The 56,817-nt window shown below is 53.0% G+C and carries 58 protein-coding genes and 3 pseudogenes (2 of these 61 only partly in view); 37 read left to right on the top strand and 24 right to left on the bottom strand.

Annotated features, from left to right (window positions below):
• From NR195_RS01395 to NR195_RS01380, 4 genes are all read left to right on the top strand, one after another.
• Positions 1-1,008, top strand: the 3' portion of a protein-coding gene (locus tag NR195_RS01395) for an MFS transporter (RefSeq protein ID WP_201500615.1). It extends 150 nt beyond the left edge of the window; 1,008 of the gene's 1,158 nt are visible here — the last part of the coding sequence; its start codon lies off the left edge, out of view; it ends in the stop codon at positions 1,006-1,008.
• 67 nt (positions 1,009-1,075) lie between these two features.
• A complete protein-coding gene (locus NR195_RS01390) occupies positions 1,076-1,768 on the top strand; it encodes an aspartate/glutamate racemase family protein (RefSeq protein WP_033760791.1) in 693 nt (230 codons plus the stop codon).
• Positions 1,769-1,801: 33 nt separating this feature from the next.
• Positions 1,802-2,131 (top strand): DHCW motif cupin fold protein, encoded by a 330-nt coding sequence (locus NR195_RS01385; protein WP_010670565.1) that lies wholly within the window; start codon positions 1,802-1,804, stop codon positions 2,129-2,131.
• 211 nt (positions 2,132-2,342) lie between these two features.
• Positions 2,343-3,083: a YoaK family protein gene (locus NR195_RS01380; protein WP_029519590.1), complete on the top strand. Its 741-nt coding sequence runs from the start codon at positions 2,343-2,345 to the stop codon at positions 3,081-3,083.
• A gap of 46 nt (positions 3,084-3,129) precedes the next feature.
• Here the strand turns inward: NR195_RS01380 and NR195_RS01375 are convergent, their stop codons facing one another.
• A complete protein-coding gene (locus tag NR195_RS01375; protein ID WP_245115060.1) occupies positions 3,130-3,855 on the bottom strand; it encodes an SDR family oxidoreductase in 726 nt (241 codons plus the stop codon).
• 99 nt (positions 3,856-3,954) lie between these two features.
• On the opposite strand from NR195_RS01375, the gene NR195_RS01370 reads away from it, so the two are divergent.
• Positions 3,955-4,839 (top strand): LysR family transcriptional regulator, encoded by an 885-nt coding sequence (locus tag NR195_RS01370; RefSeq protein ID WP_167423124.1) that lies wholly within the window; start codon positions 3,955-3,957, stop codon positions 4,837-4,839.
• Between the two features lie 20 nt (positions 4,840-4,859).
• Here NR195_RS01370 and NR195_RS01365 read toward each other — a convergent pair whose 3' ends face one another.
• On the bottom strand, positions 4,860-5,255 hold the full coding sequence (locus NR195_RS01365; protein ID WP_010246880.1) for a cupin domain-containing protein: 396 nt from the start codon (positions 5,253-5,255) through the stop codon (positions 4,860-4,862).
• Between the two features lie 116 nt (positions 5,256-5,371).
• The gene (locus NR195_RS01360) at positions 5,372-6,388 is read right to left on the bottom strand and encodes a substrate-binding domain-containing protein (protein ID WP_045139984.1); all 1,017 of its coding nucleotides are present in this window, start codon (positions 6,386-6,388) and stop codon (positions 5,372-5,374) included.
• Between the two features lie 424 nt (positions 6,389-6,812).
• On the opposite strand from NR195_RS01360, the gene NR195_RS01355 reads away from it, so the two are divergent.
• Positions 6,813-7,007, top strand: a complete 195-nt coding sequence (locus NR195_RS01355; RefSeq protein WP_010246886.1) for a hypothetical protein — start codon at positions 6,813-6,815, stop codon at positions 7,005-7,007.
• 469 nt (positions 7,008-7,476) lie between these two features.
• Here the strand turns inward: NR195_RS01355 and NR195_RS01350 are convergent, their stop codons facing one another.
• The 4 genes from NR195_RS01350 to NR195_RS01335 all read right to left on the bottom strand — a co-directional run bounded on the left by NR195_RS01350 (position 7,477) and on the right by NR195_RS01335 (position 9,147).
• Positions 7,477-7,731, bottom strand: a complete 255-nt coding sequence (locus tag NR195_RS01350) for a biofilm/acid-resistance regulator YmgB/AriR (RefSeq protein WP_010246887.1) — start codon at positions 7,729-7,731, stop codon at positions 7,477-7,479.
• Between the two features lie 161 nt (positions 7,732-7,892).
• Positions 7,893-8,186 carry a hypothetical protein gene (locus tag NR195_RS01345; protein WP_010670560.1) on the bottom strand — a complete coding sequence of 98 codons (294 nt, stop codon included), beginning with the start codon at positions 8,184-8,186 and terminating at the stop codon, positions 7,893-7,895.
• A 174-nt stretch (positions 8,187-8,360) separates the two neighbouring features.
• On the bottom strand, positions 8,361-8,606 hold the full coding sequence (ycgZ, locus tag NR195_RS01340) for a regulatory protein YcgZ (RefSeq protein WP_010246891.1): 246 nt from the start codon (positions 8,604-8,606) through the stop codon (positions 8,361-8,363).
• A 247-nt stretch (positions 8,607-8,853) separates the two neighbouring features.
• Positions 8,854-9,147, bottom strand: a complete 294-nt coding sequence (locus NR195_RS01335) for a hypothetical protein (protein ID WP_010670559.1) — start codon at positions 9,145-9,147, stop codon at positions 8,854-8,856.
• A 458-nt stretch (positions 9,148-9,605) separates the two neighbouring features.
• Here NR195_RS01335 and NR195_RS01330 point away from each other — a divergent pair, with 458 nt between their 5' ends.
• The 5 genes from NR195_RS01330 (at position 9,606) to NR195_RS01310 (ending at position 13,467) form a co-directional block, all read left to right on the top strand.
• Positions 9,606-10,520: a metal ABC transporter substrate-binding protein gene (locus NR195_RS01330; protein ID WP_154210184.1), complete on the top strand. Its 915-nt coding sequence runs from the start codon at positions 9,606-9,608 to the stop codon at positions 10,518-10,520.
• Positions 10,517-11,332 carry a manganese/iron ABC transporter ATP-binding protein gene (locus NR195_RS01325; RefSeq protein ID WP_010246897.1) on the top strand — a complete coding sequence of 272 codons (816 nt, stop codon included), beginning with the start codon at positions 10,517-10,519 and terminating at the stop codon, positions 11,330-11,332. Before NR195_RS01330 ends, NR195_RS01325 begins: the two co-directional genes overlap by 4 nt.
• Positions 11,333-11,334: 2 nt before the next feature.
• A complete protein-coding gene (gene sitC, locus NR195_RS01320) occupies positions 11,335-12,195 on the top strand; it encodes an iron/manganese ABC transporter permease subunit SitC (protein WP_256843941.1) in 861 nt (286 codons plus the stop codon).
• Positions 12,195-13,046 (top strand): metal ABC transporter permease, encoded by an 852-nt coding sequence (locus NR195_RS01315; protein ID WP_256843940.1) that lies wholly within the window; start codon positions 12,195-12,197, stop codon positions 13,044-13,046. The genes sitC and NR195_RS01315 overlap by 1 nt, the downstream gene beginning before the upstream one ends.
• Before the next feature lie 97 nt (positions 13,047-13,143).
• On the top strand, positions 13,144-13,467 hold the full coding sequence (locus NR195_RS01310) for a hypothetical protein (protein WP_033768791.1): 324 nt from the start codon (positions 13,144-13,146) through the stop codon (positions 13,465-13,467).
• 68 nt (positions 13,468-13,535) lie between these two features.
• On the opposite strand, the gene NR195_RS01305 is transcribed toward NR195_RS01310, so the two are convergent.
• Both NR195_RS01305 and NR195_RS01300 read right to left on the bottom strand, forming a co-directional pair.
• Complete coding sequence (locus NR195_RS01305) at positions 13,536-13,961, bottom strand: putative T6SS immunity periplasmic lipoprotein (RefSeq protein WP_256843939.1); 426 nt, start codon at positions 13,959-13,961, stop codon at positions 13,536-13,538.
• A complete protein-coding gene (locus NR195_RS01300; protein WP_187505791.1) occupies positions 13,961-14,488 on the bottom strand; it encodes a type IV secretion protein Rhs in 528 nt (175 codons plus the stop codon). The genes NR195_RS01305 and NR195_RS01300 overlap by 1 nt, the downstream gene beginning before the upstream one ends.
• Positions 14,489-15,131: 643 nt before the next feature.
• On the opposite strand from NR195_RS01300, the pseudogene NR195_RS01295 reads away from it, so the two are divergent.
• Positions 15,132-15,353: pseudogene (locus NR195_RS01295) on the top strand (metal ABC transporter permease); the annotation flags it as partial.
• 20 nt (positions 15,354-15,373) lie between these two features.
• Here NR195_RS01295 and NR195_RS01290 read toward each other — a convergent pair.
• A complete protein-coding gene (locus NR195_RS01290) occupies positions 15,374-16,267 on the bottom strand; it encodes a LysR family transcriptional regulator (protein ID WP_010246903.1) in 894 nt (297 codons plus the stop codon).
• Between the two features lie 439 nt (positions 16,268-16,706).
• On the opposite strand from NR195_RS01290, the gene NR195_RS01285 reads away from it, so the two are divergent.
• The 5 genes from NR195_RS01285 to NR195_RS01265 all read left to right on the top strand — a co-directional run bounded on the left by NR195_RS01285 (position 16,707) and on the right by NR195_RS01265 (position 22,207).
• Complete coding sequence (locus NR195_RS01285; RefSeq protein ID WP_022624540.1) at positions 16,707-17,195, top strand: (2Fe-2S)-binding protein; 489 nt, start codon at positions 16,707-16,709, stop codon at positions 17,193-17,195.
• On the top strand, positions 17,192-18,184 hold the full coding sequence (locus NR195_RS01280) for a xanthine dehydrogenase family protein subunit M (RefSeq protein WP_256843938.1): 993 nt from the start codon (positions 17,192-17,194) through the stop codon (positions 18,182-18,184). The genes NR195_RS01285 and NR195_RS01280 overlap by 4 nt, the downstream gene beginning before the upstream one ends.
• The gene (locus NR195_RS01275) at positions 18,181-20,565 is read left to right on the top strand and encodes a xanthine dehydrogenase family protein molybdopterin-binding subunit (protein WP_033760772.1); all 2,385 of its coding nucleotides are present in this window, start codon (positions 18,181-18,183) and stop codon (positions 20,563-20,565) included. Before NR195_RS01280 ends, NR195_RS01275 begins: the two co-directional genes overlap by 4 nt.
• Before the next feature lie 95 nt (positions 20,566-20,660).
• Entirely contained in the window at positions 20,661-21,227 is a 567-nt protein-coding gene (locus tag NR195_RS01270) for an NTP transferase domain-containing protein (RefSeq protein ID WP_033768802.1), read from the top strand.
• The gene (locus tag NR195_RS01265) at positions 21,224-22,207 is read left to right on the top strand and encodes an XdhC family protein (RefSeq protein WP_256843937.1); all 984 of its coding nucleotides are present in this window, start codon (positions 21,224-21,226) and stop codon (positions 22,205-22,207) included. Before NR195_RS01270 ends, NR195_RS01265 begins: the two co-directional genes overlap by 4 nt.
• On the opposite strand, the gene NR195_RS01260 is transcribed toward NR195_RS01265, so the two are convergent.
• Positions 22,196-23,302, bottom strand: a complete 1,107-nt coding sequence (locus NR195_RS01260; RefSeq protein WP_088234225.1) for an ABC transporter substrate-binding protein — start codon at positions 23,300-23,302, stop codon at positions 22,196-22,198. The genes NR195_RS01265 and NR195_RS01260 overlap by 12 nt on opposite strands.
• Positions 23,303-23,324: 22 nt before the next feature.
• Entirely contained in the window at positions 23,325-25,445 is a 2,121-nt protein-coding gene (locus NR195_RS01255; RefSeq protein WP_256843936.1) for a TonB-dependent siderophore receptor, read from the bottom strand.
• A gap of 470 nt (positions 25,446-25,915) precedes the next feature.
• Between NR195_RS01255 and NR195_RS01250 the strand changes: the two genes are divergently transcribed.
• Together NR195_RS01250 and NR195_RS01245 are read left to right on the top strand one after the other, a co-directional pair.
• Positions 25,916-26,806: a MurR/RpiR family transcriptional regulator gene (locus tag NR195_RS01250; protein WP_115764768.1), complete on the top strand. Its 891-nt coding sequence runs from the start codon at positions 25,916-25,918 to the stop codon at positions 26,804-26,806.
• 204 nt (positions 26,807-27,010) lie between these two features.
• Positions 27,011-28,984: an autotransporter outer membrane beta-barrel domain-containing protein gene (locus tag NR195_RS01245; RefSeq protein WP_256843935.1), complete on the top strand. Its 1,974-nt coding sequence runs from the start codon at positions 27,011-27,013 to the stop codon at positions 28,982-28,984.
• 145 nt (positions 28,985-29,129) lie between these two features.
• Here the strand turns inward: NR195_RS01245 and sfnG are convergent, their stop codons facing one another.
• Complete coding sequence (gene sfnG, locus NR195_RS01240) at positions 29,130-30,215, bottom strand: dimethylsulfone monooxygenase SfnG (protein ID WP_010246924.1); 1,086 nt, start codon at positions 30,213-30,215, stop codon at positions 29,130-29,132.
• A gap of 312 nt (positions 30,216-30,527) precedes the next feature.
• On the opposite strand from sfnG, the gene NR195_RS01235 reads away from it, so the two are divergent.
• Together NR195_RS01235 and rluF are read left to right on the top strand one after the other, a co-directional pair.
• On the top strand, positions 30,528-30,998 hold the full coding sequence (locus tag NR195_RS01235; RefSeq protein ID WP_256843934.1) for a GNAT family N-acetyltransferase: 471 nt from the start codon (positions 30,528-30,530) through the stop codon (positions 30,996-30,998).
• A gap of 103 nt (positions 30,999-31,101) precedes the next feature.
• On the top strand, positions 31,102-31,980 hold the full coding sequence (gene rluF / locus NR195_RS01230; protein ID WP_033768811.1) for a 23S rRNA pseudouridine(2604) synthase RluF: 879 nt from the start codon (positions 31,102-31,104) through the stop codon (positions 31,978-31,980).
• Positions 31,981-32,038: 58 nt separating this feature from the next.
• Here rluF and NR195_RS01225 read toward each other — a convergent pair whose 3' ends face one another.
• On the bottom strand, positions 32,039-33,097 hold the full coding sequence (locus tag NR195_RS01225; protein WP_033761113.1) for an SDR family oxidoreductase: 1,059 nt from the start codon (positions 33,095-33,097) through the stop codon (positions 32,039-32,041).
• A 97-nt stretch (positions 33,098-33,194) separates the two neighbouring features.
• On the opposite strand from NR195_RS01225, the gene NR195_RS01220 reads away from it, so the two are divergent.
• The 3 genes from NR195_RS01220 to NR195_RS01210 all read left to right on the top strand — a co-directional run bounded on the left by NR195_RS01220 (position 33,195) and on the right by NR195_RS01210 (position 35,500).
• A complete protein-coding gene (locus NR195_RS01220) occupies positions 33,195-34,106 on the top strand; it encodes a LysR family transcriptional regulator (RefSeq protein ID WP_256843933.1) in 912 nt (303 codons plus the stop codon).
• Between the two features lie 192 nt (positions 34,107-34,298).
• Positions 34,299-34,613 carry a DNA-binding transcriptional regulator gene (locus NR195_RS01215; protein ID WP_069026836.1) on the top strand — a complete coding sequence of 105 codons (315 nt, stop codon included), beginning with the start codon at positions 34,299-34,301 and terminating at the stop codon, positions 34,611-34,613.
• A 215-nt stretch (positions 34,614-34,828) separates the two neighbouring features.
• On the top strand, positions 34,829-35,500 hold the full coding sequence (locus tag NR195_RS01210) for a hypothetical protein (protein WP_256843932.1): 672 nt from the start codon (positions 34,829-34,831) through the stop codon (positions 35,498-35,500).
• Positions 35,501-35,590: 90 nt separating this feature from the next.
• Here the strand turns inward: NR195_RS01210 and NR195_RS01205 are convergent, their stop codons facing one another.
• Positions 35,591-36,442 (bottom strand): Vmh family MBL fold metallo-hydrolase, encoded by an 852-nt coding sequence (locus NR195_RS01205; protein ID WP_256843931.1) that lies wholly within the window; start codon positions 36,440-36,442, stop codon positions 35,591-35,593.
• A gap of 146 nt (positions 36,443-36,588) precedes the next feature.
• Between NR195_RS01205 and NR195_RS01200 the strand changes: the two genes are divergently transcribed.
• From NR195_RS01200 to NR195_RS01190, 3 genes are all read left to right on the top strand, one after another.
• Positions 36,589-37,470 (top strand): LysR family transcriptional regulator, encoded by an 882-nt coding sequence (locus tag NR195_RS01200; protein WP_157353268.1) that lies wholly within the window; start codon positions 36,589-36,591, stop codon positions 37,468-37,470.
• Positions 37,471-37,508: 38 nt separating this feature from the next.
• The gene (locus NR195_RS01195; protein ID WP_256843930.1) at positions 37,509-37,928 is read left to right on the top strand and encodes a VOC family protein; all 420 of its coding nucleotides are present in this window, start codon (positions 37,509-37,511) and stop codon (positions 37,926-37,928) included.
• 486 nt (positions 37,929-38,414) lie between these two features.
• Complete coding sequence (locus NR195_RS01190; protein ID WP_256843929.1) at positions 38,415-38,717, top strand: type 1 fimbrial protein; 303 nt, start codon at positions 38,415-38,417, stop codon at positions 38,715-38,717.
• A gap of 318 nt (positions 38,718-39,035) precedes the next feature.
• Here the strand turns inward: NR195_RS01190 and gabP are convergent, their stop codons facing one another.
• On the bottom strand, positions 39,036-40,451 hold the full coding sequence (gene gabP / locus NR195_RS01185; protein ID WP_045140002.1) for a GABA permease: 1,416 nt from the start codon (positions 40,449-40,451) through the stop codon (positions 39,036-39,038).
• 76 nt (positions 40,452-40,527) lie between these two features.
• Positions 40,528-41,814 carry a 4-aminobutyrate--2-oxoglutarate transaminase gene (gene gabT, locus NR195_RS01180; protein ID WP_163641182.1) on the bottom strand — a complete coding sequence of 429 codons (1,287 nt, stop codon included), beginning with the start codon at positions 41,812-41,814 and terminating at the stop codon, positions 40,528-40,530.
• A gap of 110 nt (positions 41,815-41,924) precedes the next feature.
• Here gabT and NR195_RS01175 point away from each other — a divergent pair, with 110 nt between their 5' ends.
• From NR195_RS01175 to NR195_RS01155, 5 genes are all read left to right on the top strand, one after another.
• Positions 41,925-43,415 (top strand): PLP-dependent aminotransferase family protein, encoded by a 1,491-nt coding sequence (locus NR195_RS01175; RefSeq protein ID WP_182500568.1) that lies wholly within the window; start codon positions 41,925-41,927, stop codon positions 43,413-43,415.
• A 98-nt stretch (positions 43,416-43,513) separates the two neighbouring features.
• The gene (locus NR195_RS01170; RefSeq protein WP_256843928.1) at positions 43,514-44,890 is read left to right on the top strand and encodes a glycoside hydrolase family 10 protein; all 1,377 of its coding nucleotides are present in this window, start codon (positions 43,514-43,516) and stop codon (positions 44,888-44,890) included.
• A gap of 57 nt (positions 44,891-44,947) precedes the next feature.
• On the top strand, positions 44,948-45,250 hold the full coding sequence (locus NR195_RS01165; RefSeq protein ID WP_182504850.1) for a hypothetical protein: 303 nt from the start codon (positions 44,948-44,950) through the stop codon (positions 45,248-45,250).
• Entirely contained in the window at positions 45,250-45,552 is a 303-nt protein-coding gene (locus NR195_RS01160; protein ID WP_182504849.1) for a hypothetical protein, read from the top strand. The genes NR195_RS01165 and NR195_RS01160 overlap by 1 nt, the downstream gene beginning before the upstream one ends.
• 426 nt (positions 45,553-45,978) lie before the next feature.
• The gene (locus NR195_RS01155; protein ID WP_182504848.1) at positions 45,979-46,191 is read left to right on the top strand and encodes a hypothetical protein; all 213 of its coding nucleotides are present in this window, start codon (positions 45,979-45,981) and stop codon (positions 46,189-46,191) included.
• A 130-nt stretch (positions 46,192-46,321) separates the two neighbouring features.
• On the opposite strand, the gene NR195_RS01150 is transcribed toward NR195_RS01155, so the two are convergent.
• Both NR195_RS01150 and NR195_RS01145 read right to left on the bottom strand, forming a co-directional pair.
• The gene (locus NR195_RS01150) at positions 46,322-46,960 is read right to left on the bottom strand and encodes a LysE family translocator (protein ID WP_182504847.1); all 639 of its coding nucleotides are present in this window, start codon (positions 46,958-46,960) and stop codon (positions 46,322-46,324) included.
• Positions 46,961-47,009: 49 nt separating this feature from the next.
• The gene (locus tag NR195_RS01145; RefSeq protein ID WP_182504846.1) at positions 47,010-47,921 is read right to left on the bottom strand and encodes a phytanoyl-CoA dioxygenase family protein; all 912 of its coding nucleotides are present in this window, start codon (positions 47,919-47,921) and stop codon (positions 47,010-47,012) included.
• A 1,584-nt stretch (positions 47,922-49,505) separates the two neighbouring features.
• Between NR195_RS01145 and NR195_RS22935 the strand changes: the two genes are divergently transcribed.
• A complete protein-coding gene (locus NR195_RS22935; RefSeq protein ID WP_372340740.1) occupies positions 49,506-50,087 on the top strand; it encodes a DUF6886 family protein in 582 nt (193 codons plus the stop codon).
• Between the two features lie 291 nt (positions 50,088-50,378).
• On the opposite strand, the gene NR195_RS01140 is transcribed toward NR195_RS22935, so the two are convergent.
• From NR195_RS01140 to NR195_RS01120, 5 genes and pseudogenes are all read right to left on the bottom strand, one after another.
• The gene (locus tag NR195_RS01140; protein WP_256843927.1) at positions 50,379-51,326 is read right to left on the bottom strand and encodes a zinc-binding alcohol dehydrogenase family protein; all 948 of its coding nucleotides are present in this window, start codon (positions 51,324-51,326) and stop codon (positions 50,379-50,381) included.
• 22 nt (positions 51,327-51,348) lie between these two features.
• The gene (locus tag NR195_RS01135) at positions 51,349-51,810 is read right to left on the bottom strand and encodes a hypothetical protein (protein ID WP_220477298.1); all 462 of its coding nucleotides are present in this window, start codon (positions 51,808-51,810) and stop codon (positions 51,349-51,351) included.
• A complete protein-coding gene (locus tag NR195_RS01130; RefSeq protein ID WP_109651254.1) occupies positions 51,807-52,268 on the bottom strand; it encodes a MarR family winged helix-turn-helix transcriptional regulator in 462 nt (153 codons plus the stop codon). The genes NR195_RS01135 and NR195_RS01130 overlap by 4 nt, the downstream gene beginning before the upstream one ends.
• Positions 52,269-52,590: 322 nt before the next feature.
• Positions 52,591-52,913 (bottom strand): annotated as a pseudogene (locus NR195_RS01125) (transposase); the annotation flags it as partial.
• A 346-nt stretch (positions 52,914-53,259) separates the two neighbouring features.
• Positions 53,260-54,303, bottom strand: a complete 1,044-nt coding sequence (locus NR195_RS01120; protein ID WP_256843926.1) for a hypothetical protein — start codon at positions 54,301-54,303, stop codon at positions 53,260-53,262.
• A 354-nt stretch (positions 54,304-54,657) separates the two neighbouring features.
• Here NR195_RS01120 and NR195_RS01115 point away from each other — a divergent pair, with 354 nt between their 5' ends.
• The 4 genes and pseudogenes from NR195_RS01115 to NR195_RS01100 form a co-directional block, all read left to right on the top strand.
• On the top strand, positions 54,658-55,035 hold the full coding sequence (locus NR195_RS01115) for a S24 family peptidase (RefSeq protein WP_187511032.1): 378 nt from the start codon (positions 54,658-54,660) through the stop codon (positions 55,033-55,035).
• Between the two features lie 2 nt (positions 55,036-55,037).
• Positions 55,038-55,265, top strand: a pseudogene (locus NR195_RS01110) (DNA polymerase V subunit UmuC); the annotation flags it as partial.
• A 73-nt stretch (positions 55,266-55,338) separates the two neighbouring features.
• Positions 55,339-56,331 carry a tyrosine-type recombinase/integrase gene (locus NR195_RS01105; RefSeq protein WP_256843925.1) on the top strand — a complete coding sequence of 331 codons (993 nt, stop codon included), beginning with the start codon at positions 55,339-55,341 and terminating at the stop codon, positions 56,329-56,331.
• Positions 56,324-56,817, top strand: partial view of a tyrosine-type recombinase/integrase gene (locus NR195_RS01100; protein ID WP_256843924.1) — the 5' end (the start) only. 1,633 nt of this gene lie beyond the right edge of the window; the window shows 494 of its 2,127 coding nt (coding positions 1-494); the start codon lies at positions 56,324-56,326; its stop codon lies off the right edge, out of view. Before NR195_RS01105 ends, NR195_RS01100 begins: the two co-directional genes overlap by 8 nt.

The raw sequence follows: 56,817 nt of genomic DNA, 5'->3' as shown, positions 1-56,817 counted from the left end.
ACCACGCTGCCAGTGGCGATGATGGGTCTGGCCGCACTCTCTGGCCCGTGGCTGATCGCCCGCATCGGGCCGGTAAAGGGAATCGCCGCCGGTTTGCTCTGTCTGACGTTCGCCTGCCTGTGGCGCGGCGTTACGCTTACTCCCTCTCAGCTGCTGCTCACCGCGCTGGCGGGGGGCGCAGGAATTGGCGTGATACAGGCGCTGATGCCCGCTCTGATCCGGCAACGCTTTGCTGAGGCCGCGGCGACGCTGATGGCGCTGTTCAGCACGGGCATTATGGCGGGCGCGGCACTGACTGCTGCCGGTGCCGACCCGCTGTTTTCATGGCTGGGCCTGCAACCCGCGCTGGCGCTTTCCGGCGGGTTAACGCTGGTCACACTGCTGATCTGGCTGACTTTAGTCAGACGATCGCCGCAGGTGAGCGTGGCCTCTGATGCAGCGACGCTGCCTGTGCGGCGTACCCTGTTGCTGATGCTCTTTTTCGGCATTGGCACGGGTGCTTATACATTAGTGCTGGCCTGGCTGCCGCCATTCTATATTCAACTGGGCTGGAGTGCTCGCCACAGTGGCTATCTGCTCGCGGCCCTGACGTTAACCGAAGTGGTGGCAGGATTCATCGTCTCGGCGACGTTACATCGCTTTCCCGATCGCCGTCCGCTGCTGCTCGGCGTGCTGGCCCTGTTGCTGCTGGGGCTGCTGAGTCTGGTCTTTTACCCGGGCACGATGCCGATACTCTCTTCACTGTTACTGGGTACGGGCATCGGTGCGCTCTTTCCGCTGTCGCTGATCGTTACGCTGGATCATGCGCGCAGTGCCAGAGAGGCGGGCATTCTGCTGTCACGCGTGCAGGGAGGCGGATATCTGATTGCGGCTCTGATGCCGCTGCTGGCAGGCTGGGTGCGTGATAGCGGCACGTCAATGACCCAGGCCTGGCTGATCATGAGCGCTGGCGTGCTGGTGCTGATGGTGATTGCCCGACGCTTCAGACCTCAGAACAGTATCAACTGAACAAAGCCGTTGCCGATCAATGTCGATCTGGCATGCTGGAATAAAACCCCTGAACCCGGAGTGCATTGTGAAAGTCATTGGTCTGTTAGGCGGTATGTCGTGGGAGTCTACCGCGCTCTATTATCGCATTCTCAATCAGCAGGTTAAACAGCGGCTGGGCGGCCTGCACTCGGCGGAGCTGGTGCTCTATAGCGTGGATTTTCAGCGCATTGAGCAGCTACAGGCCGCGGGCGAGTGGCAGCAGGCGGGAGAGATACTGGCTGAAGCGGCACGCAATCTGGAACGGGCTGGCGCGCAGTTCATCGTACTCTGTACCAACACCATGCATAAAGTGGCAGCACAAATCAGCGCCGCAACGGGCATCCCGCTGCTGCATATCGCCGACGCCACCGGACGGCGCATTCAGCAGGCCGGGGTGCGTAAGGTCGGATTACTGGCGACGCGATTCACCATGGAACAGGATTTCTATCGCGGGCGACTTCAGCAGCAGTTTGGTCTTGAGGTGATCACGCCGGATAGAGAGGATCGGATTTTTGTGCATGAGGTGATTTACCACGAACTCTGTCTGGGCGAGATCAATCCCGCGTCGCGTCGCCGTTATGGTGAGATCATGCAGCAGCTGGTCGCGCAGGGGGCGGAGGCCATTATTCTGGGCTGCACCGAAATCACACTGCTGGTGGATGCCACGGATGCCAGCGTGCCACTGTTTGATACCACGCTTATCCACGCGGAAGAGGCCGTTACCCAGGCGCTGGCCTGACGTTTATCCTGCACTTAGCCTTGAGGGAATCGCATGAAAATTGAAAATCTGCCGTTTGGCCTGACCCAGTGGGATCAGATTGAAGAGACGATTCATCCCGGCGACCAGGGGCAGGCGACCTGGCGAACCGTGAAGTTTAACGATATCCGGGTGCGGATGGTCGACTACTCGCCAGGCTATGTCGCCGATCACTGGTGCACAAAGGGCCATATTTTGCTGTGTATGGCGGGTGAGTTGCACACTGAACTGGCAGATGGTCGCCGTTTCGTGCTGACACCGGGCGTCAGCTATCAGGTGGCGGACGATGCTGAACCACATCGCTCCTTTACGTCCACAGGCGCGCAACTCTTCATCGTTGACTGAGTTCACCATCAGCCTCTCTGGTGATCAGCTGCTGGTGAATCATCGCGTCGTTGACACTTTTAAAAGTAAACTGAATCAGCTTTATAAAAATCAGCAAAATTAATGGCTTATTTCATCAGAGTTATCTGGTTCTGACAGGAATAATTTCCATCAGGCTGTATGCTGGAAGCCTTATATGAACGTTTTGCATTCACCTGAGGTGGGGAAGCCTGTGCTGATAAAAAAGAAGAAAGTTCGTTCGCATACCGAAGATCGACTGCTGGCGCTGGTGCTTGCCACCACCGCCGGCATCCTTAATGCCATGGCGCTGGGCGCGTTTGGATTTTTTCCATCGCATATGACCGGTAACACGTCGCAAATCTCCCAGGAAGTGACCACCAGCGACCTCCATACCATGCTGTTTTTGATGGCACTGATTATTGCCTTTGTGCTGGGTTGTACCGTTGCCCGGCTGGCGGTGGTAGTGGGGATCAGACATAAGTTACGCACCATATTCTGTCTGATCATTCTGGCGGAAGGGGCGGCACTGACGGCGGCATCAATCTTTGAAATCGTGTTCTACCGGCCAAGCTTTAACGGGGAAGTGCTGTTAATGCTGGGCTTTTTAATGGGGATTCATAATGCGACCTCGACGCAGCTCTCCAATGGCCGCGTCAGATCGACCCACATTACCGGCACGCTGACCGATGCGGGTATTGCGCTGGGGTCGTGGATCTTTGCCCATACTTCTCACGCCGTGCATCTTGAAACCGACGATCGTCGCTTTTTCCAGAAGGTTCTGCACACCCATCTGACTACCGTGTTTTCATTCCTGAGCGGCTGTATTGCCGGTCTGCTGCTGTTTAAAGTCTATGGCTTTAACGCCATGGTTGGACTGGGGATATTTCTGATGCTGGTGGCACTGACGGCCATCGCCATCACCGTGCAGCGTACCCGCAGAAGCCTCTACTGACAGTAAAACCGCCCGCCCGATGCACACAGCGCATCGGGCGGGTTGCTTACTGCTGCGTTCGGGTTGGCCGCACCACGATTTCGTTCACATCCACCTCTTCAGGCTGTTCAATGGCATAGCGAACGGCGCGACCAATGGCGTCCGGCTGCAACGCGATAGCGCGATAGTGCTGCATCGCCTCGGCGGCTGCCGGATCGGTAATGGTTGATGCCAGCTCGCTCTCAACCACACCGGGATGGACACAGGTCACCCGTAGCTGACTGTTCTCCTGCCGTAATCCGTCGGAAATCGCCCGCACCGCAAACTTAGTGGCGCAGTAGACGGCTGCGGTGGGCGACACGGCCAGCGCCCCTATCGACGCGACGTTGATGATGTGGCCGCGCTGGTGGGCCAGCATGGTCGGCAACACTGACGCAATGCCATACAGCACCCCTTTGATGTTTACGTCGATCATCTGTTCCCACTCTTCCACCCGCAGCGACGCCATCGGAGACAAGGGCATAATACCGGCGTTATTGATCATTACATCCACCCGGCCCCATCTCTCCAGCGCATACTCAACAAACTGCGTCATCTCTTCGCGGCGCGTAACATCAAGCGCTTTGATCGCCACCTCTGCACCATTGAACTGCAGCTCTTCAGCCAGCGCGGCCAGGCGGCTTTCCCGCCGCGCACCCAGCAGCAGAATGGCATCTGTTTTCGCCAGTTCACGTGCAATGCCTGCACCGATGCCGCTTGAGGCGCCGGTAATTAAAATCACTTTCTGAGTCATTTTGTTTCTCCAGTCAGGTTGTCACTGGCGATCATACGGCGACTGGATTATAAAGATAATCCACCGAACACTTTACGCACTGGTAACTCAATCTGACCAATGAATGCCGATAAAAATGCTCTCGAAGTTTTTGTGATTGTGGCGCAGACGCGAAATTTCCGGCTGGCCGCAGAACAATTAGGTGTTACGCGTCCGGCGATCAGCCAGAGTCTGCGGCGTCTGGAAGACCGGCTTAACCTCACGCTGATGCAGCGCACCACACGATCGGTTCAGCTGACCGAAGCCGGACAGCGGCTCTATGCCGAAGTGGCGCCGGCGATCAACCAGCTCAATCGCGCCGTGACCGATATTGCCGAACTGGCTGCGGAACCTCGGGGCCAGCTGCGGCTGGCGATCTCCTCGATTGCTGAGCGGATGCTGGGGGGAAAACTACTGGCGAGCTTTATTACCGCTTACCCGCAGGTGGAGCTGGATATCACCGTCACCGATGAGGAGTTTGATATTGTCGGGCAAGGCTATGACGCGGGCGTGCGGCTGGGGGAGGTGATTGCTCAGGATATGATTGCGGTGCCGGTATCCACCGCGCAGCGTCAGGTGGCGGTGGCGTCACCCGCCTATCTGGCTCGCGCAGGCACGCCGCAACATCCTCAGGATCTGGTCAATCATCGCTGCATCGGCTGGCGAAAAGGGCCTGGTCTGGCCCCTTATCGCTGGGAGTTCGCAGAGCAGGGACGCGAGTTTGATGTTGCCGTCAATCCGCAACTCACCACCAACGACATGGGGGTGATGATCCGCACCGCCTGCGCCGGGGGCGGCATCAGCTTTGGCATGGAAGAAACCTTCCAGCCTTACATCGCACGTGGCGAACTGGTGACCCTGCTCGACGCATGGTTGCCTGCCTTTGCCGGCTTCTATCTCTATTTTCCCAGCCGTAAAAACCTGGCCCCCAAGCTGAGGGCGCTGATCGATCACGTCAGACTTTAGCGACAGAGTGCACGTCTGATTTAGCGCTGATATTGCTGATCGCTGACCTGCTCCAGCCAGTCTACCGGCGAGCCGTTCAGTGACTCAGCGATAGCAATATGCGTCATGGCGTTATCCGGCGTTGCACCGTGCCAGTGCTTCACGTTTTCCGGGATCCAGACGATATCACCGGTGTTCATCACCTGAATGGCTTCACCCTCACACTGAATCCAGCCCTGGCCATGCGTGACGATCAGGGTTTGCCCGAGTGGATGGGTATGCCATGCGGTGCGGGCACCCGGTTCAAAAGTCACCGTTGCGCCACCCACGCGGGCGGGTTCGGTTGCCTGGAATGGTGCATCAATCCGAACCGTACCGGTAAAATATTCAGCAGGTCCTTTACGCGAAGGCAGCGATCCGTTGGCGATAATTTTCATTACTCACTCCTGTTGTTAACGTGTCATGCACAGTGTAACCGGCAAGCCGGAGCGTGATTAGCCCGCTCAGTCGGCAAACGGTTATGAGCCGGGCTCATTAATTGCCTGACAGTTTTTCAGGCTGTCATGTTGTAACGGGTGATGATGTTGATTTTAGAGTAGGGCGCGGGCGGTTCTGAGGCGGGCAAAAATCCATGAAACGCCAGCAGCGTTCTGAAGGCGTGCAGCGCATCAAGCTGTAAATTATGCTCGATTAATGCATCAATTTTACCAGCCTGCAGCAGTGCACGATTCTCACGATCGAGATCGTGACCAATAAAAGCGTTAACCGTCCGCTTTTGTTCGGCAAAAGCGCGCAGTATGCCGGGATTACCGCCACCGACTGTGTAGACCGCATCTGCATCCGGATGTCTCTGCAAAAACTGTGTCACAGACTGCTGCATCCGGGCGTCAATGCCATAACCGCCTGCCACCACGCTCACCTGATGCTGGGGCGCAAACTCCTGCATTGCTCGCTGAAACCCCTGAATTCTCTCGTGTTCGCCAATGAAATCGTGACTGCCGGTCACAGCCACAATATGCGAACGACTCACCCGCAGCCATTTTGACATCAGAAAAGCCGCCACTTTACCGGCATCAAAATTATCCATGCCGATATAGCGCAGGCGCGCGCTGCCGGGCAGGTCACTCATCATGGTGACCACCGGAACGCGTTGTTTCAGCAGTGATTCAAGGGTGGGATGAAGTTCACCAGAACAGGCTGCCTTAAGAATGACGCCGTGACTATGCAACGCTTTTTTATTCAGCAGCGCGTTAATCGCCTCCGCAGTCAAATTCGCGCCGAAGTGGAAACGAAGCTGAAGTTTAAAGGCAGTAAAACTGGCAATCTGACTGCTGAACGCCTCACGTATCAGTGGCTGAAAGCGGTCAGGTGTATGCATGATGACGTCGAAATAGATCGTTCTTCCCCTGGCGAGTCCCGCTTTTTGCATCAGTTCCAGGTCCGCTATCGCCTGCTGGATTCGGTGCTGGGTCGTGGCATGCACGTTGCCGCGCTGATGCAGGGCCCGGTCGATGGTCGCCAGACTGAGTCCCGACTGGGCAGCAATCTGTTTCAGGGTAAATTTAGCCATGTGCTGCTCGTGACACCAGAGGATGACGATAGTTTTATCATACTGCTGGCCATTGTCAGATGATCATTTGTGAAAGGCTGGTCAGCACATATCAGGCCGGGAAAGCTGCCCCGCAGGTTATCGCAACAAACAGTGAGTCGTAAAAGTGTTTATAACACATTCAGCCAAAAGTCTGTTTCCGCGATATATAACTATCCAACTCTCAATATACATGGGCATAAATAGATTACAGCGGTTGCTACCACGTTTTGGCTATTTATAGCTTCAGGGCTGCATGGGGTGAAAATAAAGCAAGATAATATTCTGAAGTTGTATAGTTAATAACCTTTTTGCCGCTTCGCTTATATTTCCCACCCTACGGCTTTTTTGTTTTTTGGCTCCCGCTAATGATAGACTGTATATGCATACACCATCGGGAGGTCGTGTGAAGTACGACAACGATAATGAAATCCGTGCGCTGGTTGGTGCGGTAGTCAGTGATTTGATCAAGGCGGGAGAGCCGGTTCATTTCCACGACATTACGGACGCGCTGTTTCGCCTGAGCGAAGAGACGCGTGACAGCAGGCTGAAAGCATTGTGTCAGGAAGCGATAAGCTTTTTCACTCGTAAGATGCATTAAGGTTGCCAGGCCTGATGCCGGGCGTTGTCCCGGCCTGTGTCATGATAGCGTCCCTGCTACCTTTGACATCGGCGATCATAAGAGGCTTTGCATATTGCTCGCAGCCATTAAAACGGATTTTTTGTGAGTCGTTTGTTTTTTATTCAGCGAGACGGTTGATGACCTCATTAAAAATGTCAGTCAGATCTTTCTGTTGATTATTCATTAGGGGTGGCGAATTTCTGATAAAGAAGTTCGCCTTTTCATTGGCAGGTCTTATTAAGCCTGAATGATCATCATCTGGCATGATTGCAAAAAAGCGTTATCGTCGGGATCAAATCCCTGCTACATCATTAACCTGCAAAAGAATTTTTATATCGGATAATTTCTGTGTGGCATATCGGGTATACAGCGAAAGTGAGGGAAGGAAACAAAAGCGGGCGAGGGGGAAGAGTATCCTGCGTTACCAGAGGTAACGCAGAATGGCGTATCAGATGCCGGTATCGTCTGGCGTGCGGCCAACCACGATTTCCAGCGTTTTGCGTAACACATCCAGCCTGACAACATCTGAAGTGCATTCCAGTTCAGCGATCAAATAGAGGATGATCGCTTTATTGGTTACACGTCCCTGATCAGCAACAATGTCACGAATCACTGCGCCCAGCAGTTCAGTTTCCGGAGCAAGCTGATCGCCTGCGCTACGGAAGTAGTCAATGATTGAAGAATCTGATGATGAATGCTGCATGATTATTCTTTCTCTGAGGAAAATGGGTCAGATGCAATGGTTGAAGTCAAAAACGAGTGTAGGCGCAGTTTTCGTTTTGCCCAGCCCGCCTTAAAAATTCTGTTCAGGTCTGCCGCTTCGCTTAAAATTAGCCGCATGTATCAGGTACGCAGTACGCTCAATCAGTGCTTTTTCGAACCTTCAGGCGGGCCATCACTGTTCATACGATGAGCCGTGTTATCACGTTCGGCACCGTCGCCCTGCACGCGTTTGCGCGCGGCAACCATACCATTACGGACTTCAGTGATGGCTTTGCGAATCACTGACACTTTCACGGCGTCGTCAGCATCAGCAGCCATCAGTTCGAGCTGTGCGATTAAGGCGTTGCTGGATACCGGTTTGTCTGACTTGAGTAATGTCAGAACGGCTTCGCCGATCATAACATCTGTCAGTTTCTCATCTTCACTTCTGTACATACTGGCTTCTCTGATTGCGAATCAATGGCCATGCTGCGGGTCCGTATGCGTCAGCGGGTGCGACTTAGTGCACCCGATACGGGAAGCAGAACTGGGCTTTATTGCTAGGATAGATCTTCCTGGGTGATGGCTGAAACAGGCGTCCTGATTAACATGCACGACCGTGAGAGGGCATTAATCTTCGCGACGAAACAGCATCGCAATGAGTTCATGCAGATGACTCTCTTCTTCTGGCGTGGCAGCCAGTTCAAGGCGACTCAGCAGTTTACTGCAAATCGTTTTCCGACTAAGGCTATGACCTGCGCGCAGAATTTCCACCACAACCGAACCCAGCGTCTCCTGTTGCGACGGTGAGCTGGCCTGATTAAAGTAACGGGCAATATCGCTGATCGTTTCCGGGGCTTGTCCGTTCTGACGCATGTTGTTGTCCTCAGGTGATTTAAATGTATGCACTCTGGATGCGCAAGTTATACATCTTTGCAAAACTTGTACAGAATTTTGGATTTTTGGGATTAATTTTTTTGTGCAAAAAGTGCTAAGGCTTTTAAAACAGGGTGTTACGAGGAGTTTGTAGCGAGGTAAAAATTGTACCAGATTCTTGTATCATTCACACCCCACCGACGCTCCGACCTGAATATTAAGGCCGGAGAGGAACGGCACACCTGGGTTAGTGTTTAAAGAAGATGTCATCGGCAGAGACGGGAGCAGCGGGCTCTTTGCCAGTGGTTTTGGCAAGCCAGTTCGCCGGGGCGGTGCTGCGGGAACCGATGGTTTTGAACCCCATCAGCCATTGAAGCGCATGCTGCATCTGCTCAAGGCGAGTCTCATTAACTTCAGAGTCAGCCATGACCCTTAGTTCATTAATCAGCAGTTCAACATTCACTTCCTGACCGGCATTAAACAGGTTCATTGCGGCTTCGCCAATGATGACATTCGCTTTTTCGTCGCTGGAAAAATACAAATTATCCTCCTGGGTGATTGCGGTAAGTAACATTAACTGTAGCAAAAAAATTTACGAAGCTTAATCAATTCAGCCTATCAATAAGATTATTTTAATTGTCGGTCTGCTATGCGTGTCATGTGAGTGCCGCCAGGTGTCAGAACGTTGTTCGGTAAATTGCGCCGTCAGGATGGGCTTTTTGTAATCCTGTTATCGCTTTTGCGGTTTACTCAACCACAGATGAGAAAGGCGTAAAACCCGGTTATAGCTATACATCACGCTTTCCATAAACTTTCCATCAATGAAATTAACTTTCTACATATCAATAAGTAAAACATCTAGCTTACAAAACTTCACATTCGGGCCCGGACGCTGAAGAAACTTCACAACCCTTCGCTGTTACAAAGGTATAGCCTGTGCTATAAAAAATAGCCTATGCTAATTATGTTCTGTTTTTAATCACCTCTGGAGATCGCCCTATGGTCCCGAAAAGAAAAATAACCATGATGCTACTGAGTGCGCTACTGACAACCCTGATGGCGACCAGCAGCTATGCAGCAGAAAAATTTAAGGTAGTGACGACGTTTACGGTCATCGCTGACATGGTAAAAAACGTGGCGGGCGATGCGGCCGAAGTCACTTCCATTACCAAACCGGGTGCTGAAATACACGAATATCAGCCGACGCCCGGCGATATCAAACGGGCGCAGGGTGCGCAGTTAATTATGGCGAACGGGCTTAATCTCGAACGCTGGTTTGAGCGTTTTTATCAGCATCTGGATGGGGTGCCGGAAGTGATTGTCTCTGCCGGGGTAAAACCGATCGGCATTGGCGAGGGGCCTTATAACGGTAAACCGAATCCGCACGCCTGGATGTCTCCGGACAATGCGCTGATCTATGTCGATAATATCCGTGATGCGCTGGTGAAATATGACCCGGCGCATGCGGAAACCTATCGTCAGAACGCAGCTGGCTATAAACAAAAAATCACCGCAGCGCTGGATCCGCTTCGCCAGCAGATTGCCGACATCCCGGAGGATAAACGCTGGATGGTGACCAGCGAAGGCGCATTCTCCTATCTGGCTCGCGACCTGGGCATGAAAGAACTCTACCTGTGGCCTGTAAATGCTGATCAGCAAGGCACGCCGCAACAGGTGAGAAAAGTGATCGACCAGGTGAAGAAAAATGCGATTCCGGCGGTGTTCAGTGAAAGCACCGTGTCGGATAAGCCAGCCCGCCAGGTCGCGCGGGAAACGGGTGCGCATTACGGTGGGGTGCTTTACGTCGACTCATTAAGCAACGCTCAGGGACCGGTGCCGACCTATCTGGATTTGCTCAGAGTCACCACGGAGACGCTGGCACAGGGCATCAAAGCGGGAGAGAAAGCGCAATGACAGACACCATCGTGGTTTCCGATGTTACCGTGACCTATCGCAACGGTCACACCGCGTTGCATGATGCCAGCTTCAGCGTGCCGGGCGGATCGATTGCGGCGCTGGTGGGCGTCAATGGCTCAGGCAAGTCAACCTTGTTCAAAGCGCTGATGGGCTTTGTCCGGCTCGCCAGCGGCAGCATCTCAGTGCTCGGCATGCCAACTCGTGAAGCACTGCGTCAGAGTCTGGTCGCGTATGTGCCGCAGTCGGAAGAGGTGGACTGGTCTTTTCCGGTGCTGGTGGAAGATGTGGTAATGATGGGTCGCTATGGTCATATGGGCCTGCTGCGTCGACCGAAACCGCACGACCAGCAGATTGTCAGTGATGCGCTGGCGCGGGTCGATATGCTGGATTACCGCCATCGTCAAATCGGTGAACTCTCCGGCGGACAGAAGAAAAGGGTATTTCTGGCGCGCGCCATTGCCCAGCAGGGCAGCGTTATCCTGCTGGATGAGCCGTTTACCGGCGTGGACGTTCAGACTGAGGCCAGAATCATCAGCCTGCTGGGTGAGCTGCGCGATGAAGGCAAGACCATGCTGGTCTCAACGCATAATCTGGGATCGGTCACGGAGTTCTGCGATTACACCGTGATAGTCAAAGGCACCATTCTGGCCAGCGGCCCGACGCGCACCACCTTTACCGCCGCCAACCTTGAGCGTGCATTCAGTGGGGTGCTGCGTCATGTGATGGTGAAAGGGCTGGACGATCAGATTATCACCGACGATGAGCGGCCTTTTATTGCGCCACGTACGGCACCTGAAGACGGGAACTGACCATGGAACTGTTACTGGAGCCTTTTGGTTATCACTACATGCTCAACGCGATGTGGGTCTCCGCCATGGTCGGCGGCCTGTGTGCGTTTCTCTCCTGCTACCTGATGCTCAAAGGCTGGTCGCTGATTGGCGATGCGCTGTCGCACTCCATCGTGCCGGGCGTAGCGGGTGCTTACATGCTGGGACTGCCCTTTGCGCTGGGCGCGTTTCTCTCTGGTGGGCTGGCGGCGGGCAGTATGCTGTTACTCAATCAGCGCACCCGCTTAAAAGAAGATGCAATCATCGGCCTGATCTTCTCCTCCTTCTTTGGTCTGGGTCTGTTTATGGTGTCGCTCAATCCGACCGCGGTAAACATTCAGACCATTGTGCTCGGCAATATTCTGGCGATTGCGCCCGCGGATATACTCCAGCTGGCGCTGATTGGCGGGCTGTCGATCATCATTCTGCTGTTTAAGTGGAAGGATCTGATGGTCACCTTCTTTGATGAGAATCACGCGCGCGCCATCGGACTGCGTCCTGAACGACTGAAAGTCCTCTTCTTTACCCTGCTGGCAGTCTCAACCGTGGCGGCGCTGCAAACCGTCGGTGCATTTCTGGTGATCTGTCTGGTGGTGACGCCAGGCGCGACGGCCTGGATGCTCACCGACCGCTTCCCGCGTCTGCTGATGATTGCCGTAGCGATTGGCAGTATCACCAGTTTTCTCGGTGCGTTGGCGAGTTACTACCTGGATGGCGCAACGGGCGGCATCATCGTGGTGGCGCAGACGTTGTTGTTCCTGCTGGCGTTTGTCTTTGCGCCCAAACATGGCTTGCTGGCTAACCGGCGTCGTGGCCGCCATCGTCCCGAAAAGGAGCCTGGCTGATGTGGATCTTTGAACCTTTCCAGTTCGCTTTTATGAACAGTGCGTTGCTGATTGCGCTGGTGGTGGCGATCCCCTGTGCGCTGCTGTCGGTCTTTCTGGTGCTGAAAGGCTGGGCGCTGATGGGCGATGCCATGAGCCATGCGGTATTCCCCGGCATCGTCCTCGCCTGGATGGCCGGGCTGCCGCTGGCGGTGGGTGCGTTTGTCGCAGGTCTGTTCTGTGCCGTTGCCAGTGGATTTGTGCAGGACAACAGTCGTATCAAGCAGGATACGGTGCTGGGAATCGTCTTTTCCGGCATGTTCGCGGTGGGATTGATCCTCTATATCGCCGTGAAGCCGGAGGTGCATCTTGATCACATTCTGTTTGGTGACATGCTCGGCATTACGGGCGCTGACATAATTCAGACCTCGCTTATCGCAGCGGTGATCGTTGGGGTCATTGCGGTGAAATGGCGTGATTTTATGCTATTCAGTTTTGATCCGCAGCAGGCGCAGGTCTCTGGCTTACCCGCACGCTGGCTGCATTATGGGCTGCTCTGCATGGTCTCGCTGACCATTGTGGCGACGCTGAAAGCAGTAGGGATCATCCTGTCGATTTCCCTGCTGATCGCGCCCGGTGCTATCGCAGTTCTGCTTACCCGCCGCTTTTCACATGCGCTGCTGGTGGCGGTCGTGGTGTCGGTGCTGGTGTCGCTGAGTGGGGTCTATCTCTCGTTCTTTATCGACAGCGCGCCAGCACCCACGATCGTGGTGCTGTTTGCACTGGTGTTTATCGTGGCGATGGTGTTTTCAGGCCGCAAAACGCGACAGCTGGAGCGTCTGAAACTTCGCGAGAGCGGCAGGCATGAGTAGAGTGATGACCAGCATGAATGCGGTAAGTTGGGACTTTATGTGCAAACGGATGTTCAGAGTATTCTAAACCTATGAACATGACTCAAAGGAAATGGTAATGACATTTGAGATCAGAAAAGGAAGTAATGTGATTGGTCTCACTGAACTGGAGTTCGGTGATCCTCCGATGGGGTTTGTTTATGGAGAATTTAAGCCTACCACTTTTTATCAAAGAAATGATTCAATGACTGAACTTGCACTTTTTAAGCGAGATGGGAGTCTGCATATTCATACGAAGTTTATAACTATTGTGGATAGCTCCGAGCAAATTGATGAAAAGCTCACAGAAGTGACGATTTTAATTGAATCAGCTGAAGAATATGAAAGATATTTTTATCACCATTTGGAAAAATATAATAATAATTTTGGTTGCGTTGACTGATTTGGGGTGGAATTGATTGGCTGCAATCTGGTAAATTAACCCGCATACAAAGTATGCGGGCTTTTAATTTATTTTTTCATTGCTGGAGTGATTGTCAGGTTGTTGCCTTGTTGTACAGTCTGGAAGGTAGAGACATAGGCCTTTCTTGTCGCCTTTTTATTCTCACCGCCTGCTTTTTTATTTACTTCAATATAAATGAGGTATGTTTGTCCATTTTCAAGTTTTATTTCTTCTGGCTGAATGCAAAAAAGGCCAGCTTTGGGTTGTTTGTCAGCAGGGAAAATAACCTGTTCTGAGGGGTTTTTCATATTATAAGTTAACGCGGATACAACCTTTTCATCACTTTGTATTGGTATAGAAACACATACATCACTATTCTGGACATGGGCCGGAACCGGTGTTTCTTTAGTATATCGATTATCCAGGTTTTCGCCCAGCGTGCAACCACTCAAGAGAAAAATTACAGGGATTAAGGTCTTAGTTAAAATATTCATTAGAACGGGAACCCCTCAAGAACTTTTTGATATTTTGAATGAATCTTATTGTCTACTGATCCAACATAAGAAACTTCGCCATCTTTACCACGTCTTGCCAGCCACATATTAAGCCCAAATTTAGAAAGCAAAAAGTAATCAGCAATAATTTGTGCTTGTTGTTCTAATCTATAATCAAACAGCTTTTTATTTTCTTCAAAAGAGTATTCGTAGCTAACAAAGCCACTAACAAGGCCTCTCATACGTACCCATATGCCCCTTTGATACTGCCAGACATGCGACATTTCATGGATGAAAAGATGTTGAAACTGAAAAGATTGAATTGAAAAGTTCTCGCAATACCAGTCCCGGAAATATAATTCTCCATTGGGGCTCATTGCGGTATTTCTACCCTGAAGTTTGAAGGGAAAGTAACTTGCATGATGAATCCACACGCGAGGATAGACGATTGAATTTCCGAATACTGATTTTGCTAACGCTATTTCGCCAGGTGTCAGGAGTCTTTGACTCCCTTCATTATCACTCATGAAATCCTCCTTAATCTCTTGATTTTAATTAATGAATAGATTGTTCCGACTCAGTGCACCTATAGTTAACTTACCAGAATCCCACGACTGGTGATGGATTTTAGCAAAAAAGACGGGAGTTGTCTCAAATATGGTTTTGGCAGATAATCCAGAAGCTTTTAGCTTGAGGTGTAATCCCGGCGGCAAACTATTACCATTTTTTATCCTGAAGTCCCTGTCCTAAACACTGTAAAGGATTGAGATCATCATCTGGTGAATAAAATCTCAAAATCTAAATTTTCAGTAAGCCGAAAAGGATGATGCACGTTCATTACTTTTTTCACATCGCGAGTATACCTGTAAGTTCGTCACGTTAAAGAAACTATGAGCGATCAGCCGATGGGGATCTCACCGCTGAGCAAACTGTTCAGCAAAGGGGTATAAAACAAAAATTATTCAAGCTCTCCCTGAAAAGCGCTACAGAAAATGGCAGGGTTTCTGCCAAATGTGGCGCTTTCATGTGATCTGCCTTTTTACACCGTCTGGTATCAGCTCTGCCACTGCGACTGGCAGACAATGCTGCAGAAGTTAATCAGTTTGAACTGGGCATCCTTGTCTGCCAGTACATCTGCTTTTACGTAACCAAAAGTCATCTTTGGCATGTGCTATCGCAGTTCTGCTGACCCGACGCTTTTCACATGCGCTGCTGGTGGCGGTCGTGGTGTCGGTGCTGGTGTCGCTGAGTGGGGTCTATCTCTCGTTCTTTATCGACAGCGCGCCAGCACCCACGATCGTGGTGCTGTTTGCACTGGTATTTATTGTGGCGATGGTGATTTCAGGTCGCAAAACGCGGCAGCTGGAGCGCCAGCGGCTTAATGCCAGCTGACTGGCTATCGCGGCTGTCTCTCAACCGCGATAGCGCACCGCATCAATCAAACGTGTAAAGGCGCTGGTGTGCTGTCTGCGGCTGGGATAGTAAAGATAATAACCCGGAAAAGGCTCACACCAGTCAGCCAAAACCTGAACCAGACGGCCACTTTTAAGGTGTTCCGCAACGCTATCCTGCGGCACATAGCAGATCCCCATCCCGCTCAGTGCGGCATCAATGCGCGACGCGAGATGATTAAAAATTAACTGACCCTGCGTTTTGACCCTGATCTCCTTGCCATCACGCATAAACTCCCAGTTATAGAGGCCACCCAGCGTCGGCAGCCGCAGGTTGATGCAGTTATGATGCTGTAAATCATAGGGAGTCTCAGGTCTGCCGTGCTGATCAAAATAGCTGCTGGCTGCCACCACGCACATATTCCAGTCCGGCCCGATGCGTACCGCCACCATATCCTTTTCGACCTGCTCACCCAGTCGCACGCCTGCATCGAAACGGCCGCTGACAATATCGGTCAGACTGTTATCCACCGACACTTCAACATGGACATCGGGGTATTGCTGAAGAAAGGGCCTGAGCAGCGGCCAGAGTGTAGAGGTGAGCGCATGTTCGCCTGCGGTGATACGAATGTTGCCGGAGATTTTACCCTGACTGTCAGTGACATTGACCAGTTCAGACTCAATCTCGCTGAACAGCGGGGCGAGGGTAGTGATCAGCCGTTCACCGGCTTCTGTCGGGGCAACGCTGCGAGTAGTGCGCGTCAGCAACCGGACGCTAAGACGCTCTTCCAGAGCGCGAATCGCGTGGCTCAGTGCCGACTGCGACACACCCAGCTTCGCCGCTGCCCGGGTGAAGCTGCGCTCTTCTGCTACCACCACCAGATAGATCAGATCGTTAAAATTTTCTTTCAGCATAGGCCCTCTGACCTGTTTGATCGGTTATCCCGGTCGGGACAGGCCGATTTATCGACGTTAACTACGGCTTCGCTACCCGACCTGCTATCAGACCCGAAATTGCCTTTCAGGGTTACACATTTCGCGGCAGGATTAATGAGGCGGACAGATAAACCCTATGAACGACGGCTATAAAAGCTTTTTTCAATAAAGTTAATAAAATCATTTAGATGAGCGTTGTATGAACACATATTTATCCCGATTCAACCTCGCTCCGCCATTCAGATAACACTTACTTTTCCCGGCTTCCCCGCAAAATTGCCAAAAAGCTGCTAAACCTTAAAGCAGAGATACGCGCGTAAAGATTAGGGTTATCACGATTTTCCCCCGATTCGAACCCCGTCAGAAATAAACCTATAAAAAATTACATCTTTTGGCCCCCAACAATGGGAAGCAGACAATGTCGGAAAAAATATCGCTAACAATGCAGGTTAATGGTCAGTCGCAGCAGATGCAGGTCGATCCCCGTGTCACCCTGCTTGATGCGCTGCGTGAGCATCTTAACCTGACCGGCACCAAAAAAGGGTGCGATCAGGGGCAGTGCGGTGCCTGCACGGTACTGATTAATGGCCAGCGGGTGCTGAGTTGCCTGACGCTGGCGGCTCAGGCGGATGGCGCCGAAGTGACCAGCATTGAAGGGCTGGCTTCCACCGAAGGTGAGCTGCACCCGGTGCAGCGCTGCTTTATGGAGAATGACGCCTTCCAGTGCGGCTACTGTACACCGGGTCAGATTATGTCCGCCGTCGCCTGCATCAAAGAGGGCCATGCGGGTTCAGAAGATGAGATCCGTGAGTATATGAGCGGCAACCTTTGCCGTTGTGGAGCATATCCGCACATTGTGGATGCGATTAAACAGGCCGCAGCAGAGATGGCGAAGGAGTCCGCATGAATGAATTCAGCTGGAAAGTCGCGCAGTCGCCTGAGGAAGCCGCAGCCCTGAAACAGCAGTCTGGCAGCCAGTTTCTGGCAGGGGGCACCACACAACTCGATCTGATGAAGTGTGGGGTCTTCACGCCGCCGCAGCTCATCGGCATCACTGGATTGACCGGGCTTAAAAACCTGCAGTTTGACGACGATAAGATCACGGTCGGCGCGCTGGTCACCATGAGCGGCCTGGCAGATCATCCCGCCTGCCAGCAGAACGCGCCAGCCATCTACGGCAGCCTGTGGCAGGCCGCGTCACCGCAGATTCGTAACATGGCCACGCTGGGCGGTAATTTACGCCAGCGTACCCGTTGCGCCTATTACCGCGATCCGGCGACCTTTTCCGCCTGCAACAAACGCAATCCGGGTTCCGGCTGCGCCGCACTGGATGGCGTTAACAGCAATCATGCCATCCTGGGCGCCAGCGACAGCTGCATCGCGGTCTATCCCGGCGATCTGGCGGTGGCGCTGGTGGCGTTTGACGCCATCGTGGTCCTGCAGAATCAGCAGGGCGAAACCCGTCGCATCGCGATTGATGATTTCTTCCTGTTGCCGGGTGACACACCTGATCGTGAGCACGATCTGCGCGATGACGAAATTCTTGTGGCCATTGAAGTGCCGCAAACCGAGTCACTGCGACACTCACACTACCTTAAAGTCCGTGACCGCAGCTCTTATGAGTTTGCTGCAGCTAGCGCGGCCGCAGGCTTCACGCTGGAGAACGGCGTGATGCGTCAGGTCCATATTGCGCTGGGCGGCGTCGCCACCAAACCCTGGCGGGTCAGGTCGGTGGAGCAGGCGCTGGAGGGCCAGCCGTTTAATGAAGAGACGGTCTTCCAGGCGGCAGAACGGATTACACAGGAGACGCAGGCGCTGACCCACAACGCCTATAAAGTAAAACTGGCGCCGCGTGTGATTGCACGTGCGCTGATGGCAGCAGGAGAAACCGCATGAGTGACGTAAATGACAAATCACGTCGGGAGTTACTGAAGGCGACGGCGGCGATCTCAGCGGCGGGCAGCCTGGGGCTGAGTATGCAAAGCGCCAGTGCCAGTGATACTGCCACGGCGGAACCAGAAACCACCGATCCGATTGAGGGACTGGGCGCCGGGCGCTCGCGGGGTGACGGCAAAGTAAAAGTCACCGGTGAGGCGCGGTATGCGGTAGAACATCAGCCGGGAAATCCGCTCTATGGCGTGGTGATCCAGTCTACTGTTGCCAGCGGCCGTATCAGCCGGATGTCTACGGAAAAGGCGCAGCAGGCCTCGGGAGTGGTGGCGGTTTATACCCATCTGAATAGCCTGAAGATCAACAAACCTACCGCGATTGCAGACGGCGGCGCGGCGCAGTCAACCTATACCCCGATTCAGGACGATGTGATTATTCACAACGGCCAGAACATCGGTCTGGTGGTGGCAGAGACGTTTGAGCAGGCAACTTATGCCGCCTCGCTGGTGGAGATCGACTATGAAACCTCGCCTGCACTGATTTTTGCCACCGATGAGGGTGTCGAACCGAAACCGGTATCGAAACAGGATATCGATATGGGCGATGCACAGGCGGCGATGCAGCAGGCCGAGGTGCGTCTGAGCCAGCGCTATACCACGCCGCGCGAATACAACATGCCGATGGAACCGCACGCCTGTGTCGCTGAGTGGCAGGATGGACGCATGACCGTCTGGGAGCCGAGTCAGTGGGTGGCAGGCGCGCAGGTGGAAATCGCCGAGTGGATGGGCATTGACGTTGAAGATGTGCGGATTATTTCGCCCTATGTCGGCGGGGGATTTGGGTCCAAGCCGGTGCCTTACACCCACGTCGCACTGGCCAGTGTGGCATCACGAGCGCTGAAGCGTCCTATCAAAGTGTCGCTGACCCGACCGCAGACCTTTACTGGTCTGGGCGGACGTCCCGCCACCTCGCAGCAGCTGGAACTGGGTGCCTCGCGTGACGGCAAAATCCAGGCGATTATCCAGCGCAGCTTCAGTGAAACCTCATTAATCGATGTATTTGCTGAGAACTGCAGCAAAGTCACCGCCCGCATGTATGCGGTGGGCAACGTCTCCGCCCAGCATCAGGTCAGGCCGATCAATACCGTGACGCCAGGCTGGATGCGGGCGCCAGGTGAAAACCCCAGCGCCTTTGGCTTGGAAGTGGCGATGGACGAGATGGCCTATGCCCTGAATATCGATCCCCTGGAACTGCGTCTGCGCAACTGGGCGGACAAAGATTATCAGCTCGATCTGCCGTGGAGTTCGCGTCGCCTGAAAGAAGCCTATCAGAAAGGGGCTGAGGCCTTTGGCTGGGATAAGCGCATTATGACGCCGCGGTCGATGCGCGAAGGGCGTGAATTGATTGGCTGGGGCATGGCCTCTGGCACCTATCCGGTCAACAAACTGCCTGCTGAGGCAAAAATCATCCTGACCCCACAGGGTAAATTTGTGGTGCAGTGCGCCGGTGCGGATATCGGCACCGGGACCTATACCATCCTGGCGCAGACCGCTGCCGACATTCTTGGCGTCGCCTCCACCACCATTGAGGTTCAGCTGGGTGATACTGAGCTGCCGCGTGCCGGTGTCGCAGGTGGATCGCAGCTTGCGGGCAACGTGACCGCGGCAGTGAACGATACCGCCAGACGAATGCGCGACCAGCTGCTGAAACTCGCCAGCGAGCTGCCACAGTCGCCACTGAATGGCACTCCGGCATCTCAGCTCACGCTGAAAGGCGACGGGGTTCAGCATAATCTGCGCAGCGGTCTGGCGGTCTCATTTGCCCGGCTGGCAAGCCTGGCACCGGCGGAGAGTCTGACGGTGAAAGGCGGCACTTTCCCGGACGATCTGTCACAGAGCGAGCGCGACAAGATGGTGCGCAACCTTAATGACATGAGCCGCCCTGAAAAATTCTCGGCCCACAGCTGGAGCGCGCAGTTTGTGGAAGTGCGGGTCGATGAAGATTTCGGCACTATCCGGGTCAAACGGATGGTGGCGGCGCTCGACAGCGGTCGTCTCTACAACCCTAAACTGGCGCGCAGCCAGTGGATTGGCGGCATGATCATGGGCGTCGGTCAGGCGCTGATGGAAGAGGGCATCGTCGATCCACGCAATGGTCGGGTGATCAACAACAACCTGGCGGACTATCTGGTGCCGGTTAACGGTGACATCCCGAGCATTACCACCATCAACGTTGGCGAGCCCGATTTTGAGGCGACCACCATGGGCGGTAAAGCCGTGGGTGAGCTGGGTATCGTGGGCGTGGCGGCAGCGATCAGTAATGCGGTGTTCCATGCCACCGGTAAGCGGGTGCGCGACTTACCTATTACTCTCGATAAGATTATCTGAGCCTGTTCCTGACCTGCTGCCAGCAGGTCGATGTGAGGATATGCGGGCGCGGGCTGAAACCTGCGCCCGTTTTTCACGCTTAGCGGAGAGAAAGAGTGAAGATAGCGTTGATTGTGCTGGCCGCCGGGCTGAGTCGCCGTTTTCGCCAGCAGGCGGGTGAGCATAAGCTGCTGGCCGATCTGAATGGCAAACCGGTGCTGCAACGCACGCTGGAGCAGGCCGCTGCCAGTGGTCTTGACCTGTTTGTGGTCACGCGCCCGGACGCCGCTGCGCTTAAGGCGCTCTGCTCGCAGGCTACCCTGGTGCTGTGTGACAGCGGCGGGCTGGGCGAATCAATCGCCGCAGGTGTCAAAGCCAGCCGTGACTATGACGGCTGGCTGATTGCGCTGGGCGATATGCCGTTTGTCACGCCTGAAAGTTACCGCGCCGTCAGCGCCGCGCTGGCGGACGCGCCGATCGTCAGGCCGTGGATTGACGGCAGGCCGGGCCATCCGGTTGGCTTTCAGCACCCCTGCTATCCGATGCTGAGCACGCTACAGGGCGATGCCGGGCCGCAGGCGGCGGTGAAGTCACTCGCCGTCCGGCTGCCGCTTCAGGATCGCGGCTGTTTGTGTGATATCGATCTCCCTGCTGATCTGCAGTTAATAAAGGAATTTTCATGATTACGCTGGATCAACGTGTGATTAATGCGGCACTGAGCAGCTGCCAGGCGGGTCAGCAGGTCTGGCTCTGCACGGTGCTGCGCACCTATGGATCTTCGCCGCGCGCGCCTGGCACCCTGATGACGGTTAACGAAACGGGTGCTTACTGCGGATCGCTGTCGGGCGGCTGCATTGAAGAGGACTTTCTGGCGCAACTGGCGGCAGGAGCCTATCGCGCCAGCAGTCAGCGGGTGCGGTACGGTGAAGGCGGAATGCGTCCTGACGTCAGCCTGCCGTGCGGCGGCAGCCTGGAGATCGTCATTGAGTTTCTGCCGCCCGATGATGCCACGCTGGCGCTGCTGACGGCCATGCAGCGCGCGCTGAGCGGACAGCAGCCGATGGTGAAAATGATACGACCCGGCGAACGTGCGCAGTGGGAAGTGCTCGCCCCTGACAGGGTGTTGCCTGCGCTGGATGCCAGTGAACAGCAGATGTTACTGCCGGTTGGTGCGATACCGGAACTGCTGATCGCGGGCTACTCGACTGTGGCATATGAGTGCATCCGGCTCGGGCAGATGCTGGGATTTCACGTGCGGGTCTGTGAGCACCGACCGGAGATGCTGACGGAGCTGGAGAGCCACTTCAGCGCTGCGGACAACGTGACGCTGGTGTCACAGCATCCGGCGCGCTGGCTGGAGCTGAACGGCGCGCATGCAGCGGTGGCGATTGTGGCACTGACCCACGATCCCCGCATTGATGACCTGACGATGATGGAGGCGATCGCGACACCCGCGTTCTATATCGGCATCATGGGCTCGGCGAAAAATAGCGAGAAACGAAGGGCGCGACTACAACAGATCGCCGGCATGGATCGTGCCGAACTGGACCGCATCCATGCGCCCATCGGCCTGCCTATCGGCAGCAAAACCCCGGCGGAGATTGCGCTGTCGGTGATGGCCGATATCGTCCGGGTGAAAAATCACGGGCTGTCAGCCGCCTGAGTCCGACGTCGCCTCCGGTGCGAGCCGGTAGAGGTAGCTGCCCGAATAGGGGATCGGCAGGAAATCATGGAACAGCTGCCGCAATGTCTGTTCAGGATCGACATCGCGGAACAGTTGCGGATAGAGCGTGGTGGCGAAGAATTCTGTCGCTACCACGTGCCACGGACTGAGGTAAAAGTTGTGCCAGATTGCCCCGGCATGACCGTCCCGCAATGCCGTCAGCTGCTTCAGCGCATTCTGCTGACCGGTCAGCGCCAGCAGGCTCTGCCGGGTCTGCGCTGTTGTGACGGCGGGACCGAGTTTTAAGGCTCCCGCTTCATCGGCGCTGCCGGTGCCGGTGGCGAAGTAAAAGTCGGGCTGTGCCGCAATCACACTCTCCTCACTCAGCCGTCCGAACACGCCTTTGATCTGCTGACTGGCGATGTTGTCGCCCCCGGCAAAGCGCAGCAGCTCACCCAGGTTGCCATTCACCGACGTCACGCAGCATTCACTGCGCCGCCCGAGATGCAGCTGCAAAAGAACTTTAGGTTTAGCACCGTGATAGCCCGCCAGTCGGCTCTCAATGCGCTGCATGTGGCTGCGGTAAAAGCGATTGAAGTCAGCAGCCCGCTGGGGCTGATTCAGCACCTCGCCCAGCAGGGTCATGCTGCGCTCGGTATTTTTCAGCAGCTCAACCCGCAGATCGATCTTCACCACCGGGATATGCGCCGCGCTGAGCATCTTCTCCAGCACTGCTCCGCTTTCACTGCCGCGCGCCAGCTGCGGCAGGATCACCAGGTCCGGTTTCAGTGCGATCACCTGTTCGGGATTCATGTCATTGACGCCATCCAGACCCAGTACCGGAATTTCCTCCATCTGCGGAAACTTACTGGCAAAAATCTGCCAGGTCTGGGGATCATACTTTTTCAGATCCTGTGGCCAGCCAGCGATATGCTGCAGCGGATTGCCGGGCGTCAGCAGCGCGACGCTGTAGAGCATCCGGCTTTCACCCAGCACAATACGCTGCGGATGGTCGGGTATCTCTACCTTACGGCCGGTGATGTCGGTCAGCGTGCGAGCGTGTGCGCCAGCGCTGACCAGTATCACGCTCAGCATTAATAACGCACAGCGCAGCGATTTAAAATTCAACACGGGCCTGTACCATCAGGTTGCGGGTTTCACCTTCACGGACGCGCAGGTTGCCGCCGCTTGAACTGTAATAGTGCTGGTTAAACAGGTTATTGATGTTCAGACGCAGCTGCGTTTTTTCACCGAACAGGCGGTTGTTCCATGCCACAAAACTGTCTGCCACCACATAGTCGGGCAGGGTGAAACTGTTATCGGGATCGCCCGCACGGCTGCCGACATAGCGTGCACCGCCACCGAGCCGGAACGAGCCGGGCAGGCTGCTGATTTGCATCTCATGACTGAGATAGAGCGCACCGGCATGGCGCGGCGCATTCTGCAGACGATTGCCATTGTTATCCGGATTAACCCGGTCATTAACGATCTCTGCCTGATCATAGCTGTAGTTCGCACTCAAATCCCAGCCGGGTGAAATTTCGCCGTTCAGCTCAAACTCAGCGCCGGTCGATCGGGCTTTATCAATGGCCCGCGTGCTGCCATTAATATTCAGCGACATCGCTTTTTCGTCTATCCGATAGAGCGCGACGGTGGCGAACAGTTTCGGCGAGAGTTGCCATTTACTGCCAACTTCCCAGCTGGTGCCCTGTTCCGGTTTGCCGACATTGCCCTCATCATCTACGTCGGTTGACGGGGTGAACGACTTACTGACGCTGGTGTAGAAAGAGAGATCAGGTGTGAGTTTGTAGATCACCCCCGCCTGCGGCAGAAACTTATTACCCTCATCATTCAGGGTTTCCACCTGCGGATTAAATCCGCGCGAGGCGCGCTGTTCATAATGCTGATAACGACCGCCAACCACCACAATCCAGTCGGGTGACAGAGAAATGCTGTCTTTGGCGTAGAGCGACCGGCTATGAATGCGGTTCAGGTTATTGGCTCCGCTGGTGTTTTCCGTGCTGGCGTCGGTGACCGGTGACAGCAGGTCATATTCAGGCGAGTAATAGTTGAACTGGCGGTTGACCTTGCCCTGATACTGATGGGCACGATAAGTCTGGTTCATCTCATAGTCGGTGCCCACCACCAGCGCGTGCTGCATACCCAGAATTTCGGGGTTGCCCAGCAGATCCCAGCTCAGATATTTGGTTTTGTGGTTAAACCCGCGATTGGCATCGGCGCGACGTGTGACCACGCCACTGCTGGCGTTCACCGCCGTCACGCGCACTTCATTGTTATCATAGCGCCGCTGGTTCCAGCCCAGGGTTAACCGGGTTCGCCACTCATCATTAAACTGCCAGTCATAGTGGGCATTCAGGGTTTTGTTATGGCCCCAGGCGTGATTGGCTTTGTCATCCAGCCGATCTTTATAACCGATGTCGATTGGATTGCCGTCGATAAAGGCCGTGCCGCGATCGTAGGGAATGTCATAGCGGTAGTCGGCATAGCTGATCAGAAAACTTGCCTGCTCGCCATACCATTGCAGAGAGGGTGCCAGCAGTGTGTGCTCTTCACTGCCAAAGTTGCGCCAGTAATCCTGATTCTGCTTTTCGGCGATCAGGCGGAAGGCGAAACCGTTGCCCAGCGGACCGGTGACATCCAGCGTGCCTGCACCGCCACCTTCACTGGCGTAACGTCCGCTGACGCTGGAGTGCCAGCTGTATTGCGGCTTTTTGCTGACCACATTGATAATGCCGCCCGGATTCTGAATGCCGTAGAGCAGCGAGGAGGAGCCTTTCAACACCTCAACCCGCTCGGTCGTGGCATCGAAATTCAATCCCTGACTGCTGCGGATACCATCCCGGTAGATGGAGCCATCGGCGTTGCTGCCAAATCCGCGTCGGACAAAGCCATCTTCAGTGCCAGCCAGCGTGTTGGCTTCGGTCACACCGCTGACAAAGCGCATCGCATCCGCCAGTGAGCTTGCCTGGTAATCGTCCAGTTGCTGCTGCGTCACCACGCTGACAGACTGCGCCTCATCAAGCCGCGCGGTCGGCATTTTACTGGCAACGCTACTCTGGCTGGCGCTGTAATTTCCCTCTGAACTGGCATCCGCGGTCACGGTCATATCCGGGGCGCTGTCGGTTGCTGCATTGACCTGTGGCAGCATGATGCTGCTGCAGATTGCCACGACCAGAGCGGGGTGCCGGGCCGGATATCGTGAGTCTTTGTTTTTCATTTTTCTTTTGGTGTCTGTAACTGACAGTTTCTGAAGCTAATACGCCCTGCATGACGGTCTGTCACTCAGGGCTTCCCTGGAGGTGGTCTGCATATGCAGCGCTTTAAGCAGAGGAGAATCGCATCAGGGGTCAGACATCATTTAGTCTCCCGGACGACAACCTTTCTCATCTGTAATTGAGAATCATTCAAACATCCGCTATTGTAGTAGTAAACATAATTTGTATAGAATTGACTACATTTTTGCCGTATCGTTTATCGCCACAAAAAGATTGGCTGGCAATTTTATTTAATTGAAAATAATCAATATATTTTCATGGGGAGGTGAGGGGTTTGGTTAAATCCATATCTTCTGCAGGTGAAATATAAAACAGCGTGACGCTTTTACTACATCTCCCGGCCCTGAAACTATCCATTTAGCCAGACCAGCGATGAGCCTTTTCACACGTTAACTCCAGTTGCAGGTGCAGCATGAAACAGAGCAGGCCCGTTAAAAACAGAGTGGATGTGGTGGCAGAGCGCCTTCGCGCCCGTGAAAAGCAGCTTTCACCCCGCCTGCTGGCGGTGGCGCGTTATATCGATCAACAGCGGGAAACGGTGCTGGAGAGCACCGCGATGGAGATCGCTGTGGCGAATCACACCTCTGATGCCACTGTAATCCGCGCGATTCAGGCGCTGGGCTTCAGCGGGCTGCGCGACCTCAAGCAGTCACTTAAGGCCTGGTTTGGCCCGTCACTGACCTCTGAAGATAAGATGATCACCACTGTCAGTGAGGTGACCAGCGATGTGAACAGCGCCATCGACTTTGTGCTGGAGGGCCACCGGCACGCCTGTGAGGTGCTGTCGCAGCCGCAGAATCGGGTGGCGGTAGCGGATAGCGTGGCGCTGCTGGGCGAAGCGCGGCAGGTCGCTATTTTCGGCATCAACGCCTCTGGTATTCTGGCGGACTACAGCGTGCGGCTGCTCAACCGTATCGGGCTGCCCGCCTTTTCCCTTAACCGTGCCGGTATTGCACTGGCAGAGCAGATGCTGGCGCTACAGCGTGGCGACGTGCTGATCATGATGGCGCAGCAGTCGGCGCACCGGGAAGGGACAACCGTGGTGCGCGAAGCGAAGCGGCTGGATATACCGATAATTCTGCTGACCAACGCCACCGACTCCTTTTTCGCCCGCGAGGCGGATGTCGTAATCAATGTGCCGCGTGGCGGCGAGAAGGGACGCATTCCCCTGCACGGCACGATTATGGTCTGTCTGGAGATGCTGATCCTGTCCGTTGCCTCAACGCTGCCACAGCGCACCGTTAAGACGATGAAACGGTTACAGGATCTTAATCGCGGACTGAAACCCGCCAGCAAAAAGTAGCCAGTGTAACGACGCCGTGGTGGGTTCACGGTATTTCACCTGAACCAGCAGGGCTGATCTTTAAGTCAAATTTCTCCGCTTTGCGAGCGCGATCCCGTATTTTCTGCCACCCCTTTCCTCAGCCGTCTACGCTTACAGCTTGCTGCGCCAGCCGGTGCGGTTCTTACTCATACTGACTTTCATTTGATTTGTGCGGAGCTGCTGATGAAACCCCTTCACGCGCAATACCTTTTCTGCTGTGCCACCCTGAGCCTGCTGTCGCCGCTCCCTGCGATGGCCTGGAGCGACCTCACCGTCTTTGGCGATAGCCTGAGTGATGGCGGGAACGTCGGGCGCTTTACCTATGATGGCGCGACCCATCCGCTCTATGACGAGATCGTAGCGCAGTCGCTGGGTGATAACCTGCGCCCTTCATCGCAGGGTGGAAGCAACTATGCCGAAGGTGGCGCAGTTGCGGTACCTGCGATTAATCCCCTGTTTAACACTCAGGATCAGCTTGATAGCTACCTTGCGGCGCGAGGCGGACGGGCTGATTCGGATGGTCTCTATATTCACTGGATTGGCGGCAATGATTTAGCGGCGGCGGCTCTTGCCCCCCTCGCTGCCCGGCAGATAGTGGATAACAGCGCCAGTGCAGCGGCCTCACAGGTCAGCCGGTTGCTGGATGCCGGAGCCGGAACGGTGATTGTTCCGACGGTGCCTAATGTAGGTGCAACGCCCGCCCTGCTGCAGGCGATTCTGCAGGTGCTTGGTCCAGCGGCACAACCTGCCACGGCGGCGCTGTTTCAGTCGCTGAGCACCACCACTACGCCTGACCGTGCCGCAAGAGAGCAGGCGATTGAAACCGCGCTTGGCGAGGCGGCCGGACAAATCTCTTCAATCCCGCTGATCCGGGATGCCATTGCGCAGCAGCTGATTGCCGCCTGGCAGTTACTGAGTCAGGAGGCGGCGACACTCACCGACCGTTACAACCAGGCTGAAGAGCAGGGGCTGGTGACCGCACGCGGGAACATCGCGCGGGTGGATATCAATGGCCTGTTTAATGAGGTAATCGATAATCCGGGCTTGTATGGACTCACGAATACGGCCGGAATGGCCTGTCCAACCGGTGTCTCGGCGATGGACTGCACCTCCTCGACGACAGGATTTTCGCAGTCACAGCAGTATCTGTTTGCAGACAGACTGCATCCCAGCCCGGCGGTCCATGCGCTGATCGCCGATTACATTCAGTCGGTGCTGAATGCGCCGCTGCAGGTAGCTGCGCTGAGTCGGGCGCCGTCGATGCTGGTGGGCGATGCGCATAATACGCTGGATGGACATCTGCAGCAGCAGCGTCAGCAGTCCGCTAACGCCGGGGAATTTACGGTTTTCGGCGGTTATGCCGGGCAGCAGCGTGATTTCCGCGGCGACAGCCTGCAGGATGGCGATGCGACCAGCGCCAGTGGTACCGTGGGTGTGGGCTATCAGCTGACCGATCACTGGCAGGCCGGTGCCATGCTCTCTACGACCTCGCAACGTCAGGATCCCTCGTCGCGCTTTGATTACCGTTTACGCGGCAATCTGGTGGCGCTCTGGAGTCAGTTGAATTATCTCGATCGGGGATGGATTAATGCGGACGCCCATTATGCGGATCTCGACTTTGATGATATTGAGCGTCAGATCAGGCTGGGACCGGCGACCCGCACGGAAAAGGGCAACAGCAACGGTAAGGTGCTGGGAATGCGGCTGCAGACCGGCTGGGATTTGCCGCTGGGTAGCTATGTTTCTACTGGCCCGGTGGCCAGCTATGCGCTCGACTACACCCAGGTCGATGGCTATAAAGAGGAGGGCAACAGCAGCACCTCAATGCGCTTTGGCGACCAGACGCTGCACTCTCAAATCGGCGCAGTGGGCTGGCGTATCGACAGCAAAGATTTGCTGATCAATCCCTGGGCGCAGGTCAGCTACAACCACCAGTTTGGTGACAGCGATTCGGCGGTCACCGCCGGACTGAAATCGACCCGCACCGCCTTTACCCGCAGCAGCGATTCCAGTGATGATAACTGGATCGATATGGCGGTGGGTGCGAGCGTGCCGCTTGGCACCTCGGTGAATGCCTTTGCGGGCGTCTCGGCGGTAACAGGCAACAGCGACATGCATCAGGTGACATGGAACGTCGGGCTTAACGCCCGCTTTTAACCGATCTGCTTTGCGGAGTGAAAAGCCCTGCAGACGTTGTCTGTCGCTCTCATAATGATAGCGGCGGGCGACGTTGCAGCAGATCTGAGCGTTCATCACACCCCGGATGCAGTCGGGTATAACTCTGTTCTGTGGCGTACCTTTTTCACGCTTCGATCAAAGCCTGCGCCTCCAGTTCGCGGACCCGCGGTATCACTTCGCGGCCAAAGAATTCGACCTCTTCATGAAAGTGCAGAAATGCCAGCAGCAGCAGATCCACACCGGCCTGCTTCAGTTCGATAATGCGTTCAGCAATCTGCTGCGGTGTGCCAATCAGATTGGTTTTAAAGCCGTCGTTGTACTGCACCAGATCCTCAAACGACGATTTCGCCCAGTTCCCCTCTCCTTCGGGTGAGGCACTGCCAGCATTTTTGACCTCATGCTGAAAGCCTTTTACCGCATCCGGGTTGGCTTTGCTGATGATCTCATGAAGCACCGCCTGCGCCTGCTGTTCGCTCTCGCGGGCAATCACAAAACCGTTCAGCCCGATTCTGACCTGATGCTGATGACGTCCGGCTTTTTCACGGATATCCGCGACCTGCAGACGGACACCGTCCGGGGTATTACCGTTGGTAAAATACCAGTCTGACACCCTGGCGGCCATGTCGCGCGCCGCGCGTGAACTGCCACCCTGGAAAATTTCCGGGAGCGGTGACAACGGCTTGGGTTTCATCACGTAATCGCGGAAGCGATAAAAATCGCCGGCAAAGCTAAAACTCTCTTCACGCCAGATGCCGCGCAGGCAGCGAATAAACTCTTCTGAACGCAGATAGCGCTCTTCATGATCGAGCCAGGGTTCACCAATTGCCTTGAACTCGCCCCGGAACCAGCCGCTGACAATATTAACGGCGATGCGTGGACCATAAAGATGGCTGATAGTGGCAATCTGCTTTGCCGCCAATACCGGATTCCACGGGCCGGGAAGCAGAGCGGCAATCACTTTTAATTTCGAGGTGTGACTAAGTAAATCCTGCGAGAATGTGACCGATTCATGCTGATTATCTGCGCCATATCCGGCAGTAAAGCGAATCTGCGTCAGCGCGTAATCAAAACCCGCCTGTTCAGCGATCTGCGCCAGTTTGCGGTTGTATTCGGCATCCCAGCGGGTACGCTGCTCTATCTGACTGATCACCAGTCCGCCCGAGACATTCGGCACCCAGTAGGCGAACTGTAAAGGTTGGTTCAGTGACATGGTTTTCTCCTGGCATATAGCTGGATTAATGGAACAGTTAATTCTTCCAAACTTTCAGATATAAAAGAAAAGACCAAGCAGTAACCATGCCAGACATTAAACAATTGAAGTTAAAGGATTAAAATCCAGTTTTGCATAAGCGAGCTGTTGCAAATGCAGCAACACAGAAACAGTCCGGTTGCTGATGCAGCAGCGCTTCATGACCGCGCGTAACTGCGGCGAGGCCAGGGGCATCTGAACCCGGCGGTATTCGCAGATAGCCGCAAAGCGATGTGATAACGTAGCGGCTCTGTTCAGGAGCCGGAGGGCACTATGATTGTCAGACAGGCATCGCCCGAAGAGGCGCACCATTTATGGAACATCAGAAATCTGGCCATCCGTCATGGCTGCCAGCATGTCTATCCATCCGATGTCCTTGCCGCCTGGACGCCGGACCGCATGCCCGCCAGTTTTCCCGCGATGATCCGCGTGAATCCCTTCTTCGTGATTGATGGCCCGGACGGCGTACCGGTTGCTATGGGATCGCTGGATCTCGCCGCCGCGAGCGTTGAAGCCATTTTTACGCTGCCCGGCTTCGCCGGACAGGGAATGGCGGGGCTGATCATCGACACCATTAAAGCGGAGGCGCTGCAGCGTGGCTATCGCCGATTGACGCTCGAGTCAACGCCGAACGCCGTGAGCTTTTATCAGCAGCATGGCTTCCGGCAGCTGGGAGAAAGTCTTTATCCGTCAAAGCTGGCGGGCTGCGCGTTGCGCTGTATGGCGATGGAAATTGACCTGTAATTGCGGACAATCATCGGGCTGGCAATTTGCGGCAAAAGTTTCCGGTGCAAAGACTTCGCAAGCCTCCGCCGGTAAGGTATAGTCCGCGTTTTTTGGAGGAATCATGCTGACTGACTCATCAACTCGTCTTAATAAATACATCAGCGAGAGCGGCATCTGCTCCCGTCGTGACGCCGATCGTTACATCGAGCAGGGCAACGTTTTCATTAACGGCAAACGCGCCACTGTAGGCGCGCAGGTATTTGCAGGCGATGTGGTGAAGGTCAATGGTCAGCTTATCGAGCCGCGCGATGAAGACGATCTGGTGCTGATTGCCCTGAATAAGCCGGTGGGGATTATCACCACCATGGAAGAGGGCGAGCGCGATAACATCAGCGATTTCGTCAATCACAGCAAGCGCGTCTTCCCGATTGGCCGACTCGACAAAGATTCTCAGGGGCTGATTTTCCTTACCAATCACGGTGATCTGGTCAACAAAATACTGCGGGCCGGTAACAATCACGAAAAAGAGTATGTCGTTACGGTCGACAAGCCGATCACCGATGAGTTTATTGCCGGAATGAGCGCGGGCGTGCCGATGCTGGGCACGGTGACCAAAAAGTGCAAAGTGAAGAAAGAAGCACCGTTTGTCTTCCGCATCACGCTGGTCCAGGGGCTGAATCGCCAGATCCGCCGTATGTGTAAGCATTTTGGCTTTGAAGTGACGAAGCTTGAGCGCACCCGCATCATGAACGTCAATCTCAAGGGATTGCCGCTGGGGGAATGGCGCGATCTCACTGACGACGAACTCGTTGAGCTGTTTAAACTACTGGAGAACTCCTCTTCAGAAGATAAACCAGCGAAGAAAGCTAAAGCTCCGGCGAAACCGGCCGCCGCTAAAAAACCGCAGAAGAGTGCGGCGAAACCCGCTGAAAAAGCGGATGCTAACGGTGCCTCACGCAAGCGCTTTGTCCAGCCGGGACGTAAGAAGAAAGGGCGCTAATGCTGGCCCGATGCAGAGAGCGACTTTGCTGCTCTCTGCATCGGTAATCAGCGGATCATCACGGAATGATCCGGGCCGCCCGGAAGCGGGCAAACAGATCGCAGAACATCTTATCCGTTGCGCGATAACCGTGGAATCCCGCCCGCCGCAGCTTGCTGCCGTCGCCAAACATGTCGTAATCCCAGCCAAAAACAAAATCAGCGAAGACACCATCACTGAGCGCCAGAATATCGGGCTGGAGCAGCGCGTCGGCAGCGGCGATTTCCCGCCACAGCGCACGATAATCCTGAAATAGTTGCCGGAACGACAGCGAAACCGGCGGCGCGATCTCCAGTTCAAACCACGCTGCAATGACCGGCCATAGCTCACTCCAGCGCCAGAGATCGCCATTATTGATATTAAAGGCCTGATTGCGTGCGTCTGGAGTACGCGCGGCCCAGATCGTCGCGTCGGCCAGCAGAGTGGCATCGGTAAAATCGACCATACTGTGCCAGGTTTCCGGCGAACCGGGAAAGCGTAAGGGCAGCCGCGCCGCGCGACAGATTGAAGCGTACAGCGCCAGGCTCAGCGCCAGGTTCATGCTGTTGCCCGGCCTGTCACTGCCGACCACACCGGGCCGCAGCGCACTCCAGTGCCAGGCTTTACCTTGCTGTTGTGCGGTCAGCCAGTTCAGCTGCGCGGCGTTAAACTCAGCACCCGGTACACCAGGATCGCTTTCCCGCGCCGGCGTTTTAAAGCGTCCGAGATGGGCGCCATACACTTTGTATCCCTGCATCAGACTGACATGCTCAAGTGGGGCGACATCCTCCATGGTCTGAACCAGATTTTGCAGCATGGCAAGATTCGGCCCGACCATCGTTCCCCAGTCAGAAGCGTTCAGCCAGGCGCTGTAAAAGATATGCGTGACGTCGGTGAGTGATGCCAGCCGTTGCTGGCACTGCTGGCTATCGCGCAGATCAACCGCAATCACCTCTGTGCCGCTGACTGCATAGTCTGACCGATGCGTCAGTGCTTTGACCTGCCAGTGGTCTGCTACCAGCGCCTGACTCAGTTGCTGACCGACAATCCCGCTGGCACCCGCCACCAGCGCAACCTTCTTATCCTGCGTCGTTTTCATGATCATTGCCCTGTTAAGAGAGAAGCTGCATTCTCACCTGCGTTTATTTCTGATTAAATCCCCTGAACCGGATGTCACTTATCAGGAAAATCAATAAATGCAGAACAAACTGAATGCGATTCAGACCTTCATCCGGGTGGCGGAAGCGGGATCTTTTTCGGCGGCGGCCCGGCAAAACGGCATGAAGCAGTCGGCAGTAAGCCAGCAGATCGCCGCGCTTGAAGAGGCGCTGGGGGTCGTGTTGCTGCACCGCACCACACGAAAAATGGCGCTGACGGAGCAGGGTCAGCATTATCTGCAGCAGGTCAGGCAGCTGCTCAGCGCGATGGAAGAGCTGGAGCAGCAACTACGGCCTGAGTCGCAGCCTCTTCACGGCAAACTCTATATGCAACTACCGAGCGGCATCGGGCAGCGGCTTATGGCGCATCTGGTTGCATTCCAGCAGGCGCATCCCGCACTGCGTCTGAATATTGCGCTGGAGGATCGCCTGTCGGATCTCATTGGTGAAGGTGTTGATGTGGCAATCCGCCTCAGCGAATCGCCGCCCGCCACACTGGCTGCCCGTTCACTCACCACGGTTGAAACCGTGCTGGTGGCTTCCCCTGAGTGGATCGCGCGAAACGGCACGCCGCAAACTCCCGGTGACCTGCAGCACCATCCCCACATACGTTTTAGCGGCGTGTCGCCCGATGCGCCGCTGCAGCTGGTGTCCGCGACCACGAGGGTGTCTGTGCCGGTGGAAAGTGCTTTTCGCTCTAACAACAGCGATGCATTGATGCAGGCCCTTGAAGCGGGGCTGGGGATCGGTGGGTTACAAACACTTATCGGCGCAGACGCGCTGGCATCCGGCCGACTGGTGCGGGTTTTACCGGACTGGCGGCTTCCCGACCGCTATCTTTATGCTGTGTTCCCCGATGCCCGCTTTATCCCGAATAAAGTGCGGAAGCTGGTCACGTTGTTAACTCAGGAGCTGGTGCGGTTGCAGGGAACAGGGCAGAAACTCATCTGATGTGGTGAAGAAAAAATCAGGTCTGATTGAAATGCACCCAACTCAGGGGTAAAGTATGCCCAGGTTGGGGACAGGGAAATACTCAGCACATGGACGCACTATTCATCGATAAAGATTAACGCGACGATTTGACCACGCAACAGCGTGATGTCCTGGCTACCGCGCTGAATGTGATCAAAAAAGGGCTGAGACATGACTGAACGCGATATTTTCAGTGAACTGATGACGGGTATGCAGGAGCTTAAGGATCATCAGGAGGGCAAAATTACGCTTAAGAGTTATAAGGTCACTAAGCGCGCCCCTGTAACTATTGCGCCGCAGGAGTTACGCGACGTACGCGAAAAACTGAACCTCTCCCAGGCCGTATTCGCCCATTATCTTCATACTGGTGAAACGACATATCAAAACTGGGAACAGGGCAGGGCCAGACCTAACGCCCAGGCAGTTTTACTGATCCGCATGGTGCAGCAGAACCCAGAAACGCTGAAGACGCTCGCGAAGCTCTGACAGGCCAGCCCGTAAGGCTGGCATCCTGTTTCATTATCGATGCCTCCGCTTTCCCCTCTCTGACGAATTTAAAACGCTAACCCCTCTCCCCAATCCGATAGTCCGTTCCACGCCACCCGCCAGATTTTAATGGGGGGTCACATTCAGACCAACGACACTTTTCACCCTGATCAGGGCGTGGCAGGATAAGCGCAATCTATCAAGGAGTGTGCCTGATGTTACTGAAAGGTATGAACGATCCGCTGCTGAAAGCGTATCAGCATCCCAAATCACGGATGATGATCAGTCGTTTCAGGGGGCTGGCGGGGGATCGAAGACTCAGTGACTGGCAGGCGTTCTGTATTCTGGTCACCGGCTTTACCAATTACTGGTATGTGCATGCAGGTCACTACACCATTAATGTCAAACTGACTAAAACCCGCCAGTTCGACTTCCTGCAGGACTTTCTGCATTTCACGGTTACGCTGGATGGGTTAATTGGTGATGAACATTTTCGTAGTCCGGACTTTGTGCTGCCCCATTACGATGTGCCCTACGAATTCTGTCGCTGGCGTAACAAGCGCGGCTATGATGCGTTAACTACCTATGTCAGCAAACAGGGTGTGAAATCCCATAAAGGGATATTTGTCGCCTCTGAAGGGGCTTCCCCGGAAGAGCAGGTGATGAAATGGGAAGGTGTGGTCAACGTCTATGACAAAACCTTTTTTAGCGTGACTAACTTCAGCACCACCCAGGAATTTCTGATCAAAGACATCAGTAGATCCATACAGGAAGGATTGCTGAAGCACCTGAGTTTTTACCGCGATCTGTTTCACTATATCTTCCCCACACCGGCAGAGGCGCGGTTGCAGGCGCGCGATGACAGGCGCTATCTGGCTAAAAGATAGCGCCCGGGCATCTTCAGATCAGGTCAATGGGTTCAGCCGGGTCTGCTTAAACGTTGCAAACCCGGTAGTCAGCTGACCTCTCAGCGGGATTTACCACTTCATCTCGCCGGTATTGACTTTGGCGCTGAGTTCAAGTGAAGCCGGTTCTGCCAGTTTCGGCCAGTCGGCTTTCATGGCGGTAATCACCTGCGCTGAGGTTTTATGTTGCGCCAGCGCCGCCTCAAAACTCTTCAGATAATTCAGGGTGAAATCCACCGCCTGTGAACCGGCCGGACGGGCACCGAGATAGTGACCCGGAATCACGTTCTTCGCGTTCAGCGTCTGCATTTCGGTCAGGATATGACGCCACTCAGCGCGGCTCTGAGCGGTCTGAGTGTCAGCCGTCCAGACATGAATGCCCGAGGAGAGGGCGGTACCGCCCAGAATGGTGCTCGCAGACGGGATCCAGATATAAGCGGCGTATTGCTCCGGATGACGCAGCTCCAGCACCTCGCCGTCGACGCTAAAGCGGGTCTGATGGGTCACTTCAGGCACAAACACCTTATCCGGCGCGCCCTGTTTCATCTGTGGACCCCAGTATTTCAGCTTGGCGTCATGCGTCTGCTGGATATGCTTCACCACCGCCGGCGCGGCAACCACCTTCACGTCCGGCCAGGCTTTAACAATTGGCTCCAGACCAAAGTAGAAATCGGGATCGCCAGAAGTGATCACAATTTCCTTTAACGTTTTTCCGCTCTTTTTAATCATCTCTGCCAGTTTTTCACCGTCCTGGGTGCTGAACTGGGCATCGAACAGAATCGCTTCGGTTGGCCCACTAACCAGCGTTGAGGAGACGGCAAAGATGCCCTTTTCCTGCGGATTATAGATTTGCAGTTGCAGGGTGGCCGCGCTGGTGGAGGCCGAGGCCAGCACCAGCATCACAGGTAACAGCGTAGTTTTCATTGAGGATCCTCAGAGATAAATGCCCGACTCAGGCAGGCGTAACGGGCGATGTTCAGTATCAGTGGCGCTATTCTACGCATCTGGCTATCTGTTAGAATTCCCGCAATCAGAGATGCTGAGTTTCATAATCCGAACAGGTGGAGTGGATGGACAGAGTCACGGCGGCAGCCGTTTTCAACCGGATATGTGAACTGGGCAGCCTGAGTGCCGCCTCACGATCGCTGGGGATCTCTCGCCCGATGGTCAGCCGTTATCTGGAGGAAATGGAAAAGTGGGCGGGAACGCGTCTGCTGCATCGCTCTTCGCGCCAGCTGACCCTTACGCCTGCCGGAGAGGCGATCCTGCAAAAAACCCGTCAGCTGGCCCTGCTCTCAGAGGCGATCCAGCAGGAAACCACCCAGGGCGTCCCGGCCGGAACGCTTCGCATCGCCTGCGCCCACTTTACCGCTCTTCATCTTGTCGGCCCGGTGATCCCCGATTTTCTGGCGCGTTATCCGGCACTGCGCATTGAGCTCGAAATTAACAATCAGCCAGTAAGCCTGATTGGTGAGCGCATCGATCTCGCTATCCGCATCACCGACTCGCCAGAGCCGGGGGCGATCGCGCGCCGTCTCGGCGAATGCCACTCGGTCCTCTGCGCCTCACCTGAGTATCTTAAGGCGCGGGGTAACCCGGAAACCCCGGACGATCTGGCTCAGCATAACTGCCTCTACTACAGTCGCTTTGCCGGACAGAGCTGGCATTTTACGGCGGCTGGCGGGGAGAAAATCGCGGTTGCCGTCAGAGGAAATTTCAGTGCGGGTATCTCTTCACTATTGTGTGACGCGGCGATAGCGCATTGCGGGATAGCGATGGTGCCTGAGCAGGAGGCTCGCCACGCACTGGATACAGGGAAGCTGGTAAAATTACTGCCCGATTATGAGCCGCAACGTATCGGCATATGGGGGCTTTACCTGTCGCGTGAGCACCAGTCTGCCGCACTGCGGCTGATGCTGGATGAGCTGCAAAGCAGAATCCAGAACGGGTGATCAGAGGGGCGAGTAACTGATCAAAATGGAACCTTACTATGAGTGATAATCAAACCCATTACTGGAACCCTATGGTGCCAGAACTGACCGTCACTGACTTTACCGCTTCGCTGCATTTTTACACCGTGGTGCTGGGTTTCAGTGTGAGAATTCAGCGCCAGCAGCCTGATTTTGCTTACCTCTGCTATGGAGAGGTGCAATTGATGATTGAGCAGTTCCATCCGCAGGGCTGGAACATAGCCGATCTGCGCTGGCCGCTGGGGCGGGGTATTAATTTCCAGATTGAAGTCGATGATGTTCAGGCTGTGCTGACGCGTTTGCAGCAGCATGCTGTTCCGCTCTTTCGGGCGCTTCGGGACAACCACTATGACATCGGCGAGACCACCGCCTGTCAGCGGGAGTTTCTGGTGCAGGACCCCGATGGTTATCTGCTGCGTTTCAGCCAGTATCTGGAATAAGCTGAATGTTTTTGGCAATATTAATCAGCAGGAGAATGGCTTGAGTAAAATAGACATTCTCTTCGGATATTTTTATATTGACTGTTCAATCATGATCAATGGAAGCCTTTAATTGCAGCGTAGTGAAGACATCTAAAGCGCGAAGAGTTACCTGCTGTTTACCACCGTCATATTAATCATGACCTTTTCCACTAACCGAAGGCGCTATGAATAGCGTGTTAACTATTGCAAAGCGTCATTAAGTCACAGGCAGCCGTGATTTGCTGCTACAAGGCCATAATAAAAAATGAATGTAAGAAAGAAAATTTATCCAGCGATGGTCTACACTCTCGTTAGCTGGCTGGATTAGGATTATTCTTAACAAAAGTTTTTTAAGGGATTTCATTGGGCTAAGCGTTCGTACATTTACATTTATTCGTTCACTCAGCACTTAATCTTTGGGAATGTGAGCCGATAACAGGTGATACATACTCAGGAGGACGCACAATGAAATCTTTTTTATCTGTCTGCATTAGCACGTTGCTGATTGCCCTGGCCGGACCGGTTATTGCGGATTCAAATTCAGGCATGCTCACATTCAGCGGAGCCATTACTAATGGTTCATGTAATATGAATGTCGGACAAAATCCTGTCGTGTTTGACTGTTTTGATCCCGCCAGTGGTAAGGCTGTGGCCACTACTGCTGACCTGATGAATCCCGAATCGCTGACCAAATTACCTCTGGAAGTAAAAATGCACTGGTTTAATTCTGAAAAGAGCAAAGGGATACTTTACGTTACCTATCTTTAACGCTTCTCTTGAGGTTTTATTCTGAACGACAGTGCAATAGCTTAGCAGCAACGGTGATATGGAATCTAAAGATATAAACCCATAGCTCATACAGGGTTTATCATTAAGTCACCAAGAGCCAGTGAAGTATCTTTTGTGAAATTTTTAAGTCAGCATCGGGGAATTCAGTTTACCGTATTCATCATCAGAAGATAATGTGTGCATCTTATTAATCCCTTGCATAATCGAGGGTTAATACGCGTTGCATCTGTTGATATGCAAAAAAACCCACCTTTGCTGTCAAAGGTGGGTTTAATTTATAAAAAGCTTGCGTGAAGATCAGTAAGAGTCAGAAGAGCGCTGAGTAAAATATTTCGTGCTCTGACGCTTCTCCTTTTTACGACGCAGCACCAGGCTGGTGGTAATAATCAGCAGCGTCAAACCGCCGGTTGCCAGTAATTCAGCCTGATGTTTCGCATCAAACAACATGATTATCAGCACCGTGACGATAAACAGGATAGTGACCCACGTCAGGCCAGGAAATAACCACATCCGGTAACTCAGGACTTCACCCGCTTTCTCGCGCTTTTTACGCAGCACCAGGTGGGACGCAGCGATCACCAGATAGACCAGCAGTGCAATCGCTCCCGACGTGGCCAGTAAAAATTCAAACACCACGCTGGGCGCCAGATAATTGGCGATCACCGCCAGAAATGCAGCCGCGGTAGAGAGCAGCACAGCAATCCACGGCGTGCCGCTGCGATTGGTACGTGAGGCAGCCGACGGTGCATCTTTGCGGCGTGACAGAGAGTAGAGCATGCGCGATGAGGTATAAAGCGCAGAGTTAAGACAACTGCACACCGCCATCAGCACCACCAGATCGACAATCAGTCGGGCGTGCGGGATGTTCATCGCCTGTAACACCGTCTGCCATGAACCCTGTTCAACCAGCCCTGGTGCATTCCACGGCACCAGCGCCACCACAAAGAAAATCGACAGCAGATAGAACAGTGCAATACGCCAGATGACGGAGTTAGTCGCCTGAGTAATCTGCTTGCCGGGATTCTTCGACTCTGCGGCGGCAATCGTGACAATTTCTGTGCCCATAAAAGAGAACATGGTGGTCAGGATGGCAGCCACTACCGCGCCGATACCATTTGGCATAAATCCGTGAGTGTCATAGAGATGCGACAGGCCGCTGGTATTGCTGTCAGGCAGCAGACCAAACACTGCCGCACCTGCCACGCCCAGGAACAGGATGATGGCAACGACTTTGATCAATGCAAACCAGAACTCAAACTCACCATAATTTTTCACGCTGAGCAGATTAGTAATGGTCAGCAACAGGGTGATAGCAAACGTGAACTGCCAGATGGCGACATCGGGGAACCAGGCATGAAGAATGGTTCCCGCCGCATTGGCTTCCAGCGGGATCACCAGCACCCAGAACCACCAGTAGAGCCAGCCGATGGTAAATCCGGCCCAGCGTCCCAGCGCTTTATCGGCGTAGGTTGAGAACGAGCCTGAATCGGGTGAGGCGACGGCCATCTCGGCCAGCATCCGCATAATCAGGACCACCAGCGCACCGGCAGCGGCATAAGAGATCAACACAGCGGGGCCCGCTTCAGAAATAGCATGGCCGGAGCCAACAAACAGCCCAGCGCCAATCACGCCCGCAATTGAGAGCATACGCACGTGGCGGGGTTTCAGGTTTTGAGCCAGCGAATCTGCATTCGCACTCTGAGTCATCGTCATGTAAACGTCTCCTGTCGACGTCCGGCCTGGATGGCCGGACGAACGGGGATGAACTTGCGTTAACGCATCAGCGAAATCAGGCCGGGACGACGGGATGTCCGGCGGGTGCGACACAGTGATTGATCACCGTAGAGAGAATGGTCAGCGCCTGGCTGAACTGCGCATCCGGAATGGTGAGCGGGTAGAGGAAGCGGATGACGTTGCCTTTGGCTCCGCAGGTCAGCAGCAGCAAGCCCTGTTCCATCGCCATCTTCTGAACCGCCTGCGCGGTGCTGGCCTGATAGAACTCCATCGCCACCATCGAACCCAGCGCACGCACTTCAGCAATATCCGGATGTTTGCGTTGATGTTCCTGGAGTTCTGCTTCAAGCCGGGCACCGAGATCAACGGCGCGCTGGCAGAGCTGCTCCTCTTCAATTACATCCAGCACCGCATGGGCCGAGGCGATAGCCAGCGGGTTTCCGGCATAGGTTCCGCCCAGACCACCTGGTGCAGGTGCATCCATCACCTCTGCACGACCGGCGACCGCGGAGAGCGGCATCCCGCCTGCAAGGCTTTTCGCCATGGTGATGATATCGGCCTTCACCGGGTAGTGTTCCATGGCAAACAGTTTGCCGGTACGCGCAAATCCACTCTGGACTTCATCCGCAATCAGCAGAATGCCGTGACGGTCAGCCAGCTCCCGCAACTGCACCATAAACTCTGCAGGTGCCGCATGGAATCCACCTTCACCCTGCACCGGCTCCAGCACGATCGCGGCGACGTCATGAGGCGCAATGTCCTGCGTAAAAATTTCTTCAAGGCTGGTCAGTGCCGCCTCGATGCTGATCCCCTGAACCGCGCTGGGATAGCGTGCATGGAAGACTGACGGCGGCATTGGGCCGAAATCTCGCTTGTAAGGCGCCACTTTTCCGGTCATCGCCATGGTCATAAAGGTGCGGCCATGGAATGCGTTACCAAAGGTGATGATGCCGTGGCGGCGGGTATAGGCACGCGCCACTTTTACGGCATTTTCTACCGCTTCCGCCCCGGTGGTGAAGAAGGCCGTTTTCGCCGCACCGGCGATGGGAACCCGCTGATTAATACGCTCGGCCAGTGCGATGTAGCTTTCGTAAGGGGTGATCTGGAAAGCCGTATGGGTAAACTTTGTTAATTGATCGGCAATCGCCTGTTCAATGCGTGGATGGCGGTGGCCGGTGTTCAGTACCGCGATGCCGCCCGCGAAGTCGATCCAGCTATTACCCTCCTGATCCCATAAGGTGGCGTTCTCTGCCCGGGCAACGTACCAGTCGCACAGCGTACCGATACCTTTGGGGAGAGCCTGTGCTTTGCGCTGCTGCAACAGGTTATTTTTTTCGCTCATTTATTCCACCTCGTTAATATGCGTGTTTACAATTCCCGACAAACACGTTTATTTATGCCTGAGGCGTGGTGAGTTGCCAGAGCCAATTGTCAGAGGAAAGGTGGAGCCAATTGCGACTCTTATACGCAGATCATCTATTAGCGCGGTTACAGTTTTTAAGAACTGGCTCATTACATCAGCGGCTGCTGAACTGCATGCAGGCCGCGATCGCTGAAGAGGTGTTTCCGCGCGGAAGCCGTTTACCGCCAACCCGCGATCTGGCGCGCGAACTGGGCGTGTCGCGAAACACGGTTATGCATGTTTATGAGAGCCTGATGGCTCAGGGCTATGTTACCGCGCGGACCGGCAGCGGCACCTGGATTGCAGAGACGCTGCCGGAAAACTCTCTGCAGAGTGATGCAATTGCCGACCTTCAGGCGGTGAAGGCGCAACGACCGGCAACGCTGTCGAAGCGTGGCGCCAGTCTGCTGGGGCATGCTACAGCATCGCCTTACCAGTGGGGCGCGTTTGTCCCCGGCGCGCCCGATGTGACCGAATTCCCCCACAAGCTGTTCAGTCAGATTCAGGCGCGTCTGAATCGCGAACCTGACGTTCACCGCCTGGTCTACAGCAGCGGCGGTGGCTGTCCCGATCTGCGCCATGCGCTGGTGGATTATCTGCGGGTGGCACGCTCAGTGCGGGCCGATGCTGACCAGATCCTGATCACCGAAGGGGTTCATCAGGCGGTTGATCTGGTGACGCGGGTGTTGTGCGATCCTGGCGATCGGGTCTGGATGGAGGAGCCCGGCTACTGGGGAACACGCAATCTGCTGCGCATGAATGGCCTGAAGATTCGGGCGATGCCCGTGGATGAGCAGGGACTGGTGCCGGACAGCGGCCCGGCACCAAAGATGGTGTTTGTGACGCCCTCTCATCAATATCCGCTGGGTGTGCATCTAAGCCTGGCCCGTCGTCAGGCATTGCTCACCCTTGCACGTCGCCATCAGAGCTGGATTGTGGAAGATGACTACGACAGCGAATTTCGTTTTTCCGGCCAGCCTCATCCCTCACTGCAGGGGCTGGAAGCGGATGCGCCGGTCATTTACATGGGAACGTTCAGCAAAACGCTCTATCCCGCGCTGCGCATTGGCTACATGGTGGTGCCGAAACCGCTGGCACAGCCGTTGCGCATCGCCGCGGCAGAGCTCTATCGCGGCGGACATCTGCTGATTCAGCGTGCGCTGGCGGAGTTTATCCGGCTGGGCCATTACATGGAGCATATCCGCCGGATGCGCCTGCTTTACCGCCAGCGGCGGCAGTTTCTCTGCAGGCTGATCGAGCGCTATCTGGGGCCAGCCTTTTTACCGGCATTCAATCATGAAGCGGGACTGCATCTGGTGATCCCGCTGCCAGCAGGCGCGGATGACGTGGCGATAGCCGCGGAGGCGCTAAAGCGCGGCGTCAAAGTACGGCCACTTTCGCAATATTATATGCACCCTCAGGAGGCGCGCGGATTGCTGCTGGGTTACGCCTGCGTCAATGAGCGGCAGTGTCAGGATGCGTTTGGCACACTCAAAGCCTGTCTAGCGTCCGCCGGAATGGTATTCACTCCGCAGCGCTAGCGGGTTCAGGGGCGCTTTTTTTTGAAGGAGGGCGGTTTTACTGCCGCCTCTGTGCTAACGCATTGACATTTAATCAGAGTCACCGAGAATACTCCTCTTTGCGCCCCGACCAGACAATACTGGAGTCTATCATCGCCTTTAAACCCTTTACTGCACCGGCCTGTGCGGCTATTAAGCGAGGCGCCGTGCTGGCTGCCGCGTTGTTGCTGGTCAGTTGCGCATCCGAGCCGCCGAAATCGCTGGTCACACCTTTTCCGCCCGTGACGAAACAGCCGCTACCGACGCCCGGCAAGCCAGCACATCCTCAGGCGCAGGAACCGATGCGGGGCGTCTGGTTAGCCACGGTTTCACGTCTTGACTGGCCGCCGGTTGCCTCGGTGAATGGCACCAATCCGGCGCAGCGTATCCGCCAGCAGCAGCAATCGTTGATCGACAAGCTGGATAAGCTGAAAAGCCTGGGCATCAACACGGTATTTTTCCAGGTGAAGCCTGATGCCACGGCGCTCTGGCCCTCAAAAATCCTCCCCTGGTCAGATATGCTGACAGGAAAAATTGGTGAAGATCCGGGCTATGATCCGCTGCAGTTTATGCTGGATGAGGCGCATAAGCGCGGTATCAAAGTCCATGCCTGGTTCAACCCTTACCGGGTGTCGGTAAACACTAAATCGTCTACCGTCAGCGAACTGAACCGCACGCTGTCACTGCACCCGGCCAGCGTTTTTGTGCTGCATCGCGACTGGATCCGCACTGCAGGCGATCGCTATGTGCTCGATCCAGGTATCCCTGAGGCGCGTGACTGGATCACCAGTATTGTGGCCGAGGTGGTGGCTCGTTATCCCATCGACGGTGTGCAGTTCGATGACTACTTCTATGCGGAATCTGCCGGTTCACTGCTCAACGATAATCAGACCTTCAGCCGCTACGGTCAGGGGTTTGCCAGCAAAGCGGACTGGCGGCGTCACAATACTCAGCAGCTGATTGAGCAGGTGTCACGTACCATCAAACAACTGAAGCCGGACGTGGAGTTTGGTGTCAGCCCGGCGGGCGTCTGGCGTAATCTGTCGCATGATCCTGCCGGTTCCGATACCCGCGGAGCGGCGGCGTATGATGAAGCTTTTGCCGATACCCGCCGCTGGGTGCAGCAGGGCTTGCTGGATTACATTGCACCTCAGCTCTACTGGCCTTTTTCCCGTCAGGCGGCCCGATACGATGTGCTGGCGAACTGGTGGGCAGAGGTCGTGAAACCGACTAAAACCCGGCTCTACATCGGCCTTGCTCTCTATAAAGTGGGCGAGCCGTCAAAAGTTGAGCCTGACTGGACACAGCAGGGCGGCGTACCGGAGCTGAAAAAGCAGCTCGACCTTAATGAATCGAACCCCAATATTGATGGCACGATTCTGTTCAGAGAGAACTATCTGAATCAGCCGCAGACTCAGCAGGCGGTAAGCTATCTTAAAAGCCGCTGGGGAGGCTGAGAAACGCCGCGACGCTGGGCCATTAACTCTGGGTCATATGACGGTAACGGGTTTGGTATGGATCTGGATGCAGGAAACTTATTGCTGCAATCATCCAATCTGAAATCAGTGAATGCTACCGAATGGATCCCGATTTTTATCAATGGCGAGCCGCGTTACATACAGTATCAGGAATTCAATAACGCTATCCGATTCCCTCGTTATACATATGCTGAGTCACCAGACCCGGCTAAAACAACTTATGGGATGTGTTTCTGTACCGATACAACACGCACGCCAAAAATGCAGATGCTCTACGCGTCAAATGACGGGTTGTGGTATCCGGTTAACAATCCATCAGAAAAGTGGAAACCTATTTAATGGCCTTCACAGCTAAATTTATACCAGACGAATCAATTGTCGATGGGATTGGTATGCCCGATGCTCGCGGTTATTACAACGTCGAATTTGATTTTCTGGATGTGGTAGAGATTATCGAAACCGAGCCCCAACAGGTTGTGTGCTGCTTCACACTTACTATTGAGGGAACGATACTAAACTATCGGTTTCGTTACGCCTTTACTTATGACGGCACCAATGCAACTGCTGAGGCGGCTGAATATGCCCTCCAAACGTATCTACAGAAAATATACGAAAGCTCTGGTACTGAGGTTGATGATTAACTGAAAAAAGGCTGCTATAAAATTGGAAGTAAATCTTTTATTTTCATGCACTTAATCCAATCGATCTATTATACCGATCAATCTTCGAAAATTGATCGGTACAACCAGTTGGAGCCACCCTAAAACTGAGTATATTTTAATCATGGTTAGAGGGAGCCTGATATATGAATAGGAGAACAACGTGGACGTTAGTATTATTTGGATGTGTGATAGCTTGGGTGATAACAATAACTGGACTGATAGAAATATATAAATATTATTGGTTTCACTTTTGAAGTGCCAACACCAGCCCGGTTTATCCGGGTTTTTTTATGTAATGCATCTATTCAATATTATTTGGAAGACGTGTCGCAATATTGACTTCCAAATATTCAAAGAACGATTTGATAAGTTACATTCGGTTTTTTATAGAATGGGAACAGCAATATGAAAAATGGATTTGAAGAGCAAGTACACGATGCTGTATGTAAGGCTATTGGGGAAGCAGTCTGGCAGTTGGTGACAACAGGTGAGCAATTAACGCCTGATGCCATCGCCAGAAAGATTGTGGTGCTCTCAGAGCATCGTGATGGCCTAGCTGCCAGCATTGCACTATCAGTGTTGCTGCAAGCTTACAATTCGCATTATGAGTCCCTTTAGAATTCCGGCACAAATTTCATGTCAGTAACGTTGTGTGATTTATTTCATCTTTATAGCCCGCATCAGACTGATTATTCTATAAAAAAAGGCAGCCTCTGCAGGTGAGGCGCCCTCGTAAAGAAGTTGTTAATCAATGCATATACGGTGTGATTACGGAAATCAGTAGGCCAACCGAAAATATCATGAACACAGCACCACCCGTCTTATTAAGATATGAGAATGCTCTACCCGCAGCCAATTTTTTCTTAACAGCACTTGCAGATGCGCCATAAAAAAAATGAATGATTACGACTAATGCGCAGAATATAGCCGAAAGGGTACAAAACTGCCCTATGAAAGGTTTTTCAGCATTGATGAATTGTGGAAACAGCGCCATAAAAAACACAATAGGCTTTGGATTAAGTAATGAAACAAAAAAACCCTGCCGGAATCTTGAAGATTTTGATGGGAGAATCAGCGATCCTTCGTTGCCAAGCTCGTTCATCTTTCTTGGAGTTGAGCGAAATAGCTTCACACCAAGATAAGCAAGATAAGCGGCTCCGACAATTTTGACGACAATCAGCGCAAACTGAGAGGTAGTGATGATTATGCCAAGGCTACTGGCAGCAATGATAGAAATTACACCCATACCAACTGCCACACCAATAATACCGACTAGTGCACTGCGCAAACTGTAGTTAAGAGTATTAGTTAGTGTGAGCAGGACACCCGGTCCAGGGCTCGCAATGGTTAGGCTTGCAATTAAGATATAAAGGTAAATCTGAGACATTATGATGCCCTGAAAAAAAGGGGGGTATCTCCCCCCGGCAGTTGAAAGATTAGAGTGAAAGATCTCTGTATTCCTGACCTGCAAACAGTGGGCTGTCAACCAAGCGATCGCCATCAGTCTTTGCGACTTCCAGATGGAACTTCGTTGGGCCCGCATACTTGAAGTAGTTTCGTGGAATCTCAAGATCGCTTGCTCGCTTGGCATCATAGGTGCTTTCAGAACAGAAGAAACGCATTACAAATGCTGCACGAATGTCTACCTCACCTTCTCCCAGCATGATGCTACGATGGATGACGTACTTATCGAAAATAAGTGCATCTCCAACCTCAAATTCATCTTCCACACCAAAGTGGTTAAGAATAGCCATTTGAGCATTGTCGTTGAGAGGTCCATCGCGCCACTGAACAAAATCATCTGTGGTTGGATTCTCTTTAGCATCAATTTTTTCCTTCAACATCTGGAATACTGCAGGATCGATATGGCTATAAAGGTAATCACCATTAACGCGATTTTTAGGTACGTAAGCCATACCTCCGCGCTGTCCTTTTGGGTTGATATTGACTAGGGGAGCCCAGATTGTACATCCAAAATCTTCTGCATGATGGTAGCCAAAACTCTGAGTTCCTATATGCCATGGAAAACCTTTATTTTTGAGTTTTTCAAGCTCAAAAGATAATGCTTGCGCATAAAACATATTTCGACCCGTCAGGTCTCTCATTGCTTTCTTAAATGCCGGGTCTTTCAAAAGTCCTATCACAACTTCATCGCCATCATACATGTCAAATGCTAAGCGACTGAATCCCGTCTGATACTTATCAGTAGGTTTATCAATGTACTGCCCAATAGTTGATTTGATATAGCTGATGAACTCCGAAGAATAAAACCCTTTTAATAAAAGGAAGCCTTTTTCTCTAAAGTCTGAAATCTGCTCTTGGTTTAAGCTAAAATTTTTATTAATCATTGCACTACTCCATTTTAAAAGCCCAATAGGGCAAGGCCAACCATATAGGTTGAGGTAAATGCTGCTTCCTGGGGTGATTAAATTAAAAAGTTCAGCAATACATCATAATGTCAGACCTGAGCATCTAAATAATTCGAAGCTTCTGGCATTATTACATTTATTTTTTTATGTTGTTACCGAGCATTGGAACGAATCAGTTACTGATACATCGTTCAGAAGAATCGACATTACTTCTTAATACTTCAAATCGCAGGGCCTTTTTTATTATTTATTCCTGGCCTGCACGCACTTGCATCAGCCTGTCAGGTAAAAATGGGATGGCCAACTCTTGTGCAGCAATGAACGCTACCAACTGATAAAAATGCCCTTCACTATCGATTTCACTTTAAATGCATCCGAAGACCAGCGTTAATTTTTTGCTTCAAACATAAGCTAATCAGGGTATGAGAGGATTTTTAGGAGCATATCACTCTGTACATCATCAACATTTTATCATTAAACCGACTTTCTTAAGAATTCTCTCTAGCGCATGTGATTGCAAATAATATTCAGGAAAAATGATTAATAACATAAAAAATAAGACAATTTTCATGTCTATTTTAGCCCTGAAATTATCCCCTCAAAACTCAAGGCGAGACCTGATGTTTACATAAAATTTACTTTAACTACATTTGGTTTACTTGTCATTATAAAATTAACTATCTGTTTTTAAAGAGTTAAAAAGCTAGAAATGAGAGGTAAGGTTAAATTTTAAGCAGCTCTTAGTGCATTTTAAAGCCGTGATTTTATAAAATACTGCTCAGCGCCATCAAATCAGATACATAAACTATAATGGATAATTTATGACCATAATTAATATCAAGCATAAAATATATATGTTTTTTAGAGTGAATAATTCTTTCGAATATTAACACCATGATTTTAATGTGAAACTATTTGCATGTTAATAGATTCATTTAGGGCATAAATACAAGGATTAATATCTCTTATGGCACACGTCCAATTATAACGAGATCTTCTTATCAAATGTGTTGCTCAACCTCTGCTTCCCAATTTGAAAATGCCTGATATTCATTTTGAACCCCCCTTAAAGCAGAACAATTTGTGCCTCCAAAATTTAAAACCCTATACTCCTTACAGCCTTGCCTGATCCACCATTGAGTTTATTTTTTTCGCAATGTGATTATCGGCTGTACTTCAATAGATGCTTTGTTATAAAGACCATTGCACCCATGCCCTCACACCCGAAATGCATCCCTTCGTCCTTCACTGGTCCGGTTAGCCTATAAAGGTTACTTCTCCGGTTCTGTTGGAAAGCTTTAGGGGCCATGCGTAGGCCCATGTACTTTTGCCTATCGGCCTGCCGCTGAGCCAGCTTCAGGTCCCACTGCGCCTGCATGCTCCAAAGGAACTGCACCAGACCGCTTTGTGCTAGTAGCGGACATCTCACATATCCACATTCGCATATGATCCGCTGCGGCCTACTTCAAGGAAATTAAGCTAAGTAACATTCATATGGATGACACTTTAGATACTCAAAATGATTTATTCGGAATATTGGATACATTTTGAATGGAGCCTTAAGTGCGTCTTTTTCATTTCAGCGATAGTCCTGATATCAGCACATTCAAACCTCGCCCAATAAGGGTTCATGTCGATAGGTCTGCTGGACAAGAGTGGTTAAATGGGTCACTGATATGGGCTACTGATGAAGCTCACGAATTACTTTATCTTTTCCCTCGGGAGTGCCCGCGCATCGTATTTTGGCCACTACCTAATACAAACAGAGTGGACCTTGAACAATGGATGGGAAACAACTCACATGCTACTGCCATTGCCTGCATTGAGCATGCATGGCTATCACGCTTTCAAAATGGAAAAGTTTATAGGTATGAATTGCCTGTAGATCACTTTGAGCCAACGGGAGATGTCGGTATGTGGGTATCCCGGACAAACGTTATCCCAACTGGCTTGAAGGTAATTTCAAACCTGGATGCTGAACTTGTATCAAGGAATATTACGCTTCGTGTAATGGAGAGACTCACGCCACTCAAAAGTATATGGCTGACATCGCTTCACGCTAGCGGCATTAGATTGAGAAACGCACAAGACTGGGGAAAACCAGGCTGGACGCATTCGAAACCGGGCCGCCAGGTTATCGTTTAAATTTATAATTGAGAAGTTAGGCCTTTGAGCCAACGTCAGTGATGTCCGCCTCTCGCTCTTAGCGGACGTTTATCTGATTCCGTCCGCTTTGTGCCAGAAGGGAACGTCAGCATCAGGAACCAGTAAGGTGCATTACGGCGCTTAAAGTAAGAGGCCAAAATTTTGAGTAAGGCACACATATTGGCACAGATAGCAGCCTGCCGGCTGCCATCCTTATCGGGTATGGAGATCACCGTTACAACGGCAAGCTCAGCCAGCAAGCAGATAAAGAGTTTCTTCTTACCTTAGCGCCTACGGGATCAGAATCAGCCGGTCGTCGCCGGTATCCTCATTCCACATTCTGCCCACGTCAGAAAGCGCGCAGGTCCGCACCGGCGTGGTGAATCCCCCCTGAGGGATTGCATTCAGCAGCTCGCCTGCCCCATTAACCAGCGCCTGAACCGAAAGACTGCCTATGCCGCTGCCCAGTATCTCAAGGCCCGAACTCCGAAGCGAAGCTGCAGAAAGGGCGATTGATTCTCCTGCCGCGGAACCCAGCTGAATATACCGCAGCCGCGGCTCTCCCAGTCGCGAACCGCGATTTGCCGTCGCCTGTGAGATTATTCTGCTCGCTGGCTCCCCCCAGAGGTAATCCAGAACCACATCGACCCTTCCGGAGAAAACCTGTTTCAGTGCTTCATCTGCAGATTCATCCAGCACGATTTTTTCCACACCTGCCGGCAGCTTGTCCAGCTTTTGCCGGTCACGCCCCGTTGCAATGATCCGGCTTGCGCCAAGCCACGCGGCTATCTGAACGGCCAGCCCGCCCGCTGAGCCGGTGGCACCATTAATCAGTACCGATTCACCACGCTGAAAACCGGCTCTCAGCGTCAGGGCAACCCAGGATGAAAGCCCTGCGGTTACGACCGCAGCAGCCCGTGCATCGCCCACACTTTCCGGAACCGGAACGACTGATCTTGTCGATACCAGAACCTTATCGGCCATAGAACCGAATGGCGATTTGGGAAACAGGAAGTAAACCCGTTTACCGTCCGGATCAATGCCCACGCCATCAATTCCGGGGATAAAGTTCGCCTCTACGGTACCCGAGTAGTGCCTGCCTGTCGCGAGGCTTTTCACAATAGGACTCAGGGGTGCGGCCAGCACACGAATAACAACTTCACCTTCACCGGCAACCGGTTCAGAAAAGTAGCCATATGACGGTGGTGCATCAAAACGGGTCACAACAGCAGCACGCATAGTTAATCCTTACGAGGCAACATTATTGCTCATTGATACCCGGTTTACGGGCGCGATGGAGGCGGCTCAGCTGAAGGCCGTCACGAATGTTTAATCCGATCAGCGTCAGGTTCAGCGCCCCTGCAATCAGCTCGATCACCTGAACGCTGTAAAAAGCGCCGTCAAACTGGCCTGCCCTGGCACGAATCCACAGGAAAAGGGCTGATGGCACCAGAATGAACAGACCGTTTATGCCGATGACAGGCGTGCGGCGGCGTTTCAGCTTAATCAGCGGATGATTGACCCTGGCACCCATCGAAAAGCCGGTAGCCGCTGTCAGCCCCATCAGCGGTACAAACGCAAGAAGGGCATGAGCAATTAACTGCTTCACTTCGGCGACTGCTGTAGCCGATAGAAAAAGTTCGGTGATGATTGTCGAGGTCCAGAACGTTGCCAGAAACAACGCTGACAACATCGAAGCGGTAGCATGAATCCTGCGTTTCAAAGGCACTGCTCCGCCAGAGACTTTTCGTGAGTCTCAATGAGACTTTTCAGAACATGCTCCGCCGTTTCCAGTTCGGCTGCGCTGAACTGTCCCGCCATTTCGGTTGCCTGATGTTGCCATCGTGCATTAACGCTGTCATAGATTGACTGACCTGATTCGGTCAGCGCATAAAGCGGCGACCGCTTGTGCATTGGATTGGGCTGCGTTTCCATCAGTCCGGACTCAACCAGTGTATTGAGCTGCTTCTGCGCACCCTGCCGTGTAACACCCATAGTCAATGCAATCTGAGGCGCGGTAACTGGCCGTTGTGCCAGTGCAACTGCACCCAGCATGCGCCAGCGTGTGCCGGTAAGACCATCAGGCAGGACAAATCTGTCACCCCACTCTGTCAGGGCACCGTTGAGCCGGAAAACGTTAAGAATAACCTGCGTTAGCTGATCAGTTTTTGAATGTGCCATAAACCCTCCCGTTATGGTAACAGGCTTGCATTATGGTAACTGGTTGTCAAATAACATTGTTTGAAATTCAGACATTCTTATTTTACGTTTAGATATCTCAGAACCTTTTTTACGTAAGCTACTGCGATGTAGGCTTTTTATTCAGCACAGACAGGTCCTTCATACGGATAACTGAAACTCCGGGTTTTGCTCACATCAAGCTCAGCACAATCTTTCAGAGCGATGAATGAGTATTGTGATATCACTACCGGACTCAGGTATGTGTAATAGAGCAGCAATAATCATCGCAGAATGCAGTTTTCGTTTTCAGTACGCCATAACATCAGTGCACCAGTTTTCTCATCAGGGCACCGATGGTCACCATTTTCGGCTTGTCACGCAGACATAACTCAACGTAGAGATTGCACATCCATTTATTGTGAATTTTTCCGCATAAGGCTGACATGTAAAGCTTTGCTCTTAATTGAGGCGGACCGATTTTAGACATACGGGGCGGCTGCGTACCGACGTGCGTGAACGCTTTTCGACAGGCACCGTACCCAGAAAAGCTGCAGCCTGCTCAGCTGACTCAAAGTTATGGCTGCGGAGCACAACAAGCATGTGCATTCCCAGCGGAGGACCTACAGAGTCAATTGATGTCAGCAGATGTTAATCCTGCTTCAGTCCAGGCCTGAATGCGCGCGTTGATCTGCCGCAGAACTGAAAGCCAGGCAGGGGCCATAAAAGGCTTCCAATAGCTTTCAGTGAATATGTCCGCTTTTCGCTCATAGCGGACGTCAGCTCTGTGCCAAAAGCAGACGATCATTGCAATACTGATGCTAAGGAAAGAAATTTTTTGAAAAAATTGAATGAATAAAGAGCTGAATAAATATTTTTCATCAAAAGCACTTTAGTTTTAGTAATGATATTACTGTGCACATTGTTATACTCTTATTTTATATATGAAGGTAATTTTCACAATGCCACCCCTAAGAATGGCATCAATTAATCATCAATTGCCACTAAACAACTCGCGATAATTTGAGCAATACGATCCTGGAATAAGATACATAGGTTCCAATTTATTGTAGGTACCCATGCTATCGTTTATTCCGAATTGAGTGCCAAAAAAGAAATCAGGATTAAGTGACTTTCTGACCTCTAAAGAAAAAAGATTTAACGCATGAGCTAAATTATAGTGTAGCCGAAATAGTTCTCTTCTCCAATTTTCATAGGTTTCGTTTTTCTCATGATATTTATCTTGGTCCATTCTGATTCTCTTCCAACTCATGTCTCTCTTCCAAAAACCATTTACGTTACTTGCAAAGCTCATATTAGTTATATGTTCGCAAAGGTAATACGCATGGTTAGCAAGCTCAACCATTGATAAGTCAAGGTTGGGAAGTCGGCCTGGCATTTGGGTCGTCAGAACGGTCCGACAGGCCTCATAAAATCCATCAACAACTTCAGATTGCATACCATTAGCGATAAGGTTATCGCTAATGTTATCCCAGGCATGAAGATACATCTTATTTGTGAGGCGTTCTACAAGGTGGCGTTCTGTTTCGAACTGATTACGAGTCGATTGCCCACATATATAATTTTTTTGCTCATTACTCAGCGTTGCAAAAAAACTCTCAAGGGCCGTAGCACCAATCACCATAGCTTCATTTAAGTTATGTTCATTTTTAATTTCGGCGATGGCATTGTTTAGATATGGTGGAATGCCGTAATATTTATCATTGACAACATAATAAAATTCCCTGACTGTGGAAATGGTATTCCAATACGAGAAAAGCTTTTGAAAATCAGCCTTCATTTTATCTAGCGATTTTTTTTCATTACTAGGCAGGTCCTCTGGAGCGTATACCTGATAGTAAATTCCTGCACCATATACCCATCCATCATTACCTCTGTCACCTATGTTACCATGTGGTTTTACTTTATCGAATCCGGGACGATAATATGACATAATTTTTGAAAATAAATTTTCATACTCTATTCCGTTACTTTCGTGAACTTTAAGTTTAAAGCTCTGGATATATCCCTCTGACACTTTCGGCCCCCTAACTGAAATTTATTTCTATAACTAAATAAGTGAAGGCATGGGTTAAAAACACTCTCCATTTATTTTGTGTTTTACCTTCAGCACAGCTTAAGATGTGCCTAGCTTTGACACTATATCTCTACTAAGCAGTTATGGGGAGCAGATTTTCTGTGACAGTCTATACAATAAATGATGCTGCATATGGCTGATGAGAATCTAGATATCCACCTGAGCTATAGAGTGCCGTTAACGACCGTTTATCGCTCATAGCAGACATCGGGCTGCACAACTGAGCATTGCCGCCTGTAGCGTCTTATACTCATATCAGGAGTTGAATAACGCTGGTTAGAATGGAGCATTGCAATGGCATTTCAGAGCCCCGCCCAGAACTATACTGAAACGCGCCTGAACTTGGGCGATCTGGTCTATCTTTCACCTTATTCAACCTATCTAATGCGTAGCGAAAGCGACTGTCCCGGTGCCGGGATTGTCAAAGGATCCGTGCTGGCCATTGATCGCGCGCTGACACCAGCGCACGGTCAGCTAATCGTTGCTGAGTTTGATGGGGAGCTTACGCTGAGGCGGCTGCTTCTCAATCCTGTTCCCGCCTTGCAGGCGCTTGACGAGGACGAGACTGTTACGCTGCTTGATATAAGCCAGGCTCTTCCAGTGTGGGGTGTGGTTGCCTATGCCCTCACTGATGTAGCCGGGGTGGGATTCAACGGACCAGCAGGGGATTAACTATGTTTGCGCTGGCCGATGCCAACAACTTTTACGCCTCCTGCGAAACTGTATTCAGGCCCGATCTGCGCGGTAAACCCATTGTCGTCGTATCGAACAACGACGGCTGCGTGATCGCGCGCTCAGCAGAGGCAAAGCGCATGGGCATCAAAATGGCTGCGCCGCTGTTTAAAAATGAACATTTCTTCCGGGAAAACGGGGTGCACGTATTCAGCTCCAACTATGAGCTGTAGTAAGTTAAGTGGAATGCAACATTGAGTGAGTAAACTTTAAGCAGCGATATTGCTGCCAGAGGTGAACGCAATGCTGATCCCGCCGGATGAACACGTCCTGTTACTGGCAGAGCGCTGGCTGAAGCTGCTGTCCGACTTGGGGCGTGCGCCAGCCACGCTCACAGCCTACCGAAGTGCCCTCCACCATTATTTTGCGTTCTGCCGTCAGAGCAGAATTGCACCTGAAAAGGCACGGTTTGAAGACCTGGCCGCCTACATCAGCCCTCAGCTGCCCGGCATGCCTTTTCCTGCGGCAAGCGCCACGCTTCAGCTTCGCCTGTCTGCGATCCGTCTCTGGTATGACTTTCTGGTTTATCAGGATATATGCAGTCTCAATCCGCTACCGCGTGAGGGTTTACCCGGGGTCATCTATACCGGGCGGGGACTGGTCCCGCGTATTACCCGATTACCCGTAATACCTGACAGTGAACAATGGCTGAGATTTCTGAAACATGTTTCAGATGCCTCTCTGCGTGACCGGCTGATGCTTGCGCTTGCTTATTTTGGCGCACTTCGCCGGGCAGAGGTGACAGCCCTTACGCTTGAGGATATTGACCCTGCTCATCGCCTGATCCGTATACGCCCGGAGACAACGAAAAGCCGGCGGGAAAGGGTTGTATGTTATGGCCCGGACGTGACGCCGGTACTGGCAAACCATTTTCGGCAGCTGAAGCAGGCTGGCCGGACAAAGGGTGCGTTGTTCCGTTCATTTTCTGATCGAAATTATGGCACCCCCCTTTCTGTGTGGAACTGGAGTAAAACCGTACGCAGATGGGCTCTGGATGCCGGGCTTCCACACATTACAACCCATACCTTCCGCCATCTTCGTCTGACCCATCTGGCACGGGCCGGCTGGAAGCTGCATGAGCTGGCGACTTATGCAGGACACAGGGATCCGCGCACCACTCAGATTTATATTCATCTGTCAGGTTCCGATCTGGCTGGCCGGATAACTGCAGCCGTGGCTGAAACCGACAGTAAGGTCGCCAGACTTATTTTTCAGGAGAACCTTACTGATGAATGAAAAAAAAATGTCCAGAGTCACTTATGTGCCTTTTAAAAGCACAGACTATCAGCTGGGTGAGGCGTTAAGCCCTGAGGAAAGAGACGCGATACGTACATGCTGCCGGCGGTCAGCTGCGCTCGATCGGCCCGGTTCTCTGCCTTTTTTACTGTTGCCTCTGCAGGACATAGCCTCGCGCAGCAGTATCAGTGCCAGGCTGGTCAGAATTATCATCCTTGCCGTTCTGGCAGAAACGCACCGGGCGGGGCAACCCTGCTGGCTGTGGACGCAGGAAAGGTGGTTAGCGCTCTGTCAGCAGCACAGTTCCGGCAGGCCTTTGCTTGTCGCCTTTGCCTTTCATCTCGGCCCGTTTCCCTCTGCGCTGAGCCTGCCAGTGCATGGCGCACCGTCGCTGTATGCCAGTGCCATCTACGGCCGGAGTATTGTCAGTCATGAACTTGACCGGCTGACAGACGTTCTGATCTCACTGGGATATGCCGGGCAGAA

Source organism: Pantoea sp. Ft-CA_14 (assembly GCF_024520875.1).
GTDB classification, from domain to species: Bacteria; Pseudomonadota; Gammaproteobacteria; order Enterobacterales; family Enterobacteriaceae; genus Pantoea; species Pantoea agglomerans.
Note: the sequence above shows the minus strand (reverse complement) of the source record. Positions and strands in the feature narration are given on the sequence as shown.

Coding starts and splice junctions, on each gene's coding strand:
- NR195_RS01385 (WP_010670565.1), top strand. CDS start 1,802: ATGAAAATTGAAAATCTGCCGTTTGGCCTGACCCAGTGGGATCAGATT.
- NR195_RS01375 (WP_245115060.1), bottom strand. CDS start 3,855: ATGACTCAGAAAGTGATTTTAATTACCGGCGCCTCAAGCGGCATCGGT.
- NR195_RS01370 (WP_167423124.1), top strand. CDS start 3,955: ATGAATGCCGATAAAAATGCTCTCGAAGTTTTTGTGATTGTGGCGCAG.
- NR195_RS01365 (WP_010246880.1), bottom strand. CDS start 5,255: ATGAAAATTATCGCCAACGGATCGCTGCCTTCGCGTAAAGGACCTGCT.
- NR195_RS01360 (WP_045139984.1), bottom strand. CDS start 6,388: ATGGCTAAATTTACCCTGAAACAGATTGCTGCCCAGTCGGGACTCAGT.
- NR195_RS01350 (WP_010246887.1), bottom strand. CDS start 7,731: ATGCAGCATTCATCATCAGATTCTTCAATCATTGACTACTTCCGTAGC.
- NR195_RS01345 (WP_010670560.1), bottom strand. CDS start 8,186: ATGTACAGAAGTGAAGATGAGAAACTGACAGATGTTATGATCGGCGAA.
- ycgZ (WP_010246891.1), bottom strand. CDS start 8,606: ATGCGTCAGAACGGACAAGCCCCGGAAACGATCAGCGATATTGCCCGT.
- NR195_RS01330 (WP_154210184.1), top strand. CDS start 9,606: ATGGTCCCGAAAAGAAAAATAACCATGATGCTACTGAGTGCGCTACTG.
- NR195_RS01325 (WP_010246897.1), top strand. CDS start 10,517: ATGACAGACACCATCGTGGTTTCCGATGTTACCGTGACCTATCGCAAC.
- sitC (WP_256843941.1), top strand. CDS start 11,335: ATGGAACTGTTACTGGAGCCTTTTGGTTATCACTACATGCTCAACGCG.
- NR195_RS01315 (WP_256843940.1), top strand. CDS start 12,195: ATGTGGATCTTTGAACCTTTCCAGTTCGCTTTTATGAACAGTGCGTTG.
- NR195_RS01310 (WP_033768791.1), top strand. CDS start 13,144: ATGACATTTGAGATCAGAAAAGGAAGTAATGTGATTGGTCTCACTGAA.
- NR195_RS01305 (WP_256843939.1), bottom strand. CDS start 13,961: ATGAATATTTTAACTAAGACCTTAATCCCTGTAATTTTTCTCTTGAGT.
- NR195_RS01300 (WP_187505791.1), bottom strand. CDS start 14,488: ATGAGTGATAATGAAGGGAGTCAAAGACTCCTGACACCTGGCGAAATA.
- NR195_RS01290 (WP_010246903.1), bottom strand. CDS start 16,267: ATGCTGAAAGAAAATTTTAACGATCTGATCTATCTGGTGGTGGTAGCA.
- NR195_RS01285 (WP_022624540.1), top strand. CDS start 16,707: ATGTCGGAAAAAATATCGCTAACAATGCAGGTTAATGGTCAGTCGCAG.
- NR195_RS01280 (WP_256843938.1), top strand. CDS start 17,192: ATGAATGAATTCAGCTGGAAAGTCGCGCAGTCGCCTGAGGAAGCCGCA.
- NR195_RS01275 (WP_033760772.1), top strand. CDS start 18,181: ATGAGTGACGTAAATGACAAATCACGTCGGGAGTTACTGAAGGCGACG.
- NR195_RS01265 (WP_256843937.1), top strand. CDS start 21,224: ATGATTACGCTGGATCAACGTGTGATTAATGCGGCACTGAGCAGCTGC.
- NR195_RS01260 (WP_088234225.1), bottom strand. CDS start 23,302: ATGCTGAGCGTGATACTGGTCAGCGCTGGCGCACACGCTCGCACGCTG.
- NR195_RS01255 (WP_256843936.1), bottom strand. CDS start 25,445: ATGAAAAACAAAGACTCACGATATCCGGCCCGGCACCCCGCTCTGGTC.
- NR195_RS01250 (WP_115764768.1), top strand. CDS start 25,916: ATGAAACAGAGCAGGCCCGTTAAAAACAGAGTGGATGTGGTGGCAGAG.
- NR195_RS01245 (WP_256843935.1), top strand. CDS start 27,011: ATGAAACCCCTTCACGCGCAATACCTTTTCTGCTGTGCCACCCTGAGC.
- sfnG (WP_010246924.1), bottom strand. CDS start 30,215: ATGTCACTGAACCAACCTTTACAGTTCGCCTACTGGGTGCCGAATGTC.
- NR195_RS01235 (WP_256843934.1), top strand. CDS start 30,528: ATGATTGTCAGACAGGCATCGCCCGAAGAGGCGCACCATTTATGGAAC.
- rluF (WP_033768811.1), top strand. CDS start 31,102: ATGCTGACTGACTCATCAACTCGTCTTAATAAATACATCAGCGAGAGC.
- NR195_RS01225 (WP_033761113.1), bottom strand. CDS start 33,097: ATGAAAACGACGCAGGATAAGAAGGTTGCGCTGGTGGCGGGTGCCAGC.
- NR195_RS01220 (WP_256843933.1), top strand. CDS start 33,195: ATGCAGAACAAACTGAATGCGATTCAGACCTTCATCCGGGTGGCGGAA.
- NR195_RS01215 (WP_069026836.1), top strand. CDS start 34,299: ATGACTGAACGCGATATTTTCAGTGAACTGATGACGGGTATGCAGGAG.
- NR195_RS01210 (WP_256843932.1), top strand. CDS start 34,829: ATGTTACTGAAAGGTATGAACGATCCGCTGCTGAAAGCGTATCAGCAT.
- NR195_RS01205 (WP_256843931.1), bottom strand. CDS start 36,442: ATGAAAACTACGCTGTTACCTGTGATGCTGGTGCTGGCCTCGGCCTCC.
- NR195_RS01200 (WP_157353268.1), top strand. CDS start 36,589: ATGGACAGAGTCACGGCGGCAGCCGTTTTCAACCGGATATGTGAACTG.
- NR195_RS01195 (WP_256843930.1), top strand. CDS start 37,509: ATGAGTGATAATCAAACCCATTACTGGAACCCTATGGTGCCAGAACTG.
- NR195_RS01190 (WP_256843929.1), top strand. CDS start 38,415: ATGAAATCTTTTTTATCTGTCTGCATTAGCACGTTGCTGATTGCCCTG.
- gabP (WP_045140002.1), bottom strand. CDS start 40,451: ATGACGATGACTCAGAGTGCGAATGCAGATTCGCTGGCTCAAAACCTG.
- gabT (WP_163641182.1), bottom strand. CDS start 41,814: ATGAGCGAAAAAAATAACCTGTTGCAGCAGCGCAAAGCACAGGCTCTC.
- NR195_RS01165 (WP_182504850.1), top strand. CDS start 44,948: ATGGATCTGGATGCAGGAAACTTATTGCTGCAATCATCCAATCTGAAA.
- NR195_RS01160 (WP_182504849.1), top strand. CDS start 45,250: ATGGCCTTCACAGCTAAATTTATACCAGACGAATCAATTGTCGATGGG.
- NR195_RS01155 (WP_182504848.1), top strand. CDS start 45,979: ATGAAAAATGGATTTGAAGAGCAAGTACACGATGCTGTATGTAAGGCT.
- NR195_RS01150 (WP_182504847.1), bottom strand. CDS start 46,960: ATGTCTCAGATTTACCTTTATATCTTAATTGCAAGCCTAACCATTGCG.
- NR195_RS01145 (WP_182504846.1), bottom strand. CDS start 47,921: ATGATTAATAAAAATTTTAGCTTAAACCAAGAGCAGATTTCAGACTTT.
- NR195_RS01140 (WP_256843927.1), bottom strand. CDS start 51,326: ATGCGTGCTGCTGTTGTGACCCGTTTTGATGCACCACCGTCATATGGC.
- NR195_RS01130 (WP_109651254.1), bottom strand. CDS start 52,268: ATGGCACATTCAAAAACTGATCAGCTAACGCAGGTTATTCTTAACGTT.
- NR195_RS01115 (WP_187511032.1), top strand. CDS start 54,658: ATGGCATTTCAGAGCCCCGCCCAGAACTATACTGAAACGCGCCTGAAC.
- NR195_RS01105 (WP_256843925.1), top strand. CDS start 55,339: ATGCTGATCCCGCCGGATGAACACGTCCTGTTACTGGCAGAGCGCTGG.